At 74.7% G+C, this 55,879-nt stretch carries 54 protein-coding genes, 3 tRNA genes and 2 pseudogenes (2 of these 59 cut by a window edge); 12 read left to right on the top strand and 47 right to left on the bottom strand.

Annotated features, from left to right (window positions below; all coding sequences use genetic code 11):
- Window positions 1-86, top strand: partial view of a M23 family metallopeptidase gene (locus tag K1Y72_RS26860; RefSeq protein ID WP_220169262.1) — the end only. It extends 655 nt beyond the left edge of the window; the window shows 86 of its 741 coding nt (coding positions 656-741); its start codon lies off the left edge, out of view; its stop codon occupies window positions 84-86.
- 39 nt (window positions 87-125) lie between these two features.
- On the opposite strand, the gene K1Y72_RS26865 is transcribed toward K1Y72_RS26860, so the two are convergent.
- Window positions 126-1,049, bottom strand: coding sequence for a tyrosine recombinase XerC (locus K1Y72_RS26865; RefSeq protein ID WP_220169341.1), 924 nt, complete (start codon window positions 1,047-1,049; stop codon window positions 126-128).
- Between the two features lie 143 nt (window positions 1,050-1,192).
- Between K1Y72_RS26865 and K1Y72_RS26870 the strand changes: the two genes are divergently transcribed.
- The 3 genes from K1Y72_RS26870 (at window position 1,193) to dprA (ending at window position 4,330) form a co-directional block, all read left to right on the top strand.
- Window positions 1,193-1,552 (top strand): YraN family protein, encoded by a 360-nt coding sequence (locus K1Y72_RS26870; protein ID WP_220169263.1) that lies wholly within the window; start codon window positions 1,193-1,195, stop codon window positions 1,550-1,552.
- Window positions 1,553-3,109 (top strand): YifB family Mg chelatase-like AAA ATPase, encoded by a 1,557-nt coding sequence (locus K1Y72_RS26875; RefSeq protein WP_220169264.1) that lies wholly within the window; start codon window positions 1,553-1,555, stop codon window positions 3,107-3,109.
- 81 nt (window positions 3,110-3,190) lie between these two features.
- A complete protein-coding gene (gene dprA, locus K1Y72_RS26880; protein WP_220169265.1) occupies window positions 3,191-4,330 on the top strand; it encodes a DNA-processing protein DprA in 1,140 nt (379 codons plus the stop codon).
- Between the two features lie 268 nt (window positions 4,331-4,598).
- Here the strand turns inward: dprA and K1Y72_RS26885 are convergent, their stop codons facing one another.
- The 15 genes from K1Y72_RS26885 to smc all read right to left on the bottom strand — a co-directional run bounded on the left by K1Y72_RS26885 (window position 4,599) and on the right by smc (window position 22,016).
- On the bottom strand, window positions 4,599-4,913 hold the full coding sequence (locus K1Y72_RS26885) for a DUF2469 domain-containing protein (protein WP_220169266.1): 315 nt from the start codon (window positions 4,911-4,913) through the stop codon (window positions 4,599-4,601).
- Window positions 4,910-5,617, bottom strand: coding sequence for a ribonuclease HII (locus tag K1Y72_RS26890; RefSeq protein WP_220169267.1), 708 nt, complete (start codon window positions 5,615-5,617; stop codon window positions 4,910-4,912). The genes K1Y72_RS26885 and K1Y72_RS26890 overlap by 4 nt, the downstream gene beginning before the upstream one ends.
- Window positions 5,618-5,677: 60 nt before the next feature.
- Window positions 5,678-6,583, bottom strand: coding sequence for a signal peptidase I (lepB, locus tag K1Y72_RS26895; protein ID WP_220169268.1), 906 nt, complete (start codon window positions 6,581-6,583; stop codon window positions 5,678-5,680).
- 141 nt (window positions 6,584-6,724) lie between these two features.
- Window positions 6,725-7,078 carry a 50S ribosomal protein L19 gene (gene rplS / locus K1Y72_RS26900; protein ID WP_220169269.1) on the bottom strand — a complete coding sequence of 118 codons (354 nt, stop codon included), beginning with the start codon at window positions 7,076-7,078 and terminating at the stop codon, window positions 6,725-6,727.
- A 117-nt stretch (window positions 7,079-7,195) separates the two neighbouring features.
- Window positions 7,196-7,972: a tRNA (guanosine(37)-N1)-methyltransferase TrmD gene (trmD, locus tag K1Y72_RS26905; protein WP_220169270.1), complete on the bottom strand. Its 777-nt coding sequence runs from the start codon at window positions 7,970-7,972 to the stop codon at window positions 7,196-7,198.
- Window positions 7,969-8,484, bottom strand: coding sequence for a ribosome maturation factor RimM (gene rimM, locus K1Y72_RS26910; RefSeq protein WP_220169271.1), 516 nt, complete (start codon window positions 8,482-8,484; stop codon window positions 7,969-7,971). The genes trmD and rimM overlap by 4 nt, the downstream gene beginning before the upstream one ends.
- 43 nt (window positions 8,485-8,527) lie before the next feature.
- The gene (locus tag K1Y72_RS26915; protein WP_026414632.1) at window positions 8,528-8,770 is read right to left on the bottom strand and encodes an RNA-binding protein; all 243 of its coding nucleotides are present in this window, start codon (window positions 8,768-8,770) and stop codon (window positions 8,528-8,530) included.
- Window positions 8,771-8,774: 4 nt separating this feature from the next.
- Window positions 8,775-9,224, bottom strand: a complete 450-nt coding sequence (gene rpsP, locus K1Y72_RS26920) for a 30S ribosomal protein S16 (RefSeq protein ID WP_220169272.1) — start codon at window positions 9,222-9,224, stop codon at window positions 8,775-8,777.
- Window positions 9,225-9,491: 267 nt separating this feature from the next.
- Window positions 9,492-11,057, bottom strand: coding sequence for a signal recognition particle protein (gene ffh, locus K1Y72_RS26925; protein WP_220169273.1), 1,566 nt, complete (start codon window positions 11,055-11,057; stop codon window positions 9,492-9,494).
- A gap of 727 nt (window positions 11,058-11,784) precedes the next feature.
- Entirely contained in the window at window positions 11,785-14,133 is a 2,349-nt protein-coding gene (locus K1Y72_RS26930; protein WP_220169274.1) for a [protein-PII] uridylyltransferase, read from the bottom strand.
- A 7-nt stretch (window positions 14,134-14,140) separates the two neighbouring features.
- Window positions 14,141-14,479 (bottom strand): P-II family nitrogen regulator, encoded by a 339-nt coding sequence (locus K1Y72_RS26935; RefSeq protein WP_220169275.1) that lies wholly within the window; start codon window positions 14,477-14,479, stop codon window positions 14,141-14,143.
- On the bottom strand, window positions 14,476-15,810 hold the full coding sequence (locus tag K1Y72_RS26940; protein ID WP_220169276.1) for an ammonium transporter: 1,335 nt from the start codon (window positions 15,808-15,810) through the stop codon (window positions 14,476-14,478). Before K1Y72_RS26940 ends, K1Y72_RS26935 begins: the two co-directional genes overlap by 4 nt.
- A gap of 353 nt (window positions 15,811-16,163) precedes the next feature.
- Entirely contained in the window at window positions 16,164-17,324 is a 1,161-nt protein-coding gene (ftsY, locus tag K1Y72_RS26945) for a signal recognition particle-docking protein FtsY (protein ID WP_220169277.1), read from the bottom strand.
- Window positions 17,325-17,423: 99 nt separating this feature from the next.
- Complete coding sequence (locus K1Y72_RS26950) at window positions 17,424-18,248, bottom strand: glycoside hydrolase family 16 protein (protein ID WP_220169278.1); 825 nt, start codon at window positions 18,246-18,248, stop codon at window positions 17,424-17,426.
- A gap of 99 nt (window positions 18,249-18,347) precedes the next feature.
- Window positions 18,348-22,016, bottom strand: a complete 3,669-nt coding sequence (gene smc, locus K1Y72_RS26955; protein ID WP_220169279.1) for a chromosome segregation protein SMC — start codon at window positions 22,014-22,016, stop codon at window positions 18,348-18,350.
- 150 nt (window positions 22,017-22,166) lie between these two features.
- Between smc and K1Y72_RS26960 the strand changes: the two genes are divergently transcribed.
- Window positions 22,167-23,060 (top strand): alpha/beta hydrolase-fold protein, encoded by an 894-nt coding sequence (locus tag K1Y72_RS26960; RefSeq protein ID WP_220169280.1) that lies wholly within the window; start codon window positions 22,167-22,169, stop codon window positions 23,058-23,060.
- Between the two features lie 135 nt (window positions 23,061-23,195).
- Here K1Y72_RS26960 and K1Y72_RS26965 read toward each other — a convergent pair whose 3' ends face one another.
- The 9 genes from K1Y72_RS26965 to rsmD form a co-directional block, all read right to left on the bottom strand.
- Window positions 23,196-23,387, bottom strand: coding sequence for a hypothetical protein (locus K1Y72_RS26965; protein ID WP_220169281.1), 192 nt, complete (start codon window positions 23,385-23,387; stop codon window positions 23,196-23,198).
- A gap of 178 nt (window positions 23,388-23,565) precedes the next feature.
- The gene (locus K1Y72_RS26970; RefSeq protein WP_220169282.1) at window positions 23,566-23,877 is read right to left on the bottom strand and encodes an acylphosphatase; all 312 of its coding nucleotides are present in this window, start codon (window positions 23,875-23,877) and stop codon (window positions 23,566-23,568) included.
- Window positions 23,864-24,751 carry a bifunctional DNA-formamidopyrimidine glycosylase/DNA-(apurinic or apyrimidinic site) lyase gene (gene mutM, locus K1Y72_RS26975; protein WP_220169283.1) on the bottom strand — a complete coding sequence of 296 codons (888 nt, stop codon included), beginning with the start codon at window positions 24,749-24,751 and terminating at the stop codon, window positions 23,864-23,866. Before mutM ends, K1Y72_RS26970 begins: the two co-directional genes overlap by 14 nt.
- Complete coding sequence (rnc, locus tag K1Y72_RS26980) at window positions 24,744-25,508, bottom strand: ribonuclease III (protein WP_308287248.1); 765 nt, start codon at window positions 25,506-25,508, stop codon at window positions 24,744-24,746. The genes mutM and rnc overlap by 8 nt, the downstream gene beginning before the upstream one ends.
- Before the next feature lie 288 nt (window positions 25,509-25,796).
- The gene (gene rpmF / locus K1Y72_RS26985) at window positions 25,797-25,976 is read right to left on the bottom strand and encodes a 50S ribosomal protein L32 (protein WP_220169284.1); all 180 of its coding nucleotides are present in this window, start codon (window positions 25,974-25,976) and stop codon (window positions 25,797-25,799) included.
- A gap of 81 nt (window positions 25,977-26,057) precedes the next feature.
- The gene (locus K1Y72_RS26990) at window positions 26,058-26,645 is read right to left on the bottom strand and encodes a YceD family protein (protein WP_220169285.1); all 588 of its coding nucleotides are present in this window, start codon (window positions 26,643-26,645) and stop codon (window positions 26,058-26,060) included.
- Between the two features lie 105 nt (window positions 26,646-26,750).
- Complete coding sequence (gene coaD, locus K1Y72_RS26995; protein ID WP_220169286.1) at window positions 26,751-27,230, bottom strand: pantetheine-phosphate adenylyltransferase; 480 nt, start codon at window positions 27,228-27,230, stop codon at window positions 26,751-26,753.
- Between the two features lie 141 nt (window positions 27,231-27,371).
- Window positions 27,372-28,823: a penicillin-binding transpeptidase domain-containing protein gene (locus tag K1Y72_RS27000; RefSeq protein ID WP_220169287.1), complete on the bottom strand. Its 1,452-nt coding sequence runs from the start codon at window positions 28,821-28,823 to the stop codon at window positions 27,372-27,374.
- Window positions 28,824-28,888: 65 nt separating this feature from the next.
- The gene (rsmD, locus tag K1Y72_RS27005; protein WP_220169288.1) at window positions 28,889-29,452 is read right to left on the bottom strand and encodes a 16S rRNA (guanine(966)-N(2))-methyltransferase RsmD; all 564 of its coding nucleotides are present in this window, start codon (window positions 29,450-29,452) and stop codon (window positions 28,889-28,891) included.
- A gap of 169 nt (window positions 29,453-29,621) precedes the next feature.
- On the opposite strand from rsmD, the gene K1Y72_RS27010 reads away from it, so the two are divergent.
- A complete protein-coding gene (locus tag K1Y72_RS27010) occupies window positions 29,622-30,473 on the top strand; it encodes a hypothetical protein (RefSeq protein ID WP_220169289.1) in 852 nt (283 codons plus the stop codon).
- Between the two features lie 24 nt (window positions 30,474-30,497).
- On the opposite strand, the gene K1Y72_RS27015 is transcribed toward K1Y72_RS27010, so the two are convergent.
- From K1Y72_RS27015 to K1Y72_RS27030, 5 genes and pseudogenes are all read right to left on the bottom strand, one after another.
- Window positions 30,498-32,258 carry a serine/threonine-protein kinase gene (locus K1Y72_RS27015; protein WP_220169290.1) on the bottom strand — a complete coding sequence of 587 codons (1,761 nt, stop codon included), beginning with the start codon at window positions 32,256-32,258 and terminating at the stop codon, window positions 30,498-30,500.
- 169 nt (window positions 32,259-32,427) lie between these two features.
- A complete protein-coding gene (locus tag K1Y72_RS27020; protein ID WP_220169291.1) occupies window positions 32,428-33,318 on the bottom strand; it encodes a HEAT repeat domain-containing protein in 891 nt (296 codons plus the stop codon).
- A gap of 207 nt (window positions 33,319-33,525) precedes the next feature.
- Window positions 33,526-35,193: pseudogene (locus tag K1Y72_RS37635) on the bottom strand (helicase-related protein); the annotation flags it as partial.
- 1,041 nt (window positions 35,194-36,234) lie between these two features.
- Window positions 36,235-36,741, bottom strand: a pseudogene (locus tag K1Y72_RS37640) (OB-fold nucleic acid binding domain-containing protein); the annotation flags it as partial.
- 30 nt (window positions 36,742-36,771) lie between these two features.
- Window positions 36,772-38,364, bottom strand: coding sequence for a DAK2 domain-containing protein (locus K1Y72_RS27030; RefSeq protein WP_220169293.1), 1,593 nt, complete (start codon window positions 38,362-38,364; stop codon window positions 36,772-36,774).
- A 234-nt stretch (window positions 38,365-38,598) separates the two neighbouring features.
- Here K1Y72_RS27030 and rpmB point away from each other — a divergent pair, with 234 nt between their 5' ends.
- A complete protein-coding gene (gene rpmB / locus K1Y72_RS27035; RefSeq protein WP_030164391.1) occupies window positions 38,599-38,793 on the top strand; it encodes a 50S ribosomal protein L28 in 195 nt (64 codons plus the stop codon).
- Between the two features lie 98 nt (window positions 38,794-38,891).
- On the opposite strand, the gene thiD is transcribed toward rpmB, so the two are convergent.
- From thiD to K1Y72_RS27050, 3 genes are all read right to left on the bottom strand, one after another.
- Window positions 38,892-39,686 carry a bifunctional hydroxymethylpyrimidine kinase/phosphomethylpyrimidine kinase gene (thiD, locus tag K1Y72_RS27040; protein WP_220169294.1) on the bottom strand — a complete coding sequence of 265 codons (795 nt, stop codon included), beginning with the start codon at window positions 39,684-39,686 and terminating at the stop codon, window positions 38,892-38,894.
- A 49-nt stretch (window positions 39,687-39,735) separates the two neighbouring features.
- A complete protein-coding gene (locus K1Y72_RS27045) occupies window positions 39,736-40,377 on the bottom strand; it encodes a cellulose binding domain-containing protein (RefSeq protein WP_258573873.1) in 642 nt (213 codons plus the stop codon).
- 101 nt (window positions 40,378-40,478) lie between these two features.
- The gene (locus tag K1Y72_RS27050; RefSeq protein ID WP_220169295.1) at window positions 40,479-41,414 is read right to left on the bottom strand and encodes a thiamine-phosphate kinase; all 936 of its coding nucleotides are present in this window, start codon (window positions 41,412-41,414) and stop codon (window positions 40,479-40,481) included.
- Between the two features lie 99 nt (window positions 41,415-41,513).
- Here K1Y72_RS27050 and K1Y72_RS27055 point away from each other — a divergent pair, with 99 nt between their 5' ends.
- Together K1Y72_RS27055 and K1Y72_RS27060 are read left to right on the top strand one after the other, a co-directional pair.
- A complete protein-coding gene (locus K1Y72_RS27055; protein ID WP_220169296.1) occupies window positions 41,514-41,747 on the top strand; it encodes an Lrp/AsnC ligand binding domain-containing protein in 234 nt (77 codons plus the stop codon).
- Window positions 41,748-41,775: 28 nt separating this feature from the next.
- Window positions 41,776-42,201, top strand: a complete 426-nt coding sequence (locus K1Y72_RS27060; protein ID WP_258573909.1) for a DUF3515 domain-containing protein — start codon at window positions 41,776-41,778, stop codon at window positions 42,199-42,201.
- Window positions 42,202-42,223: 22 nt separating this feature from the next.
- Here K1Y72_RS27060 and K1Y72_RS27065 read toward each other — a convergent pair whose 3' ends face one another.
- The 14 genes from K1Y72_RS27065 to K1Y72_RS27130 all read right to left on the bottom strand — a co-directional run bounded on the left by K1Y72_RS27065 (window position 42,224) and on the right by K1Y72_RS27130 (window position 53,061).
- Window positions 42,224-42,775, bottom strand: coding sequence for a YybH family protein (locus K1Y72_RS27065; RefSeq protein WP_220169298.1), 552 nt, complete (start codon window positions 42,773-42,775; stop codon window positions 42,224-42,226).
- On the bottom strand, window positions 42,776-42,970 hold the full coding sequence (locus K1Y72_RS27070) for a ferredoxin (RefSeq protein ID WP_220169299.1): 195 nt from the start codon (window positions 42,968-42,970) through the stop codon (window positions 42,776-42,778).
- A 10-nt stretch (window positions 42,971-42,980) separates the two neighbouring features.
- Window positions 42,981-44,312 carry a lanosterol 14-alpha demethylase gene (cyp51, locus tag K1Y72_RS27075; protein ID WP_220169300.1) on the bottom strand — a complete coding sequence of 444 codons (1,332 nt, stop codon included), beginning with the start codon at window positions 44,310-44,312 and terminating at the stop codon, window positions 42,981-42,983.
- Entirely contained in the window at window positions 44,309-45,088 is a 780-nt protein-coding gene (locus K1Y72_RS27080) for an SDR family oxidoreductase (RefSeq protein ID WP_220169301.1), read from the bottom strand. Before K1Y72_RS27080 ends, cyp51 begins: the two co-directional genes overlap by 4 nt.
- A 3-nt stretch (window positions 45,089-45,091) precedes the next feature.
- A complete protein-coding gene (locus K1Y72_RS27085; RefSeq protein WP_220169302.1) occupies window positions 45,092-46,288 on the bottom strand; it encodes a cytochrome P450 in 1,197 nt (398 codons plus the stop codon).
- An 11-nt stretch (window positions 46,289-46,299) separates the two neighbouring features.
- On the bottom strand, window positions 46,300-46,881 hold the full coding sequence (locus K1Y72_RS27090) for a TetR/AcrR family transcriptional regulator (protein WP_308287249.1): 582 nt from the start codon (window positions 46,879-46,881) through the stop codon (window positions 46,300-46,302).
- Window positions 46,882-47,010: 129 nt separating this feature from the next.
- Window positions 47,011-49,203 (bottom strand): hypothetical protein, encoded by a 2,193-nt coding sequence (locus K1Y72_RS27095; protein WP_220169304.1) that lies wholly within the window; start codon window positions 49,201-49,203, stop codon window positions 47,011-47,013.
- Complete coding sequence (locus K1Y72_RS27100) at window positions 49,200-49,940, bottom strand: hypothetical protein (RefSeq protein WP_220169305.1); 741 nt, start codon at window positions 49,938-49,940, stop codon at window positions 49,200-49,202. Before K1Y72_RS27100 ends, K1Y72_RS27095 begins: the two co-directional genes overlap by 4 nt.
- 71 nt (window positions 49,941-50,011) lie before the next feature.
- Window positions 50,012-50,650: a Crp/Fnr family transcriptional regulator gene (locus tag K1Y72_RS27105; protein WP_220169306.1), complete on the bottom strand. Its 639-nt coding sequence runs from the start codon at window positions 50,648-50,650 to the stop codon at window positions 50,012-50,014.
- A 47-nt stretch (window positions 50,651-50,697) separates the two neighbouring features.
- A tRNA-Tyr gene (locus K1Y72_RS27110) sits at window positions 50,698-50,780 on the bottom strand.
- Window positions 50,781-50,785: 5 nt separating this feature from the next.
- A tRNA-Leu gene (locus K1Y72_RS27115) sits at window positions 50,786-50,859 on the bottom strand.
- 4 nt (window positions 50,860-50,863) lie between these two features.
- Window positions 50,864-50,937: transfer RNA gene (locus tag K1Y72_RS27120), tRNA-Leu, on the bottom strand.
- Window positions 50,938-51,130: 193 nt separating this feature from the next.
- Window positions 51,131-52,186, bottom strand: a complete 1,056-nt coding sequence (locus tag K1Y72_RS27125; protein ID WP_220169307.1) for a PDR/VanB family oxidoreductase — start codon at window positions 52,184-52,186, stop codon at window positions 51,131-51,133.
- Window positions 52,183-53,061 carry a metal-dependent hydrolase gene (locus tag K1Y72_RS27130; protein WP_220169308.1) on the bottom strand — a complete coding sequence of 293 codons (879 nt, stop codon included), beginning with the start codon at window positions 53,059-53,061 and terminating at the stop codon, window positions 52,183-52,185. Before K1Y72_RS27130 ends, K1Y72_RS27125 begins: the two co-directional genes overlap by 4 nt.
- Window positions 53,062-53,238: 177 nt before the next feature.
- Here K1Y72_RS27130 and rnhA point away from each other — a divergent pair, with 177 nt between their 5' ends.
- The 3 genes from rnhA to K1Y72_RS27145 form a co-directional block, all read left to right on the top strand.
- The gene (gene rnhA, locus K1Y72_RS27135; protein ID WP_220169309.1) at window positions 53,239-53,694 is read left to right on the top strand and encodes a ribonuclease HI; all 456 of its coding nucleotides are present in this window, start codon (window positions 53,239-53,241) and stop codon (window positions 53,692-53,694) included.
- A 112-nt stretch (window positions 53,695-53,806) separates the two neighbouring features.
- Complete coding sequence (locus tag K1Y72_RS27140; RefSeq protein ID WP_220169310.1) at window positions 53,807-55,261, top strand: aldehyde dehydrogenase; 1,455 nt, start codon at window positions 53,807-53,809, stop codon at window positions 55,259-55,261.
- Window positions 55,258-55,879: the 5' portion of an SDR family oxidoreductase gene (locus K1Y72_RS27145; RefSeq protein ID WP_220169311.1), read on the top strand. It continues 119 nt past the right edge of the window; only the first 622 of its 741 coding nucleotides appear in the window; the start codon lies at window positions 55,258-55,260; its stop codon lies beyond the right edge, outside the window. The genes K1Y72_RS27140 and K1Y72_RS27145 overlap by 4 nt, the downstream gene beginning before the upstream one ends.

The raw sequence follows: 55,879 nt of genomic DNA on the forward strand, positions 1-55,879 counted from the left end.
TCCGCGGCCGGAAGGCATGGCATCCGCCGGTCCCGCCGGGCGTGATCGACCTGGCCCGGGAGCGCAGCGCACGCCGCGCCCGCTGAGCCGCGCCCGCCGGGAAGGGCGTGACGCGGTTCGGCGGCTTACTCGGCCGCCGAGCCTCGGGGGTGGGCCTGCCGGTGGACGCGCTTCAGGCGTTCCGCGGAGACCTGCGTGTAGAGCTGCGTCGTCTGCAGGGAGGCGTGCCCGAGGATCTCCTGGACGCTGCGCAGGTCCGCGCCGCCTTCGAGCAGGTGCGTCGCGGCGCTGTGGCGCAGACCGTGCGGCGCCATGTCGGGCATCTCGCCGACCTCCGCGATGCGCTCGTGCACGATCCGGCGGGCCGTGGTGGGGTGCAGGCGTCCGCCGCGCACGCCGAGGAAGACGGCGGGCCCGCTCTTCTCGGTGGCGAAGGCGGGGCGCCCGGCGCGCAACCAGTCCTGGACGGCGCGGACGGCGGGCTCGCCGATCGGCACCGTCCGCTCCTTGCCTCCCTTGCCGAGAACGCGGACGGTGCGGCGGGCGCCGTCCAGATCGTCGACGTCCAGGCCGCACAGCTCGCTCACCCGGATGCCGGTGCCGTACAGCACCTCCAGGACGGCGAGATCGCGCAGCCCTTCGGGGCCGGTGGCGTCCACGGTGTCCAGGAGCCGGCCGGCCTGGTCCTGGGTGATCACGACGGGCAGGTCGCGGGCGCGCCGGGGGGTGCCGAGGAGGGCGCCGGGGTCGCTGGACAGCAGCCCGCGCCGGTGCAGATGGCTCGTGAACGCCCGCACGGCCGCGGTGCGGCGGGCCAGCGTCGCCCGGGAGAGGCCGAGGGCGTGCTGGCGGGACAGCCAGGCCCGCAGCACGGTGACGTCGAGTTCGGCGGGGCCTTCGAGGCCGATGCGGTCGGCGTAGGCGTCCAGGTCGCGCAGGTCGCCGAGGTAGGCGCGCAGGGTGTGCCCGGACAGGGCGCGCTCGGCGCCGAGATGCCGTGCGAACTCCCTGATCGTCTCGCCCAGCGGCGACGCGCCCTCGATGGTCACGCCGCCACGCTGGAGCAGCGTCGGGTCGAAAGCAAGCCTCACACGAGCCTTCGGCGATCTTCACCCGGAGTTATCCACAGAACGTGGTTCTACTTCTACCGGGAGTGAGGGAACGGGATCGTCGAAGTCTGGAGGTGAGGTCGATGACCCACGACAGCAAGCGCGATCTCGGGGTCCGGGGCGAGGACGCGGCCGCCGGCCATCTGGCGCGGCTCGGCTGGCGCCTGGTGGCCCGCAACTGGCGCTGCCGGGAGGGCGAGCTCGACATCGTCGCCCACGACGGGCGGCAGTACGTGGTCTGCGAGGTGAAGACGCGCACGTCGAACCGGTTCGGCGACCCGCTGGAGGCCGTCGGCGGCGCCAAGGCCGCCCGGCTGCGGCGGCTGGCCATGGCGTGGGCGGTGTCGCACGGGGTGCCTCCCGACGGTGTCCGCGTGGATGTGCTCGGCCTGACCGTCGAGGGCGACGGCTTCGCCCTCGACCATCTGCAGGGGGTGTGCTGAATGACGCTCGCCAAGACCCGCTCGGTGGCGCTGGTCGGGGTCGACGGGTTCGTGGTGGACGTGGAGGCCGCCATCACCAGCGGCGTTCCCGGGCTCCACCTGGTCGGCCTGCCCGACACCGCGCTCAACGAGGCCCGCGACCGGGTGCGGGCCGCCGTCTTCAACTCCGGCGAGGACTGGCCCAACCGGCACGTCACCGTGTCCCTCTTCCCCGCCAGCCTGCCCAAGAAGGGATCGATCTTCGACATCAGCATCGCCGTCGCCCTGCTCGCGGCCGCCGAGGTCGTGCCGCCGCGGTCGTGCGCCGGCATGGTCATGATCGGCGAACTGGGCCTGGACGGGCGGGCGCGTCCCATCACGGGCGTGCTGCCCGCCGTGCTCGCCGCCGCCAACGCCGGCTGCACGACCGTCGTGGTCCCGCGGGGCAACGCCGCCGAGGCGCGCCTCGTCCCGGGCACCGAGGTGGTGGCGACGGGGTCGTTGCGCGAGCTGCTGGCGATCCTGCGCGACGAGCCGCTGCCCGAGGAGGAGGAAGCGGACCCGTCGCCGCTCCCCCCGCCGGCCGACCGGCTGGGGCTGCGCGGCCGCGACCGGCACGCGGGACTGGACCTCGCCGACGTGCGGGGGCAGGCCGAGGCGCGCCGGGCCCTGGAGGTCAGCGCGGCCGGCGGCCACCACCTGTTCTTCTCCGGCCCGCCGGGGTGCGGCAAGACGATGCTCGCCGAGCGCCTGCCGACGCTGCTGCCGCCCCTGGAACCGGACGCCGCGCTGGAGGTCACCGCGATCCACTCGGTGGCGGGCACGCTCCCCCCGGACCAGCCGCTGATCACCCGGTCTCCCTTCTTCGCCCCGCACCACACCGCGACCAGGGCCGCCATGGTGGGCGGAGGATCCGGGCGCGTCCTGCAGCCGGGCGCGGTCTCCCTCGCGCACCGCGGAACGCTCTTCCTCGACGAGGCCCCCGAATTCATGAGCGGCACCCTCGACGCTCTCCGCCAGCCCTTGGAGGAGGGCGAGGTCCGGATCTCCCGCGCCGAGGGCACCGCCTGCTTTCCCGCCCGCTTCACGCTGGTCCTGGCGGCGAACCCGTGCCCGTGCGCGGCGGCCAAACAGGTCGACTGCTCCTGCGCGCCGCCGATCCGGCGACGCTACCTGTCGCGCATCTCGGGTCCGCTCCTCGACCGCGTCGATCTGAAACTGGAGCTCACTCCGGCCAGCCGCGCGGAGCTGCGCTACGACCTGGAGTTCGCCGAGTCCAGCGAGGTCGTCGCCGAGCGCGTGCTCCAAGCCCGCGAACGCACGCTGAAACGCCTGGACGCCACGCCGTGGCGCATGAACTCCGAGATCCCCGGTCCGGAGCTGCGCCGCTGCTTCGTCCCGTCGGGCGAGGCGATGCGCGCGGCCGACGACGCCCTGCACTGCGGCACCCTCAGCGCACGCGGCCTGGACCGCGTCCTCCGCGTCGCCTGGACCATCGCCGACCTGGCCGGACACGACCAGCCCACCGCGGACGACGTCGGCGGCGCCTTGAACCTGTGGAGCACAAGACGCCCCTGAACCACCGGATGCAGGCCCCGGCGTCGTGCTCGACGCGCGGGAAGGACACCGGCCCCACGGCCGCACTACAGAGGAGGGAACATGGACGATCGTCAAGCGAGGGCGACACTGGCCGCCATCGCCGAGCCCGGCGAGGCACTGCTGAACCGCATCATGGAGCAGGGCGGTCCGCAAGGAGCGCTGGAAGCCGTGCGGCGCACGGAGTTACCTGCGGGATTCGAGGTCGACGGCCGCATGAAGGGCAAGGCCGTCAAGCGCCTCGCCCGGTGGCGCATAAGGCTGGAGCAGGACCCGTCCACCGCCTGGGACGGCTCGGACCTGCGGTTGGTCTGTCCCGGAGAGCCCGAGTGGCCGACGACGCTCGACGACCTCGCCGACGAGCGGCCCTACGCCCTGTGGCTCCGCGGACCTGAGAACCTGCGCTACAACTGCCTGCGCTCGGTGGCGCTCGTCGGGGCGCGCGCGGCCTCCCCCTACGGCCTGCGCGTCGCCTCGGACCTCGGCGCGGAGTTGGCCGATCGCGGATGGTGCGTCGTGTCGGGGGGCGCGCTCGGCATCGACGCCGCAGCGCACCGGGGGGCTCTCGCCGCCGGCGGCGTGACGGTCGCGGTCTTCGCCAACGGCGTCGACGTTCCCTATCCGATCGGCAACAACGCGCTGTTCACCGAAATGGCCCAGCACGGGCTGCTGGTGAGCGAGTCGCCCCCGGGCAGCACGCCGCGCCGCTCACGCTTCCTCGTCCGCAACCGGGTGATCGCCGCGCTCTCCCGGGGCACCGTGGTGGTGGAGGCCGCCTGGCGCAGCGGCGCCCTCAGCACCGCGGCCTGGGCGCGCAAGCTGGGCCGGGAGGTCATGGCGGTCCCCGGCCCGGTCGGCTCCTACAACTCGGCGGGCTGCCACCGGCTCCTGCGCGACCAGCCGCCCGCGCTGCTCGTCACCCGCGTCGAGGAGATCGTCGAGGCCGTCGGCCAGATCGGCACCGATCTGGCCCCCGACCCCGCCGGCCCGGTGCTTCCCCGGGACCGGCTCGAACCCGACGCCCGCACGCTGCTGGAGGCGATGCCGGCCCGCGGATCGGTCGGTCCCGCCCAGCTCGCCGCCGAAGCCGGGCTCGACATGGCCACCGTCAACGGCAAGCTCGGGCTCCTGGCCGCCGCCGGCTTCGTGGAGCGCTCCCCCACCGGCTGGCGCCTCACCCCCACCGCCAAGGCCCACCGATGAGGCCGGGGAGGACGGTCACCCCGGACGGACCGCGCCCGAGACGGACCGCGCGACCAGGACGGCCCGGGCATCCGGGACGGCCGGGCAGCCAGGACGGCCGGGCGGCCGGGACAGTCCGGGCGGCCGGGACGGTCCGGATCGCCGGGACGGTCCGGTCTTCCCGGACGGGGCCGCCTCCCCGGATGGGGCGGACAGGGCGGAGCGGACGGGCGAACTCGGTCGGGCGGCGTGAGCGGTGAAGCCGGCCGAAGCGATCCGAGGGAGGGTGCTACTGGTCGGAGGGGAGTTCGAAGTCGCTCTTGGCGAGTTCCTCGACGTTGACGTCCTTGAAGGTGACCACGCGGACGTTCTTGACGAAGCGGGCGGGACGGTACATGTCCCAGACCCAGGCGTCCTGCATGGTGACCTCGAAGAAGACCTCGCCGTTGTCGGTGCTGCGGACCTGGAGGTCGACCGAGTTGGTCAGGTAGAAGCGGCGCTCGGTCTCGACCACGTAGGCGAACAGGCCGACGACGTCGCGGTACTCGCGATAGAGCTGCAGCTCCATGTCGGTCTCGTACTTTTCGAGATCTTCGGCGCTCACGCGCGTGCCCCTTCCGTCCGGCCTTCGCCGGGGACCTCCCCCGAGGACGCCCTTCCATTGTCGCGCAAGGAACGGCCCACATTGACGTAGGAGAAGCGATGTTCCCGGCACGGTCCGTACGAGGTCAGAGCGGTGGAGTGCTCCCGGGTGATGTAGCCCTTGTGCACGTCGAAGCCGTAGTGGGGGTAGCGGTCGTGCAGGGCCGTCATCAGGCGGTCCCTGGTGACCTTGGCGACGACGGAGGCGGCGGCGATGCACGCGGCGACCCGGTCGCCCTTGATGACGGCGAGGCTCGGCACGTCCAGGCCGGGGACCTTGAAGCCGTCGCTGAGGACGTAGGCCGGTCGCACGCCCAGGGCCGCCAGGGCGCGGCGCATCCCGGCGATGTTGCAGCGGTGCACGCCGGTCACGTCGATGTCGTGACTCGGAATGATCACGGCGCTCCATGCGACGGCGCGGGCGATGATGGCGTCGTAGGCGGCCTCGCGGCGGGCCGGGGTGAGCAGCTTGGAGTCGGCGAGGCCGGGGATCGGCCGCGCCGGGTCCAGGATCGCGGCACCGACGACCAGGGGGCCCGCGCAGGCGCCGCGGCCCGCCTCGTCGACACCTGCGACGGGGCTGAACCCGCCGTGCGCCAGCGCGCGCTCGTAAGCGTACAGACCGGCGTCACGGCGGGGCGTGAAGCGGAGGGGACGGCCCTTCATGCCCCGCAGCGTACGCGGCGGGAAGGGACGGAACGTGCGTTTCCCCGGTCAGCTCCCCGGTCAGCGCGCGCGGAACCGGCGGTAGAGGCGGGTGAGCGGGAACGCGATGGCGAGGGCGGCGCCGAACGGGGCGGCGGGGACCAGCGCCGCGGCGCCCTTCAGCGCGGGCTGCTCGAACGTCTTCGGGATCGGCAGGACGCCCATGTGGTTCAGCGGCCAGACGATCACGAAGGCGCGGCCGATGACACGGTTCACCGGGATGGTGCCGCCGCCCGGGTCGCCGCGGTGGTTGCGCGAGTCCCACGACAGCGCGCGGTGGTCGCCCATCACCCACAGCTGGCCCGGCTTCACCGTCACCTCGAAGTTGCTCTCCGACGGCTTGTTCTGCTCATGGGTGGCCGGATCGGTGTACAGGTAGGAGCGCTCGTCGAGCGGGACGCCGTTGACGGTCACCCGGCCCTCGGCGTCGCAGCACTTGACGGTGTCGCCGGGGACGCCGATGACGCGCTTGATGTAGTCCTTCTCGTTCGGCGCGACCCCGAAGGCGCCGCCGATGGCGCGCAGCGCCTTCGAGAACGGGTTGGTCGGCTCGGGCACCTCGGTCTCGGGATCCCAGGAGTCCAGCCCGTTGAACACCACGATGTCGCCGCGCGCGATGTCGCGGGTACGGTAGACGATCTTGTTGACGAGGACCCGGTCGCCGACCTGGAGGGTGTTCTCCATCGAGCCGGACGGGATGTAGAACGCCTGCACCGCGAACGTCTTGATGACCATGGCGAGGACGAGCGCGACGACGATGAGGATCGGCAGTTCCTTCCAGAAGGAACCCTGCTTCTTCTTGCCGTCCTTCCCGCCGTCCGCGCCGGAGGACGCCTCCTCGCCGGCGGAGGCCACGGTCTGCTTCTCGTCGGGCACCGCGCCCTCGGCCTCGGAACGCACGTCTCTCCGATCGTCCTCGTCTGTCATCAGCCGAAGCCTATCGGCGTACGGACCGTCGCACGCTGTGACCGGCCGTGTCGCGTCCCGGGGAAAGCGACGGCGCCCCGCGGGCCGCGGGAAGCGCGGCCGGCGGGGCGCCGGAGCATCGTCGCGTCGGAACGCGCGGGCTCAGAAGTCGCGCTTCTCCTTGATGCGGGCCGCCTTGCCGCGCAGGTTGCGCAGGTAGTACAGCTTGGCGCGGCGGACGTCACCGCGGGTGACGACCTCGAGCTTCTCGATGTGCGGGGTGTTGAGCGGCCAGGTGCGCTCGACGCCGTAGCCGCCCTTGCTGACCTTGCGGACGGTGAAGGTCTCGCGGGCGCCGCCGCCCTGGCGGCGGATCACGACGCCCTCGAAGACCTGCACACGGGTGACCTTGCCCTCGGTGATGCGGGCGTGCACGCGCACGGTGTCGCCGGGGCGGAAGTCCGGGTGGTCGGCGCGCAGGGCCGCGTTCTCGATCTCCTGGATCAGGGTGTGCATGACTTCCTCATGGGTCGAACGCGGAACGTCGAGAGGCCCCGGAGGAACCGCGAGGGGGCGTCGCGCCGCGCGAGATGGATCTTGGGTTCGGCCGTGCGTCAGCGCACCGGCAACACTTCAGTGTGCCACATCTTCGCCATGCCCCGGAAATTCGGCCAGGACCTCGCGGTCGCGGGCGTCCAGGGCGGCCGGATCGAGCCGTTCCAGCAGCTCGGGGCGGTGCCGGGCGGTGCGGCGCAGCGCCTCGTCGCGCCGCCAGCGGGCGATCGCGCCGTGGTTGCCCGACAGCAGCACCTCGGGCACGGCGCGGTCCCGCCAGACCGGCGGCTTGGTGTAGACGGGGCCTTCCAGCAGCGACTCCATGGCGCCCGGCGCGAAGGAGTCGTCGGAGACCGAGGCGGCGTTGCCGAGGACGCCCGGCAGCAGCCGGCTGATCGCCTCGATCATGACGAGCACCGCGACCTCGCCGCCAGCGAGCACGAAGTCGCCGAGGCTGACCTCGTCCACCGGCATCCGGCCGCGCGCCTCGGCCATGACGCGCGAGTCGATGCCCTCGTAGCGGCCGCAGGCGAACAGCAGCCACGGCTCGGACGCCAGCTCGGCGGCGGTGGACTGGGTGAAGGGGCGGCCGCTCGGCGTCGGCACGACGAGGCGCGGCGCGGCGGGCGCGGGCGCGACCGCGTCGAGCGCCTCGCCCCACGGCCCGGGCTTCATGACCATGCCGGGGCCGCCGCCGTAGGGCGTGTCGTCCACGGTGTTGTGCCGGTCGTGCGTCCAGCCGCGCAGATCGTGGACGCGGGTGTCCAGGATGCCGGCGCGGCGCGCCTTGCCGAGCAGGGAGATCTCCAGCGGAGCGAAGTACTCCGGGAAGATCGAGATGATGTCGATTCTCATGACGGGTCGAGCAGTCCGGGGGGCGGATCGATGACGAGCCGTCCCCCGGCCAGGTCGACCTCGGGGACGATGGCGGCCACGAAGGGCACCAGGGCGTCCCCGCCCGAGGTCCGGCGGACGACCAGGAGGTCCTGGCCGTGGTGCAGGATCTCGGCGACGGTGCCGACGTCCTGGCCTCCGGCGGTGACGACGGCGAGCCCGACCAGGTCGGAGTCGTGGAAGTCGTCGGGGTCGTCGGAGGCCGGGATGTCGGCGGGGTCGACGACGAGCCAGGTGCCGCGCAGTTCTTCGGCGGCGCCGCGGTCGTCGACCCCGGTGAAGCGCAGGAGCAGTCGGCCCGAATGCCAGCGGGCCGCGGCCACGGTCAGCGGACCGGTGGCCGCCGGGTCGGTGGCGAGCTCGGAGCCCGGCGCGAACCGGTACTCGGGAACGTCGGTGCGGACATCGACGGTGAGCTCGCCGCGGATCCCGTGCGGCCGTCCGATCCGGCCGACCACGAGCTGCTCGTTCATCACCGGCCGTCCCGGGGGACGCGGCCGGCACGGGGGCGCATGGTCAGCGGACCTCGTTGACGTCGAGCAGGTCCACGCGCACGTAACGACCGCCCGACAGGGCGCTGATCACGGTGCGCAGGGCCTTGGCGGTGCGACCGCTGCGGCCGATGACCTTGCCGAGGTCGTCGGGGTGCACGCGCACCTCCAGGACCCGGCCGCCCCGGATGCGGCGGGCGCGGACCCGGACGTCGTCCGGGTTCTCCACGATGCCGCGGACCAGGTGCTCCAGCGCTTCTTCGAGCACGACGTCAGCCCTCGCTCTTGGCTTCGGTGTTCTCGTCGGCGGCCTCGGACTTCTTCGCCTCGGCCTTCTTGGTCCTGGTCCGGGTCGCCGCGGTCTCCCCCGCGTCGTCGCCCATGGACTCCTTGACGGCGGCCTCGAAGACCGTCTTCTTGTCGGCCTTCGGCTCGGCGACGCGCAGGGTGCCCTCGGCGCCCGGCTCGCCCTTGAACTTCTGCCAGTCGCCGGTGACCTTCAGCAGGGCCAGCACGGCCTCGGTCGGCTGCGCGCCGACACCCAGCCAGTACTGGGCGCGCTCGCTGTCGATCTTGATCAGCGAGGGCTCCTGCTTGGGCTGGTAGAGCCCGATCTCCTCGATGGCCCGGCCGTCGCGCTTGGTACGGGCGTCGGCGACGACGACCCGGTACTGCGGGTTCCGGATCTTCCCCAGACGCTTGAGCTTGATCTTGACTGCCACGGGTGTGGTGTTCTCCAGACTTGAATACAGGCGAAACGGCTCGGACCAGGTGGGGACACCGGTGCCGGCCGCTTCATGGACTCCGGCCGCGCAGGACGAGAGAGGGCGCCATGGCGGATCCGGGGTTTCCAGCATGCCATTCTGCCAGACGATCGGACCGAAAGCGCAATCAGCCGGTGACACGCGGCAGTGTCGCGCCGGACGGGCCGGACGGCCGGTTCCGGCACGGCTCCGGCCGGGGATCCGGTCCCCGGCCGGCCGGTCGCCCTACTTCTTCTTGTCGCGGCCCTGCAGCCCGCCGAGGTCGGGCATCTTGAAGCCGGGGGGCAGCTGGCCGCCGAGGCCCGGCGGGAGCTGACCGCCGAGACCGGGCGGCAGGCCCTGCGGCAGCGCGTCCGCGGCGGGCGCCTGGCCGTCGCGCTGGCCGCCGGCGCGCTTGCGCGGGTCGCCGCTGCGCTGCTTGCCCTTCTTCTTGGCCTGCTTGGCCGCCTGCTTGGCCTTCCGCCGGCCCGGCGTGCCGGGCAGGCCCATGCCGCCGGCCATCGAGCGCACCATCTTCTGCGCCTCGAAGAACCGGGTGACCAGGCTGGACACCTCGCCGACCTCGACGCCCGAGCCCTTGGCGATGCGGGCCCGCCGCGACCCGTTGATGATCTTGGGGTTGGTGCGCTCGCCGGGGGTCATCGACCGGATGATCGCCGCGACCCGGTCCAGGTCCTTGTCGTCGATGTTGCTGATCTGGTCCCGGACCTGCCCCATGCCCGGCATCATGCCGAGCAGGTTGCCGATCGGCCCGAGCTTGCGGATCATCATCATCTGCTCGAGGAAGTCCTCCAGGGTGAAGTCCTCACCCGAGGCGAACTTGGTCGTCATCCGCTCGGCCTGCTGGGCGTCGAACGCCTGCTCGGCCTGCTCGATCAGGGTGAGGATGTCACCCATGTCCAGGATGCGGCCGGCCATCCGGTCGGGGTGGAAGACGCTGAAGTCCTCCAGCTTCTCCCCGGTCGACGCGAACATGATCGGCCTGCCGGTGATGTGCCGGACCGACAGGGCGGCGCCGCCGCGCGCGTCGCCGTCGAGCTTGGTGAGCACCACGCCGTCGAAGCCGACGCCGTCCATGAACGCCTGCGCGGTGTTCACCGCGTCCTGGCCGACCATGGCGTCGACGACGAACAGCACCTCGTCGGGGTTCACCGCGTCGCGGATGTCGACGGCCTGCTGCATCATCTCGGTGTCGATGCCGAGGCGGCCCGCGGTGTCGATGATGACGATGTCGTGCTGGGCGTGGCGGGCCTGCTCGATCGAGCGGCGGGCCACCGAGACCGGGTCGCCGACGCCGCTGCCGGGCTCGGGCGCGTAGACCGGGACGCCGGCGCGCTGCCCGACGACCTCCAGCTGCTGGACGGCGTTCGGGCGCTGCAGGTCGGCGGCGACGAGCAGCGGGGTGTGGCCCTCGGCCTTCAGCCAGCGGGCGAGCTTGCCCGCCAGGGTCGTCTTGCCGGCGCCCTGCAGACCCGCCAGCATGATCACGGTGGGCGGGGTCTTGGCGAACCGGATCCGGCGGGTCTCGCCGCCGAGGATGGCGATGAGCTCCTCGTTGACGATCTTGACGACCTGCTGCGCCGGGTTGAGCGCCTGCGAGACCTCCGCGCCCGTCGCGCGCTCCTTGATGCGCGCGATGAAGTCCTTGACGACGGGCAGCGCCACGTCGGCTTCCAGCAGCGCGACGCGGATCTCGCGGGCGGTCGCGTTGATGTCGGCCTCGGAGAGCCGGCCCTTGCTGCGGAGCGACGAGAAGACCGTCGTCAACCGGTCGGAGAGCGTCTCGAACACGTGTCTGGCCCGTCCTTGGAAAGCTTCTGGGATCGCCTACCAGACTATCGGGTCGCCGTGCCCGCACCGCCCCGCCGCGGCGGGGGGCGGGTTATCCACAGAACGCCGCTCCACTTCCGGCGGGAGGGGCGGGGCTTGACCATGGAGGTAAGCGGTCCGCCCCCGGGCGGGAGGGGCGTGGTTTCCTTGACTCGAACGGCAAAGGGCCGGCTCTTCCGCTTCTGGGCGGGATGAGCTTGCCGCTACTCCCCCCGGCCCCCTCAGAGCAGGAGCTGCCTGCGGCTTCTCCCTCTTCCCTGCACCATCAGAGCGGGACGGCCTGCCGCTTCTCCCTCTTCCCTACACCCTCAAAGCGTGACCGCCTGCCGCTGGTCTCTCCCCCGCACTCCCGGAACGGGAAGGGCTGCCGCTTCTCCCTTCCCACGCCCTCAGAGCGGGACGAGCCTGCCGCTGGTCTCCCCCGCACTCCCGGAACGGGAAAGGCCTGCCGTTGGTCTTTCCTGCTTCCTCGGCAAGGCGGGAAGGGCCTGCCGCTGGTCTCCCTGCCTCCTCAGGGCGGGAAGGGCCTGCCGCTTCTCGCCCCAGCGCCTTCCTCGGTCTACTACCTCTCTGGGCAGGAAGGTCGGTCTTCCCGTTCCGAAGGGCACGGCGGGGCTCATCCGCCCCCGATCCTGTGAGAACCGGTGCTTGTGCCCCGGATCGGGCTGGCGCCGTCCTTCGGAGCGGGTCAGGTGAGGGCGGCCAGGACCTTCGTGCGGGCCTCGGCCAGGACGTCGGGGTCGGTGACGGGGTCGCCGCTCTCGTCCACGATGTAGAAGACGTCGACGGCCTCGGCGCCCAGGGTGTCGACCTGCGCGGCGCGGACCTGGAGGCCGGCGACGCCGAGGGCCTGCCCGATGCGCCAGAGCAGGCCGGGGCGGTCGGCGGCGCGGACCTCGAAGACCGTCGCGGTCGCCGACGCCTCCTCGACGAGGGTGACGCGGGGCGGGGCGACGTGCACGCCCGGCCGCTGCCGGACGGAGCGGGCGCGTTTCTCCAGGCGTTCGGCGACGTCGAGGCGGCCCGCGAGCATGCGTCGCAGGTCGGCTTCGAGCAGGGCCGGGTCGGGCGGGCTGCCGTATTCGGGGACGGCGGTGAAGTCCAGGACGGCGGTGCCGCCCTCGGCGCTGGTCGGGGACGAGACGGTGCGGGCGGTGCGGACGGCGAGGCGGTGCAGGGCGAGGACGCCGGCGGCGCGCCAGAGCAGGCCGGGGCGGTCGGGGGCGGCGATGGTGATGCGGGTGCCGCTGACGCGGACGGCGGCGCCGTCGTGGCGGGCGAGGGCGAGCTGCTCGGGCTTCAGTTCGGGGGGCGGGGGGAGGGTGCCGCCGGCGAGGGAGGCGATGGCGCGGCGGGCGAGTTCGGCGACCTGGCGGCCCTTCCAGGCGCCCCAGGCGGAGGGGCCGGTGGCCTGGCCGTCGGCGACGGCGATGGCGGCGAGCAGTTCGACGAGTTCGCGTTCGCGGCCGGGGACGGTCGCGGCGGCGGTGGTGACGGCCTCGACGGTGGCGGGGTCGGTGATGTCGCGGCGGGTGGCGGCTTCGGGGAGCAGCAGGTGGTGGCGGACGAGGGCCTCCAGGACCTGGGCGTCGCCGGGCGGGAAGCCGAGGCGGGCGCCGAGGTCGCGGGCGACGACGGCGCCGCTGACCGAGTGGTCGCCGGGCCAGCCCTTGCCGATGTCGTGCAGGAGGGCGCCGACGAGGAGGAGGTCGGGGCGGGCGACGTCGCGGATGAGGGCGGCGGCGCCGGCGGCGGCCTCCACGAGGTGGCGGTCGACGGTGTAGCGGTGGAAGGGGTTGCGCTGGGGGCGGTTGCGGACGCGTTCCCAGTCGGGGATGAGGCGGACGATGAGGCCGGCCTGGTCGAGGGCCTCCCAGACGCCGATGGCGGCGGGTCCGGCGCCGAGGAGGTTGACGAGGGCGTCGCGGGCGGTGGCGGGCCAGGGGGTGGGGGGCAGGGCGGCGTGGGCGGCGAGGCGGTCGACGGTGGCGGGGGCGAGGGGCAGGCCGGCGTGGGCGGCGGCCGCGGCGACACGCAGCAGGAGGGCGGGGTCGGCGAGGTCGGCGTTGCGGGCGAGGACGACCTCGCCGTCCTGTTCGACGGCGCCGTCGCCGACGGGGCGGCGTTCGACGGTGCCGGGGGCGCGGCGGGGTGCGCGGAAGCGGGCGACGCGGTGCCAGAGCTGGTCGGAGGCGTGGGCGATGGTGCGGGCGGCCTCGGTGGTGGTGCGGAGGAGCTGGTCGGCGTCCAGGAGGCCGAGGGCGTGGGCGACGGCCTGCTGTTCCTGGAGGACGAGGCGGTCGGAGGAGCGGCCGGTGGTCTGGTGGAGGGCGTGCCGGACGTCGAGGAGGGTGTCGTGGGCGGCGCGGACGCGGGCGTCGGGGGCGGCGGCGATCCAGGAGGCGGCGACGGCCTGCATGACGTGGACGTCGCGGAGGCCGCCGCGGGCGTCCTTGAGGTCGGGTTCGAGGAGGAAGGCGAGTTCGCCCTGGGTCTCCCAGCGTTCGCGGCAGAGGTCGGCGAGTTCGCCGAGGCGGCGGCGGGCGTCGGTGCGCCAGTCGGCGAGGACGCCGGCGCGCAGTTCGTCGACGAGGGCGTGCTCGCCGGCGATGCGGCGGGCGGACAGGAGGCCGAGGGCGGCCTTCATGTCGGTGCGGGCGACGTCGCGGGCCTCGTGGACGGTGCGGACGGAGTGGTCGAGGCGGAGGCCGGAGTCCCAGACGGGGTACCAGACGCGGTCGGCGATCTGGGCGATGTCGTCGCGGCCGCGGTGCAGCAGGACGAGGTCGAGGTCGCCGCCGGGGGTGAGTTCGCGGCGGGCGTGGCTGCCGACGGTGATCAGGGCCAGGTCGCCGGTGGCGGGGGCGGGGGCAGGGCGAGCGGGGGCGCCGGGGGTGTTCGGGGCGGCGGGCAGGAGGCCGGCCAGCCAGCGGTCGAGTTCGTCGGCGCGGGCGGCCCGCGCGGCCGCGAGGGCTGCGCGGGCCGTGTCCGTCGTGCGGGCGGCCGGTTCCCCGGCCGTGCCGTGCGCGAGGACCACTCCGCTCCTACAGGGCTTCCGGGCCGGTCTCGCCGGTCCGGACGCGGACGACGGTCTCGACCGGGACGGCCCAGACCTTGCCGTCACCGATCTTGTCGGTGCGGGCGGCCTTGACGACGACGTCGATGATGTCGTCGGCGTCCTCGTCGTCGACGAGGACCTCCACGCGGAGCTTGGGGACCAGGTCCACCTTGTACTCGGCGCCGCGGTAGACCTCGGTGTGGCCCTTCTGGCGGCCGTAGCCGCTGGCCTCGCTGATGGTCAGGCCCTTGACGCCGAAGGCCTCCAGGGCGGCCTTGACCTCGTCCAGCTTGAAGGGCTTGATGATCGCGGTGATGAGCTTCATGCCTCCGCCTGAACCTTTCGCTCGGGGGACGCCGCGGCGACCGCCGAGCCGAGCGCCGATCCGCCGCCGCCGTGCGCGGGGGCGAGATCGTACGCGCTCTCGGCGTGCGTGGTGACGTCGATGCCGGTGACCTCGTCCTCCTCGTCGAGGCGGAAGCCGATGGTCTTGTCGATGATGGTGCCGATGATCCAGGCCATGATGAAGGAGTAGAGGCCGACGGCGACGGGGCCGAGGGCCTGCAGGCCGAGCTGGTGCACGCCGCCGCCGTAGAACAGGCCCTTGTGCTGGCTGTCCAGGAACGGGTACTTGGCGATGAAGCCGAGGGAGACCGCGCCGATCGCGCCGCCGACGAGGTGGACGCCGACGACGTCGAGGGAGTCGTCGTAGCCGAGCTTGTACTTGAGGCCGACGGCGAAGGCGCAGGCGGCGCCGGCGATGGCGCCGAGGACGATCGCGGCCCAGGGGTCGACGAAGCCGCAGGCGGGGGTGATGGCGACGAGGCCGGCGACGGCGCCGGAGGCGACGCCGAGGGTGGTGGCGTGGCCGTCGCGGAGCTTCTCGACGAGGATCCAGGCGCCGGCCGCGACGGCGGTGGCGATCTGGGTGTTCATGAAGGCGAGGCCGGTGGTGCCGTCGACGGCGAGTTCGGAGCCGGCGTTGAAGCCGAACCAGCCGAACCAGAGGATGCCGGCGCCGAGCAGGACGAACGGCAGGTTGTGCGGGCGCATCGGCTCCTTCGGCCAGCCGCGCCGCTTGCCGAGCACGAGGGCGAGGGCGAGGCCCGCGGCGCCGGCGTTGACGTGCACGACGGTGCCGCCGGCGAAGTCCTCGATGCCGAGCTTGTTGAGCCAGCCGGTGCCCCAGACCCAGTGCGCGACCGGGAAGTAGACCAGGGAGGCCCACACGACGGAGAAGACCATCCAGGCGCCGAACTTGGCGCGGTCGGCGATGGCGCCGCTGATCAGGGCGACCGTGATGATCGCGAAGGTGAGCTGGAAGGCCGAGAAGACCATGGTCGGGATGTTGTCCGACTGGTCGGGCAGCAGGCCCTCGGAGACCTGGGTCGCCACGTCCTTGAGGCCGACGGCGTCGAAGCCGCCCATGAACTTGTTGATCGCCGTGTTGCCGTTGTCGGTGAAGGCGATCGAGTGGCCGAACAGGACCCACAGGATGGTCACGGAGATGATGGCGCCGAAGGACATCATCATCATGTTGAGGACGCTCTTGGCCCGGGTCATGCCCCCGTAGAAGAACGCCAGCCCTGGCGTCATCAGCAGCACGAGCGCCGTGGCCGCCAGCATCCAGGCGGTGGCACCGGTATCGATCTTCATCGCGGAGAGAGCCCTCCTCGGCCGGGGAACGGTGAGATGACCGAAGACTCTTGGGCGGCGGTTTCGCCTGGACGGCTCTGGTGTTTCGGGGGCGTGAAACCCCACCGTGCTGTGTTTCGGAAATGTTTCGCCTTGCTCACCGGCCGCATTTCGGTCGAACGCCAATGATTCGTCGGCGTTCGCGGGGGGTGTGGGGCGGAATGGGGTGGCCGACCCCGGCCATGCACAGCGAATGGGACGTTCGCGGAAAGGCGGCGGGAAGTCCTGCGGGCGCGTCCGCCGCATCCGTCCCGGGAGAGCGCGGACGCCCCGTCCGCGCGGGCGGACGGGGCGTCACGGTGGTGTGGCGGGGGTCAGTCCCCGAGGATGGCGTCGACGAACGCCTCGGGCTCGAACGGGGCCAGGTCGTCGGGGCCCTCGCCGAGGCCGACGAGCTTGACGGGGACGCCGAGCTCGCGCTGCACCTGGACGACGATGCCGCCCTTGGCGGTGCCGTCGAGCTTGGTCAGCACGACGCCGGTGACGTTCACCACCTCGGCGAACACGCGCGCCTGCTGCATGCCGTTCTGGCCGGTGGTGGCGTCGAGGACGAGCAGGATCTCGTCGATCGGGGCCTGCTTCTCGATGACGCGCTTGACCTTGCCGAGCTCGTCCATGAGGCCGGTCTTGGTGTGCAGCCGGCCGGCGGTGTCGACGATCACGGTGTCGATCTTGCCGTCGATGCCCTGCTTGACGGCGTCGAAGGCGACGCTGGCGGGGTCGGCGCCCTCGTCCTTGCGGACGACGGGGGCGCCGACGCGCGAGCCCCAGGTCTCCAGCTGGTCGGCGGCGGCGGCGCGGAAGGTGTCGGCGGCGCCGAGCAGCACGGTGCGGCCGTCGCCGACGAGGACGCGGCCGAGCTTGCCGCAGGTGGTGGTCTTGCCGGTGCCGTTGACGCCGACGACCATGACGACGGCGGGCCGATCGCCGTGCGGGGCGGTGCGCAGGGTGCGGTCGAGGTCCGGGCCGATCTGCTTGACCAGTTCCTCCTTCAGCAGCGCCCGCACCTCCTCGGGCGAGCGGGTGCCGAGGACCTGGACGCGGGTGCGCAGGTCGTCGGTGATCTGGCGGGACACGGTGACGCCGATGTCGGCGCCGATGAGGGTGTCCTCGATCTCCTCCCAGGCGTCGTCGTCGAGGACGTCGCGGGACAGGAGGCCGAGCAGCGTCCGGCCGAAGCCGCTCTGCGAGCGGGCGAGGCGGGCGCGGAGCCGGACGAGGCGGCCGGCGCCGGGCGGCGGCTTCTCGATCTCGGGGGCGCGGGCCGGGGCGCGTTCGGCGGGCGGCGCGCGTTCGGCGGGCGGCGCCGCGCGATCCTCCTCGGGGAGGGTGGTCGTCCCGCCCGGCCGGATGTCGGGCGTCTGCGGCGGCTCCGCGGGCGGGGCCTGCTTGCGGCGGCCGGGCCGCAGCAGCAGCGCGCCGCCCGCGACGACGAGGAGGACGGCGAGCCCGGCGATGAGGATCACATATTCCATAGCGCCCACCAGTTTTCCAGACGAGCGGTCATGCACCGGACACGATCGGGTCACCGATCATCGCGCGGTGATCGCCCGCCGGCCGGCGCGCGCCCGCCGTCAGGGCCGGTACATGCGGATCCAGTCGGTGTCGAAGGTGACGGCGGCGCCGGCGTCGAGGCCGCGGGCGGTGCGGCCGCGCTCGCCGGGGAACCAGTCGAGCTGGATCGTCTGGCCCATCGTGCGGGGCGGCAGCATGGCGCGGTCGGCGGTGTGGAACCAGCGGCGGCCGTCCAGGTAGCCGGTCAGCTCGCGGGGCCTCCACTCGACGGCGAAGTCGTGCCACCGGGTCAGGTCGACGGAGGCGCGGGCCTGCTCCTGGCGCTCGTCGTCCTCGGGCCCGGCGTGCAGGAAGAAGTGGGTCTCGGCGCGGCGCCCGTCGTCGACCGTCTCGCTGTAGTCGACCTCGCCGCCGCCGCCGTGCGGGCTGACGCCGCCGCCGCCCTTCACCGGCCACAGCAGCAGGACAGGGTGATAGCAGGCGCAGCCGGCCGACACCCGGATGCGGGCCTCCCAGCGGCCGCGGCGCTGCGCGCCCTTCTTCCAGGCGAGGCCGCCGGTCGTGCCGTCGGTGCGGCCGGTGATGCGCAGGTGGCCGTCCTGGACGGTGACGGCGGCGGGGCTGCGGCGGCCCTGCCCGGCGTGGCCGGGGCTGTCGTAGACCTCCCAGGCGGCGCGGTCCAGGGCGCGGCCGGTGAACTCGTCGGCCTCCACGGGCTCGCCCCAGCCGTACCGTGCGGCGGCGCTGCCGGACGGCGACGGCGAGGACGACGGCGCGGGCGGGCCGCCGTCGCGGGGCGGCTCGGCGCACTCGGCGGTGGCGGTGCCGACCGCCAGCAGGCACGCGACGAGGCCGGACAGGCGGGCGACCCCGGACAGAAGCATGATCAGAACGCTAGCCGCGGGCGCGCCAACGGTCGCCCCGCGATCGGGCAGGGGACGGTCCGGACCCGGCCAAGTCCGCCGGGGCCGGCAGGCGCGGCGTCAGGCGGGTTCGGGCTCGCGCAGGCGCTGGCTGACGACCTGGGTGACGCCGTCGCCGCGCATGCTGACGCCGTAGAGGGCGTCCGCGCCCTCCATGGTGCGCTTCTGGTGGGTGATCACGATGAGCTGGGACGACTCGCGCAGCTCCTCGAACACCGTGATCAGCCGCTGCGTGTTGGTGTCGTCGAGGGCCGCCTCGACCTCGTCCAGCACGTAGAACGGGGACGGGCGGGCCTTGAACACCGCCACCAGGAAGGCGATCGCGACGAGCGACCGCTCGCCGCCCGACAGCAGCGACAGCCGCTTGACCTTCTTGCCCGGCGGGCGCGCGGCGACCTCCACGCCCGTGGCGAGCATGTCGCCCGGCTCGGTCAGCGACAGGCTGCCCTCGCCGCCGGGGAACAGCCGGGCGAAGATGCGGGAGAACTGCTGCTCGATGTCGGCGTAGGCGGCGGCGAACACCTCCTGGACGCGGTCGTCGACGTTCTTGACGACCTCCAGCAGCTCGCGGCGGGTCTTCTTCAGGTCGTCGAGCTGGGTCGACAGGAACGCGTGCCGCTCCTCCAGCGCCGCGAACTCCTCCAGCGCCAGCGGGTTGATCTTGCCGAGCTGGGTGAGCTGCCGCTCGGCCGAGCGGGCCCGCTTCTCCTGCTCGGCGCGGACATAGGGGGCGGGCGCGGCGTCCTCGCCGGCCTCGGGGCCGGGCGGGACGGGCTGGTCGGGGCCGTACTCCCCCACCAGGCCCTCGACCTCCAGGCCGAACTCCTCCAGGGCGCGCTGCTCGAGCTGCTCCAGGCGGAGCCGCTGCTCGGCGCGGGCGACCTCGCTGCCGTGCACGACGTTGACGAGGCGCTCCAACGTGGCCGACAGCTCCCGCACCTGGGTGCGGACGACCTTCATCTCGGCGTCGCGGGCGGCGCGGCCCTGCTCGGCGGCCTCCCGCTCGGAGACGGCGATGGCGAGGGAGGACTCGATGCGGTCGAGGGCGGTGCGGGATCCGGTGAGGACGGCGGCGGCGACGCGGGCCTGCCGCTCGCGGCGCGCCCGGCGCCGCTCGGCCTGCGCGCGTTCCTCGCGCTCGCGGCGGGCGCCGCGCTCCAGCGCGTCGGCGCGCCCGGCGATGGCCTGGACGCGCTCCTCGGCGGTGCGGACGGCGAGGCGCGCCTCCATCTCGGCGGACCGCAGCTCCTGGACGCGGCCGTTCAGCTCGTCGCGGACGCCGGTGTCGTCGCCGGCGTCGTCCGCGGTCCCGGCGGCCTCCTCGGCCTCCGCCAGCCGCATCGCGAGCTCCTCGGCGGCCTGCGCGTCGGCCTCCAGGGCGTCCCCGGCGGTCTCCAGGGAGCGCGTCAGGCGCTCGACCTCGCCGGTGGCGGCGCGCGCGTCGGCCTCCAGGCGGGCGGCGCGCTTGGCCTCCTGCGCGGCCTGGGCGTCGAACTCGCGGACCTTGGCGCGGACGCGGTCCAGGTCGCCCTGGGCGTGATTGACGGTGCTCTGGGCCTGCTGGACGGCGGCCTGCGCGCCGTCCAGGGCGGCCTGGGCGTCCTGCTCGGCGTCGCCGGCGGCGTCGAGCGCCCCGGCGGTCTCGGCGGCGGCGGTCTCGGCGGCGGCGAGGTCCTCGGCGGCCTGGTCGAGGGTGGCGCGCATCTGCAGGAGGCTCTGCGCGCCGCCCGCCGCGCCGCCCTGCGCCCAGTGGGCGCCGACGAGGTCGCCGCCGCGCGTCACGGCCCGCAGGGCGGGTTCGCGGCGCACCAGCTCGGCGGCTGCGGCGACGTCGTCGACGACGGCGACGTCGCCCAGCAGGTGCCGGAGGGCGGGGAGCACGGGCCCGGGGACGGTGACGGCGTCCAGCGCGTAGTCGACGCCGGGGATCCGCGCCGGCTCGGCGGCCGCGCCGCCGCCGACCAGCAGGCCCGCGCGGCCGGCGTCGCGGCCGTGCAGCAGGTCCAGGGCCGCCTCGGCGGTGTCCAGCGACCCGACGGCGATGGCCTCGGCGGCGTCGCCGAGCGCGGCGGCGATCGCCGTCTCGTAGCCGGACCGGACGGTGAGCAGGGACGCGACGGTGCCGAGGACGCCCTTGAGGACGCCGTCGGCGCCCGCGGCGAGGAGCGTCTCGCCGCCGTCGGCGGCGCTGCCGAGCGTGAGGGCGAGCGCCTCGATGCGGGCCTGGAGGGCGGTGACGGCCTTCTGCGCGGCCTGGTCGGCGGCGCGGGCGGCGGTGACGGCCTGCCGGGACTCCTGGAGCGCCCGCCGGGGGACGTCCACGGCGGTCCGGGCGGCCTCGGCGGCGTCCTTGGCGGCGGCGAGGGCCTCCTGGGCGAGCTCGTGCTCGGCGGCGAGCGCCGGATCCTCCACGACCTCGGCCTCGAACGCCTCGAACTCGGCCCGCGCGGCCTCGGCGCGCTCGGCGGCCTCGGTGCGGGCCTCGCGGAGGCGGCCGATCTCGGACTGGCCGGCCTGGACCTTGCTGCGCTGGGCCTCGACGCGGCCGCGGAGCCGGGCGAGCTGCTCGCGGCGGTCGGCGGCGGCGCGGGCGGCGGCCTGCAGGCGGCGCTCCTCGCCGGCGAGGGCGTCCTCGGCGCCGGCCCGCTCCTGGACGGCCCCGGCGAGGCAGTCCTCGGCCTCCTCCAGCGCCGCGCGCAGCGTCTCCTCCTGCTCGCGGACGGCGGCGGCCTCGGCCTCCATCTCCTCGGGGTCGCGGCCCCGGCGGCCCTCCTCGCGGGCCTCGGAGGCGTTGCGGTGCCGCTCGGCGGCGAGGTCGGCGACGCCGCGCAGCCGCTCCTTCAGCGCCAACAGCTTGAACCAGGTGTCCTGGACCTGCGCGAGGCGCGGCGCGGCCGCGGCCTCCTCGGCCTCCAGGACGGCCTCGCGCTCCTGCGCCTCGGCGAGGGACCGCTCGGTCTCGGCGCGGCGCTCGCGGATGCTCGCCTCGTCGGCGGCCTCCTGCTCCAGTCTCGTGCGCAGGGCGACCAGGTCGTCGGCGAGCAGGCGGGCGCGGGCGTCGCGCAGGTCGGCTTGGATGACGGCGGCGCGGCGGGCGAGCTCGGCCTGCCGGCCGAGCGGCTTCAGCTGGCGGCGGAGCTCGCCGGTGAGGTCCTGGACGCGGTTCAGGTTGGCCTGCATCGCGTCGAGCTTGCGGAGCGCCTTCTCCTTGCGCTTGCGGTGCTTGAGGACGCCGGCGGCCTCTTCGATGACCGCGCGGCGGCCCTCGGGGCCCGAGTGCAGCACCCGGTCGAGCTGGCCCTGCCCGATGATGACGTGCATCTCGCGGCCGATGCCCGAGTCCGACAGCAGCTCCTGGATGTCCAGCAGGCGGCAGGAGTCGCCGTTGATGGCGTACTCGCTCTGCCCCGACCGGAACATCAGCCGCGAGATCGTGACCTCGGAGTAGTCGATCGGCAGCGCGCCGTCGGAGTTGTCGATGGTCAGCACCACCTCCGCGCGGCCGAGCGGCGCCCGGTTGGCGGTGCCGGCGAAGATGACGTCCTCCATCTTGCCGCCGCGCAGCGACTTGGCGCCCTGCTCGCCCATGACCCAGGCGAGGGCGTCGACGACGTTGGACTTGCCCGACCCGTTCGGGCCGACGACGGCGGTGATGCCCGGCTCGAACTTCAGCGTGGTCGAGGACGCGAAGGACTTGAAGCCCCGCAAGGTCAGGTTCTTCAAATACACGCGCCGTCGTCCTCCCCCGCCCCCGCGGCCTGCCGCTCCGGCCTGCTGGTCCGGCCAGGGGAACCCTACCGGCCCCGCGGCCCGCCGCCGGGGATTCCCGCCGGGCGACCTTTCCCCTACAGTGCCGATCATTTGCGGACGGGGGCGGGCATGGCGGGAGCGACCAGGCGGCGGATACTGATCGCCGGGCTCGGCGGGCTCGGCGCCGCCGGCGTCGCGGGCGCCGCCGGGGCGGCGCTGGTGGAGGCGGGCACGCTGCCGGGCAAGGTGCGCCTGGACCGCGCCCTCGGACGCTGCGGCGACCGGCCGCCCGTCCCGGCCGAGACCGCCGACGTGCGGACCGTGCCGTTCCGCTCGGACGCGCGCCGCATCGACACCGCGTTCACCCTCGTGACTCCCAAGGGACACGCGGTGAAGGGCCTGCCGGTGGTGCTGATGCTGCCGGGACTCGGCGGTGACTCCCGGGCGCTGCTCGGCATCTACGCCGACCGCTACCTCGCCCAGGCCGTCGCGCACGGCATGCCGCCGTTCGCGCTGGTGGGCGTGGACGGTGGGAGCGTGTACTGGCACAAGCGCGCGACCGGCGACGACCCGCAGCGGATGGTCACCGGCGAGGTGCTGCCGCGGCTGCGGCGCCTCGGCCTGCGCACCGACCGGATCGGGCTGACCGGCTGGTCGATGGGCGGCTACGGCGCGCTGCTGCTCGCGGGTACGCTCGGACCGCGCCGCGTCGCCGCCGTCGCGGCGTCGTCACCGGCGCTGTTCGGCTCCTACGCCAAGGCGCACGCGGCGAACCCCGGATCGTACGACGGGCCCGCCGATTTCGCCGCCCACGACGTGCTGGCGCGGCTCGCAAGCCTCGCCGGCGTCCCGACGTGGATCGACTGCGGCACCGGCGACCCGTTCGCGCCGATGGTGGAGAAGGCGCGGAGCGGCCTCGCCGAGCGGCCCGCGGGCGGGATGTTCGGCGGCTGCCACGACGCCGCCTACTGGATGCGCCGCAGCCCCGCCAGGGTCGCCTTCCTCGGGCGGCACCTGCCGTGACGGCTCACCGGACGGGCCCCGAAAGAACGGGGATACGGTCCGTCCGCTCGGCCGCCGGCGCGGTGCGGGGCGGCCGGGCAAACGGAAGGGACGCCGGTGACGGCGTCCCCGTTCTCTCGTTGAGCGGCGCCGCGATCAGGTCAGCGCCGGTTCGCGGTCCTTCACTCCGAGCGACACCTCGTCGCTGGTGGCCGCGAGCGCGTCGTTCTCGGTCTGGAGCCGAGCGAGTTCGGCCTCCAGATCGCGTACGCGCTGCTGAAGACGTCGCATCTCCGACACCATACGAGGGTCGGGACCGCCGACGTGGCCGAGTAGAGCCTTCGCCATGACTAAGGGTCCTCCACGCTGAGTAACCAGCAGGAATCGCGCACGGAGAGCAGGAAATGTCGGTGCGCGTATCGTCTAGAGTCGCACCGGGCGGCGTCCTGGTCAAGACGGACATCACGGGCCGGTAACAACCTGTCGTCTCCAGTTTAGCAGGCACAAACCGGAATTCCCTACCGGGTCACCGTTCCACGAACCCGCGCAGGCCCCCGCGCGGGGCGCTCCAGCGCTCCACGACGCCGTCCACGCGGCCCGGCGTCCCCGGCGCCCGCAGCTTCTCCAGCAGCGCCTCGCAGGCGTCGCGCGGGCCCTCGGCCACCACCTCGACGCGGCGGTCGGCGAGGTTGCTCGCGCTGCCGGTCAGGCCGAGCTCCAGCGCCCGCGCCCGCACCCACCAGCGGAACCCGACGCCCTGGACGTGCCCCCGCACCCAGGCGGTGAGGCGGGCGGGCTCGGCGCCCGTCGCGGGCCCGCCGCCGTCAGTCGCGGGCACGGCGGGGCCTGCGCTGGCAGGTCGGGCAGCTGAACGAGGAGCGGTTCATGAACTCGTCGCGGCGGATCGGCGTCCCGCAGCGCCGGCACGGCTCGCCCCGGCGGCCGTAGGCGTCCAGGGACCGGTCGAAGTATCCGCTCTCGCCGTTGACGTTCACGTACAGGCTGTCGAAGGAGGTGCCGCCGACGGCGAGGGCGGCGCCCATGACGTCGCGGGCGGCGTCCAGCACCCGCTGCGCCTCGGCGCGCGTCAGCGTCTCGGTCGGGCGGGCGTAGTGCAGGCGGGCCCGCCACAGCGCCTCGTCGGCGTAGATGTTGCCGACGCCGCTGATGAGGGACTGGTCGAGCAGCGCCCGCTTCAGGCCCGTCCGGCGGCGGCGGAGCGCCCGGTAGAACGCCGCGTCGTCGAACGCCCCCTCCAGGGGGTCGGCGGCGATGTGCGCGATCGGCGCGGGCACCGGGGCGTCGCCGCCGAACGGGTCGGGGACGACGTCGGCGACCATGAGGTGCCCGAAGGTGCGCTGGTCGACGAACCGCAGGTCGTGGCCGCCGTCGGTGAACTCCAGCCGCACCCGCAGGTGCTTCTCGCGCTCGCGGTCCGGCGCGCCGACGAGGAGCTGGCCGCTCATGCCGAGGTGGGCGAGGACGGCCTCGGCGGGGCCGCCGTCGCCGCCGAGCGGCAGCCACAGGTACTTGCCGCGGCGGCGCGGCGCCTCCAGGGCGCGGCCGGCGAGGCGGCCGGCGAAGTCGGCGGGGCCGGCCGCGTGCCGGCGGACGGCGCGCGGGTGCAGCACCTCGGCGGACGCCACGGTGCGGCCGGCCGTCCACCGCTCCAGCCCGCGGCGGACGACCTCGACCTCGGGCAGCTCAGGCACCGGCGGCCCCGGCGGCGTCCGCCGCGCCCGCGGCGGTCTCGCGCGCCACCGCGGCCTCGCGGATCGCCGTCCAGGCGGCCTCGGCGGCGTGCTGCTCGGCCTCCTTCTTGCTGCGGCCCTCGCCCGACCCGTAGGTCTGCCCGCCGACCCGCACCGAGGCGCGGAAGGTCTTCTGGTGGTCGGGGCCGGACTCGGCGACGTGGTACTCGGGGACGCCGAGCTCCTCGACGGCGGTGAGCTCCTGCAGCGAGGTCTTCCAGTCCAGGCCGGCGCCGAGCCCCGCCGAGCGGGTGATCAGCGCGTCGAACAGCCGGTGCACCAGGGCGCCCGCCTCGTCCAGGCCGCGGTCCAGGTAGACGGCGCCGATCAGCGCCTCCAGCGTGTCGGCGAGGATGGAGGCCTTGTCGCGGCCGCCGGTGCCCTCCTCGCCGCGGCCGAGCCGGATGTGCGCGCCGACGCCGAGGCCGCGCGCGACGCCGGCGAGCGCCCGCATGTTGACGACCGCGGCGCGCAGCTTGGCGAGCTGCCCCTCGGGCAGGTCGGGGTGGCCGCGGAACAGGGTGTCGGTGACGACGAGGCCGAGGACCGAGTCGCCGAGGAACTCCAGGCGCTCGTTGGTCGGCAGGCCGCCGTTCTCGTAGGCGTAGGAGCGGTGCGTCAGCGCCCGCTCCAGCAGGTCGCGGGTGACCTCCACGCCGAGGGCGCGGGTCAGTCCCGCCGGATCCGGCACGTGGCCGGGCTTCTTGCCGCTGCTCACTGGCCCTCCTCGCCAGGCCGCGGCGCCGCGCCGTGCGGACGCCGCGCAGGCGCGTGACGGCGCGGGCGCGCGAGCGCCGGCTGCCAGGACGGTCCGCGAAGGCGAGGTGCGCGCCGGTCGTCGCCGGCCCGGCGTGCACCACGGCTCCGGGCGCCGGTCCTGGGACCTGGCTCCACGCCGGCGTCACCCGCCGGTATGGACGGTGCCACCGGTCGGTGACACCCCCGGGGTACCGCGAGGGGCGGCCGCGCGCGTGCGCCGGACCGCCCCCCGGATGACCCGGACGGATCAGGCCGACGGCTCGACGACCTGCCGCCGGTCGTAGGTGCCACAGGTCGCGCACGCGGTGTGCGGGAGCTTCTGGTCGTGGCACGTCGGGCACTCGACCAGGGTCGGCGCGGCGCTCTTCCACTGCGAGCGGCGGTGCCGCGTGTTGCTGCGCGACTTCTTGCGCTTGGGGACGGCCACGTCAGCCCTCCTGCTTTCCTTGTTCGTCGGTCGGTTCGGCTGGTGAGGACGGGCCCCACTCCCCCCGCGGAGGGGGAACCGTCACGGCTCCGGGCGGTGCCCGGGACCGTCGTCGGTCAGGTTCTGCAGCGCCGCCCACCGGGGGTCGGCGACGTCGTGGTGGTGGCCCGGCTCCGCGTCGGCCAGCCGCGCACCGCACTCCGGGCACAGGCCGGGGCAGTCGTCCCGGCACAGCGGCGACAGCGGCAGTTCGAGCACCACCGCGTCGCGGAGCACCGGCTCGAGGTCGATCAGGTCGTCCTCGAGCCGCAGCTCGTCGTCGTCCGCGTTCCCGCCGGAGCGGGTGTCAGGATAGACGAAGAGCTCTTGGAAGGTCGCCCCGTGCGTCGAGGCGATCGGGTCCAGGCAGCGGGCGCACTCCCCGACGAGGGGGACGCGCGCGGTACCGGTGACGAGCACACCCTCCAGCACGGCCTCGAGCCTGAGATCGAGCTCGATGTCCGTGCCCTCGGGCACGCCCAGCAGCTCGACGCCCAGGTCCGCCGGGGCCGGCACGGTCAGGGTCTGCTTCCGCTCGGACCCGGGCTGCCGGCTGAGCGCTCGGGTGTCGAGCACGAGCGGGGCATGGGGATCAAGGCGAGACAGCGGATTCCTGCTTTCGTGAGGCATGGCGAATGGCGGCCGTCGACCTGGCCGGGTTCCAGGGTACCGAACGCCGGGCACTCCCCCGACCCGCGGCGGCCGCGACCGCCTCGCACAACGCCGCGGGGCCGGTCAGGATTCCCGCAGCCGCTCCGCCAGCCGGGCGTGCACCACCTCGGGGATGAGGCCCGACACGTCGCCGCCGAACTTGACGATCTCCTTCATCAGCGACGACGACAGGTAGGAGTAGAGCGGGTTGGTGGACATGAACATGGTCTCCACGCCCGCCATGCGGTGGTTCATCTGCGCCATCTGCAGCTCGTACTCGTAGTCGCTGACGGCCCGCAGCCCCTTGACGATCACCGGGATGTCGTTCTGCCGGCAGAAGTCGACCAGCAGGCCGTGCCACTTGTCGATGCGGACGTTGCCGTACTCCTTGGTCACCTCCTGGAGCATCTCGATGCGCTCGTCCACGGTGAACAGGCCGGTCTTGGTCTTGTTGATCAGCACCGCGACGACCACCTCGTCGAAGAGGCGGGAGGCGCGGCTGATGATGTCGAGGTGTCCGTTGGTGACGGGGTCGAATGATCCCGGGCAAACGACTCGGCGCACGAGACGGCTCCATCCTGGCGACTGCCCTTGCGACTGCCCTGCGCGCAGGCGGCGACCTGCGGCGCGACCGTACCAAACGGTCGGAAGGCGGCCCGGCACCGGGTTGTCGCCGGGGTGCGGGGCGGGGCGCGCGGCGGGCGGTCAGTCCCCCAGCGCGTCGATGATCTTCGCGGCGATCGGGCCGGACTCGATGCCGTAGCCGGCCGCCTCGGTCAGCACCGCGACGGCGTAGCGGGGGCCGGAGCGCGGTCCGAACCCGATGAACCAGCGGTCGTTGTAGGAGGCGCCCTCGACGTCGGCGGTGCCGGTCTTGCCGCCGAGCACCGAGGTGCCCTGCAGCGACTTGGCGGTGCCGGTGCGCACGACCTCCTCCATGAGGTCCCTCAGCTCGCCGGCCTGGGATTCGGTGAGCGGGCGGGCGAGGGTGGAGGGATGGGCGCTCTGCACCAGCGCGCCGTCGCCGCCGCGCAGCTTGTCGATCAGGTAGGGCTTCTTGACCTCGCCGCCGTTGATGGCGGCGGAGGCGACCGCGGCCATCTGCAGGGGGGTGGCGACGGTGCTGCCCTGCCCGATGGAGCCGAGGGCGCTGAGCGACGGCTGGTCGGTGCGGGGGAAGGAGCTGGTCGCGCTGGACAGGCCCTTCTCGATCTGGATGGGCTTGTAGAACCCGAACCGCTGCGCCTCGCCCGCGACGGCGTCGTTGCCGGGGTCCTCGGCGCCCATGTAGGCGAAGGTGGTGTTGCACGACTGGGCGTAGGCGTCGATGAGCGGGATGCTCGACTCGTCGCACTGGCCGCCGATGTCGCCGTCGTCGTTGTTGATGGCCTGCCCGGCGCCGGGCGGCCGGTAGCCGCGGCCCGCGCGGACCCGGGTCGCGGCGGTGTCGCCGGCGCTCAGGCCGGCGGAGGCGACGACGGTCTTGAAGGTGGAGCCGGGCGGGAACAGCTCGCCGGCGGCCTTGTTGAGCAGCGGCTTCAGCCGGTCGGCGTTCAGCTCCTTGAAGGCGGCCTCGGCGTTCTCGGCGTTCAGCGTGGACACGTCGTTGGCGTTGTAGGAGGGGGTGGACGCCATGACCAGGATCGCGCCGGTCCTCGCGTCGAGCGCGACGGCGGCGGCGCGGCGGGCGCCCGAGGCGCGCAGCGCGCTGTAGGCGGCGCGCTGGGCCGCCGGGTCGACGGTGGCCTCGACGCTGCCGCCGGGCACGTGCCGTCCGAGGATCCGGTCGACGAGGCTGGTGGTGGCGAGGCGCGGGTCGGTGCCGTCCAGGACGTGGTTGGCGGCGCTCTCCAGGCCGGTCTGGGAGAACAGCGAGAAGTAGCCGGTGACCGGGGAGAACACGGTGCTCTCCCGGTAGTGCCGCTGGTACTTGCCGCCGCTGGTCTCGGTGGACCAGGCGAGCTGGACGCCGCCCGCGGTGATCGGGCCCCGGTCGGTGGTGTTGCGGTCCTCGTACTGGCGGGCGTTGTGGCGGTCGTCGCGCAGGTTCTGGGCGTTGAAGCCCATCACGTAGGTGATGTTCGCCATGAGGGCGAGGACCATGACCAGGGACACCACCCAGGTGCGCCGCACGGCCCTGCCCATGCCGTCCGCCATCGCCCCTCTCCACCCCTTGAAGCTCGATGACTACGTATCGTAGCCATCCGTCGCGGGGTCCGCGATCATGCGGGGGCGCGCCCGTACCAGAACACCGCCTCGCCGTACCGCCGGTCCCGCTCGGCCTCGTACCCCTCAGGCCACTGCAGAACCGGGCCCCGGGCGGATCTTTCGACGGCGACCAGGGCGTCCGGCGCGAGCCAGCCGTGGTCACGGAGCGCGACCAGGATCGCGGTGACCGCGGCGTCGGGCAGCGGGTAGGGCGGGTCGGCGAAGACCAGGTCGTAGGGGGCGTCGGGGGCGCGGGCCACCACCCGCTCGACGCGGTCGGCGACCGGGACGGCGCCGGGCAGGCCGAGGGCGGCGGCGTTCTCCCGGACGACCTTGGCGGCGCGCGGGTGCGACTCGACGAGCAGCGCGTGCGCGGCGCCGCGCGACAGGGCCTCCAGGCCGACCGCGCCGGATCCGGCGAACAGGTCGGCGACGCGCAGGCCGTCCAGGGGGCCGAGCAGCGCGAGGACGGTGGAGAACAGCCCCTCGCGCGCCCGGTCGCTGGTCGGCCGGGTGTCCCGGCCCGGCGGGACGGCGAGCCGCCGTCCCCCTGCGCTTCCCGCGATCACCCTGGTCATCCCCCCAGTATCGGGGGTGGCGCGGCGGACGGCGGACGGGCCGCCGCCACGCGGGGCGCGCGGCGTTCGCCCGCCGACCCCTTCCGATACCGCCATCTGCGCCCCAGGGCGGCACCGGGCGTGTGAACCTGGTGACGGAACGTCGACGCCTACCTGCTCAGGAGCCCACGTGCAGCATGCCAGCAGACTCGCGGCGACGGCCGGCGCCGCCGCGTTCGGCCTCGCGGTCCTCGGCGGCACCGCCCACGCCGGCACCGGTGCCGCCGAGGCGCGCGCCGACCGGCCGCGCGCGGGCACGTCCGGCACGGCGGCCCCCTCCCCCGCCGGCACGGCGGACGCCGGGACCGCTCGAGCGACCGGACGCAAGGCCGTGCGCCCGAACGCGCGGCACGCCCGCCGGGCCGTCCGCCCGGAGGGGCGCCCCCGCACGCCCGCCGTGCCCACCGTGCCGCCGGAGCCGGCCCCGGAGGTCCCCCGCGTCGAGGTCGGCGACGACGGCGAGGTCGCGGTCGAGGTGCCGTCGGCGTCGGTGACGGTGACCGGCGCGGCGGTGTCGGTGTCGGTCGCCGAGCAGGTGACGGCGCAGGCGGCGCTCGCGTCCCCGGCGGTGGCGGTGCAGGTGCCCGGCCTCGCCCCCCTCCAGGTGCCCGCGCAGGCGCCCGCCAAGCCCGGGGCCGCCGAGCCGTCGGGCTGCTCGGGCGCCGGCTGCGGGCAGGTGCCGACGCCGACGACGCCGCCCGCCCCGGGCGCGCCGCCGCTGCCGAACGTGCCCGGCCCCGTCGCGGTGCCGCGCGGCCACGCCGTGTACGGGCCGGTCGCGGCGCCCCGGCGGTCGCCGCTGCTGCCCGAGCTGCCGCCCTCGGCCGGGCTGCTGCCCGCGCTGCCGCGTCCGGGCGGCCCGGCGGGCCTGCCGTTCACCGGCGCGGATCTGGTGCCGCTGACGGCGCTCGGCCTGTCGGGCGTGCTCGCCGGCGCCGCCGCCGTGGCCGGCGCCCGGCCGCGGCGGCGTCCCGCCCGCTGAGCCCGCACGTGCCGGGGCGGGACGTCAGCCGCGGCCGGCGGGTTTCGGTTTCGCCTTGTTGAGGGCGGCGTCGCTCAGCACGCGCCAGGCGCCGTTCTCGCGGCGCAGCTCCAGCCGGTGCACGACCACCGGGTCGTCGATGGTGCAGGCGGTGGGGTCGCAGGCCGCGACGACCGCGAGCGCCCCGGCCCGGTCGCCGGCCGCGCCGGGGCGGAGCGCGGTCTCGACGGCGGTGCGGTCGGCGGCGCCGCCGGTCGCGGCGCGGGCGGCGGCGGCGAGCGCGCCGCGGGCGGCGTCGCCCGGCCACGGGTCGGCGCCCGCGGCGGGCACCGCGTCGGCGTCCAGGATCGACAGCGTGTCCAGCCGCCAGGCGCCGCGCTGGGCGAGCATCGTCACCCGGAAGGGGTCCTTCAGCACGTCCGGGTCGGTGCCGGCGGAGGTCACCGTCCGCTCGACGTAGGCGACCACGGTGACGCGGCCGGGCGCGGCCGCCGCCACGCCGGTGTCGACGACCTCGGCGGCGACCGCGCTGCGGCCGTCGCGGAGCCGGGCCCGCCAGTTGCCGCGGGCGAGCTCCTTGTCGTACTCGGTGCGGTAGCGGCCGGTGACGCGGGCGTGCGCGGCGGCGACGTCGGCGTCGAAGCGGTCGTAGTGGAAGCTGAGGACGGCGCGGACGGCCGCCGCCGCGTCGCGCGCCGCGGCGGCCTGCGCCGGGGGCGGGGCGAGCGCGGGCGCGTCGGGCCGCGCGGGCGCGCCCCGGTGGCGCGGCGACCCGCCGGCGACCGCCCAGGCGGCGGCGCCGCAGAGCAGCGCCAGCACCGGGATCGCCGCGGCGGCGGCCCTCCACGGGATCCGCCGGGACCGGCCGCCGGGCGGATCGGGGCGGTCGGCGCCGTCGAGCAGGAGGGTGCCGCGGTCGGGCCCGGCGAGCTCGGCGCCGGTGGTGAGGACCTGATCGGGCCGCTCGCCGGGCGCCGCCTCCTCGCCGAGCAGGTCCAGCAGGATCTGCTGCGCGACGGGCCGCTCGCCCGGCTCCTTGGACAGGCACCGCGCGACGAGGCCGCGGAGCGGCTCGGGCAGCACCGACACGTCCGGGTCCTGGTAGAGGATGCGGCCGAACACCGCCGAGATGGTGTCGTTGCCGAACGGGTGCTCGCCGGTCGCGGCGTACAGGATCGTCGCGGCCCAGGTGAACACGTCCACGGCGGTGCCGAGCTCCAGGTCGGTGACCTGCTCGGGCGCCATGTAGGAGGGGGTGCCGACGACGCCGCTCGCGCGGGTCGCGGCGGGCCCGAGCACGCGGGCGATGCCGAAGTCGATGACGCGCGGCCCGTCGGGGCCCATCAGCACGTTGGAGGGCTTGAAGTCGCGGTGCAGGACGCCCGCCCGGTGGATCGCGGTGAGCGCGGTGATCGTGCCGATCGCCAGCCGGTCGAGGTCGGTGCCGGTGCGCGGGCCCTGCGCGGACACGAGGCCGGTGAGCGAGGGGCCGCGCACGTACTCGCTGACGACGTAGGGCCGCTCGCCGTCGACGTCGGCGTCCAGCACCTGCGCGGTGCAGAACCCCGCGACGCGCTCGATCATGCCGAGCTCGCGGCGGAACCGGTCGCGCCACTCGGGGTCGTCGACGAACTGGGCGCGCAGCAGCTTGACGGCGGCGGTCCGCCCCCCGGGGTCGCGCCCGAGGTAGACGACGCTCTGGCCGCCCTCGCCGAGGCGGCCGAGCAGGTCGTACGCGCCGAGCGACGCCGGGTCGCTCGGCAGCAGCGGGCGCACGGACGTCATCGCACTCCTCGGTCGCGGGGGACCCGACTAGGGACCTGTACCCGCCGGAGTGACGCTCTCCCCACTCCGCGTGACCTCGATCGGGAAGGCGGCGGCGTGCCGGCCGTGAAGCGGGCGGGGCGTCCCCACCCCGAGGCGCCCCGCCCGCATCACGACCGGCACGCTCCGCCTAGGCGAGCGCCCAGCGGACCTGGGTGCGCACGCCCGGATCGGGGTCGGCCAGCGTCTCGGTGAGCGCGGTGACGACCTCGGCACGGTCCGTGGCCCACTGTTCCAAAGATTGGACCGCGGAGCGGCGGACATCGACGATCCGGTCGCGCAGCGCCCGGATCAGCGGCCGCACGGCGACCTCGGGGTCGGCCTCGGCGAGCGCGATCACCGCGCGGCGCCGGACCTGCCAGCTGGCGTGCGCGGTCGCGGTGACGACCCGGCCCTCCAGCTCGGGCGGGACGCCGAGCGACGCGGCGGCGTCCAGGGCCGCCATCCGCACCACCGGGTCGTGGTCGGCGAGCAGGTGCTCCAGGACGGGCAGCCCGGCCGGGCGGGCGAGGCGGGCGAGGCCCTCGGCGACGGCGACGCGCACCTCGCGGGAGGTGTCGTCGGCGGCCTCGGCGACGCCGCCGAAGGCGTTCAGCGCGACGAGGGCGAGGACGGCCTGCACGCGCACGTAGGGCTCGCCGTCCTGGAGGCCCTGCTCGTAGAGCTCGGCGGCGTCGGCGGCGAGGCCGGTCAGCAGGCCCGCGGCGGCGGTGCGGACGGTCTCGTCGCGGCCGGCGGTGGAGGCGAGCAGCAGGGCGCGGACGCCGTCGTCGCCGAGGTAGACGTCGGGCAGGTCGCGCAGCGCGGCGATCGCGGCGCCGCGGACGGCCGGGTCGGCGTCGGCGAGCGCCCAGGCGAGGGCGTCGCCGGCGCCGCGGGCGGCGAGGCCGGTGCGGACGTCGTCCGCGAGGGCCCGCACGGCGGCGGCGCGGGCGGCGGGGTCGGGGTCGTGCAGGGACGGGGCCTGCGGCGCGGTGCTGGTGGTGACGGTGGTGACGGTGGCGGGATTCGTGATCGTCATGATGGGCCTCCGGGAACGTCCGGGCTGGTCGGGGTCGCTGGGCTAGCGACGCCGACACAGGTCGCTGGCCTGCCGCCGGAGGTCGACGTGCCGCCGCGAGGTGAGGGGCTCATGCGGATTCACAAGGCCCATCCTGACCCCGATTCTCCACTAAGTCAACTCATTAAGTAGGAATTAAGGGGGGCGGGCCGCTCCCCCGCCCTCCCGTCAGGCCTTCTCCAGGTACTCCGTCCGGTCGGCGTCCAGCAGCGACGCGAGGGCCGCCGCGAGGCCGGGGTGGCGCGCCAGCTCCGGATCGCCGTCGACCAGCCGGGCCGCCTCCTCCCGCGCCTCGCGGATCACCTCCTCGTCGCGCAGCAGCGTCAGCATCTTCAGGCTCGACGCCCGGCCCGCCTGCGCCGCGCCGAGCACGTCGCCCTCCCGGCGCTGCTCCAGGTCCAGGCGCGACAGCTTGAACCCGTCGGTCGTCGAGGCGACCGCGTCCAGCCGATCACGCGCGGGGCCGCCCGCCTCGGCGTCGGTGACCAGCAGGCAGAGCCCGTGCAGCTTCCCGCGGCCGACGCGGCCGCGCAGCTGGTGGAGCTGCGAGACGCCGAACCGGTCCGCGTCCATGATCACCATGACGGTGGCGTTCGGCACGTCCACCCCCACCTCGATCACCGTGGTCGCCAGCAGCACGTCCAGCTCGCCCGCCGCGAACCGGCGCATCACCGCGTCCTTCTCGTCGGGGTGCAGCCGCCCGTGCAGCACCCCGATCCGCAGCCCGGCGAGCAGCTCGCCCTCCAGCCGCGGCAGCACCTCCATGATCCCGAGCGGGGAGCGGCGCTCCCCCTCCTCCGCCGGCGGCGCCTCGCCCTCCTCGCCCTCCGGCCCGCCGATGCGCGGGCACACGATGTAGATCTGCCGGCCCTGCCCGGCCTCCTCCCGGATCCGCTCCCAGGTGCGGGCGAGGAACGCCGGCTTCTCCGGCGGCACCACGTGCGTGCGGATCTCCGACCGGCCCGCCGGGAGCTGCCCGAGCACCGAGGTCTCCAGGTCGCCGAACACCGTCATCGCGACCGTCCGCGGGATCGGCGTCGCCGTCATCACCAGCACGTGCGGCCGCCCGCCCGCGACCTTCTCGCGCAGCGCGTCCCGCTGCTCCACCCCGAACCGGTGCTGCTCGTCCACCACCACCAGGCCGAGGTCGGCGAACTGGACGTGCCCCTCCAGCAGCGCGTGCGTGCCGACCACGATCCCCGCGCCGCCCGAGGCCGCCTCCAGCAGCGCCGCCTTGCGCGCCCTGGCGCCCTGCGACCCCGTCAGCAGCGCCACCCGCGTCGCCCTCTCGGCCCCGCCGATCTGCCCGGCCTGCGCGAGCTCCCCGAGCATCCCGGTGATCGACCGGTAGTGCTGCTGGGCGAGCACCTCGGTCGGCGCCAGCAGCGCCGCCTGCCCGCCCCCGTCCACCACCTGCAGCATCGCCCGCAACGCGACGATCGTGTTGTGCGTGGGCGTCCAGCCGTCGGTCACGTAGAGACGGTCGGGGTGCGCGACGGAGATGCACTGCACCTGCTTGCGGCCCACGTACTCGATGGCCCTGATGCCCTTGCGCCTCCGCTCGTACTTGGTGTGCGGCCGCAGCTTGGACGCCTTGCGCGGCAGCCGGAACGGCGCGTAGGCGTCGGGCAGGGCGACACTGGTCGTCCAGTAGCGGCCGCCCGCCCTGGTGACCGGGCGGCAGCGCGCGTAGCCGCCGAGCGACCGTGTCAGCCAGGCGACGTCCTCTGCGAGCCGTTCGGACGCCGAGGTGAAACTGACGTCGCGGCCTTCGGCCCGGAGCGTGCCGTCGGTGTCGAGCAGCCCTTGCAGGAGGGCGTGCCGTGCCTTGGCGGGTGCCGCCAGATAGGCGGGCGGCACGTGCTTGCCGTGCGCCCGGAGCTCATGGACGCCGAGCCGCCGCAGCGCGACGATCAGGGGGTTGCCGGCGCCACGGCGCTCGCCGAGGATCTGCCAGTCGAGCGGCCGTGACGGCTTCCGACGCATCCGGCAGCCGTCGGGCACCAGCTCCGCGACGGCCTGGACGATCTCCTCGTCCTGGGTGGAGATCTCGACGCGGCCGTGCAGCAGGGAGCCGTCGCCGAGCAGGAGGCCGAGCAGATAGGGATCGACCGGGCGTTCGCCCAGGTCGTCCAGCTCGGGGGCTTCGAGCAACGGCAGGTACCACTTGCTCGTGCCGGACTTGCGCAGCAGGTCGGCGCGGAGCTCGCGCGTCGTCAGCACCTTCAACGGACCGCCCCGGTGCCAGCCGGTGTCGGTCTTGACGGGCCACAGGTGCTCGTCGTCGCACTCGACCGACGTGCCGTCGGAGAAGACGAGCCGGTACACCTCGCGCTCGCCCTGCGGGAAGACGCCGGTGACGACGGTCGCCTCCCCGCCGGGGGTGATCACCTCGGTTCCGATCCCCATCTCTCCCATCGGCCGGTACCCGGCCGGCGTGAGGACGCCCGCGTCCAGCGGCTGGGCCTTGCCGGCGCCGACGTCGCCCTGGAGGAGGCGGTGCATGGGGTGGGCGCGGGCGAGGTCGGCGGCGATCTCGTCGCCGACGGTGCGCTGGCCGTCGGTGAGGGTGAAGGGCAGGCGGGCGTCGAAGGCGTCGAGGAGGCCGCCGGCGGCGCGGGGGCGGGCGGTGGCGGGCAGGCCGGCGGCGGCGCGGCGGCGCTGGGCGAGGGCGACCTGGAGGACGAACGCCTCGTCCCACTTCAGGCGCTTGCGGGCGCGGCCGAGGTCGTCCCAGGAGCGGGGGCGGTGCACGCCCTCGTAGGCGGCGCGCTGGTCGGCGAGGCGGTGCGCGGCGCGGACGGCGGCGGGGAGCGGGTCGTCGCCGAGGTCGGCCTGGTCCAGGACGATGCCGACGGACTGGCCGATCGTCTCGATGTCCAGGCCCTTGGTGGAGGGGTAGATCGGGATGATCTCGTCGGCCCACTCCTGGGCGGCGGCCTCGCCGGCGCGGTCGGGGACGACCTTGTACTGCGGGTGCGCGAGCTGGCGCTGCGGGCGGCCCGACCGCGGCCGGTAGGTGCTGATCTTGCCGGCGAACAGGCCGCGGGTGCCCGGGGACAGGTCGCGCTCGGCGACGTAGGAGCCGCGGCGGCCGAAGAAGCTGAGCTTCAGCTCGCCGGTGCCGTCGGTGACGGTGATCTCCAGGACGTAGCCGGGGCTGCGGGTGAGGGTGCGGCCCTGCACCTTGACGACCTCGGCCATGACGGTGACGTGCTCGCCGTCCTCCAGCTCGGCGAGCGGGGTGAGCTCGCCGCGGTGGGCGTAGCGGCGCGGGTAGTGGTGGAGCAGGTCGCGGGCCGTGTGCAGGTCGAGTCCCTTGTCCAGCACCTTGGCGGTCTTGTCGCCCAGGACCTTGCGCAACGGCTCGTCGAGGTTCGTCACCCGTCTTTTCTAGCCCATCGCACCGACACCTCACTCCACGCCGAGCAGGAGCGGGTAGCGCTCCTGCCCGCCGTCGTAGGCGCCGACCTCGACGTGGGGGTGCCGCTCGCCCAGGTGGCGCTCCAGGGTCGCGGCGAGATCGGCGGGGGCGTGCCGGCCGGTGATGACGGTGACGAGCTCGCCGCCGCCCGACAGCATCCGGTCGAGGACGGCGCGGGCGGCGGCGGCGAGGTCGCGGCGGATGAGCACGACGTCGCCCTCGATGAGGCCGAGGACGTCGCCGGGCTGGCAGAGGCCGACGCTGGTGACGGCCTCTTCCGCGGCGACCTCCAGGTGGCCGGAGCGGGTGGCGCCGGCGGCGCGGGTCATGGCGATGAGGTCCTCGCCGAAGCGGCGCCTCGGGTCGTGCACGGCGAGGGCGGCGAGGCCCTGCACCGACGCCTTGGTGGGGACGACGGCGATGCGCGCGCCCGCGTCGCGGGCGCGCTCGGCGGCGGCCTCGGCGAGGGCGAGGACCTCGGGCTCGTTCGGCAGCACGGCGACCTCGTCGCCGGCGGCGAGGATCGCGTCGGCGAGGACGGCGAGCGGCGGGACCGTGCCGGGCTCGCGCCGCACCACGCGGGCGCCGCAGTCCTCGAAGAGGGCGGCGAGGCCGCCGGCGGCGGTGACGGCGACGACGGCGCGGCCGGTGTGGGGGGCGCCGTGGGCGGGACCGTCGGCGTCGGCGATGCGCAGGTAGGTGACGCGGACGCGGTGCGGGCGGCCCGCGGCGAGACCCGCCTCGATGGCGGCGCCCGCGTCGTGCACGTGGACGTGGACGTTCCACAGGCCGCCGCCGCCGATGATGACCAGGGAGTCGCCGAGCGCGTCGAGGGCCTCGCGGAGCGGCGGGACCGCGTCGTCGGGGGCGTCCAGCAGGTACATGACCTCGTAGCCGGGGCCGGGCTCGCCCGCGGGGGCGGGCCCGGCGGGGGCGGTGCCCGCCGTGCGGGCGGGGACCTCGTAGCGCTCGGGGTACTCCTCGGTGACCACGGCGGTGAGGGCGTCCAGGACCACGCAGAGGCCCGCACCGCCCGCGTCGACGACGCCGTGGCGGGCGAGGACGTCCAGATCGCCGGTGGTGGCGCGCAGGGCGCGGCGGGCGCCCGCGGCGGCGGCGCGGGCGACGTCGGCGAGGCGCGGCCCGGCGGCGGTGGCCGCTTCGGCGGCGGCGTGCAGGACGCTGAGGATGGTGCCCTCGACGGGGTGCGCGACGGCGCCGCGCGCGAGCCCGGCGGCGTGGTCGAGGGCCTTGGCGAGCAGGGCGCCGTCCGCGGGCCGGTCCGCGGGGCCGAGGACGGCGGCGAGGCCGCGCAGCGTCTGGGCGAGGATGACGCCCGAGTTGCCGCGGGCGCCGAGCAGGGCGCCCTCGGCGAGCGCCCGCCAGGCGCCCGCCGTGCCGGGGGGCGCCTCGTCGGCGGCGTCGGCGGCGGCGAGGACGGTGAGGTGCAGGTTGGTGCCGGTGTCCCCGTCGGGGACGGGGAACACGTTGAGGGCGTCGACCTCGCCCCGGGTGCGGCCGAGGGCCTCGGCCGCCAGCCTGCTCCAGCGCCGTACCGCCGCCCCGTCCAGGTCCTCGACCACGTGTGCTCCCCTCGGCCGTTCCGCGCCTCTCTCTGTACCGCGACCGGCCCGTTCGTGGAAAGTGCGGGCGGCCGATTCCGCAGGCTGATTCGCCTAGCACGCGGCGCGTCGGCTAGTCTGATCCCTGCGCCTCATCCGGGGCGCCCTTTCGAGCGCTTCGGCCCTCGGCACCGCGTGCCGCGGGATCGCCGATCCGCTCCGATCCACAGCATCGACACCCACTTGGAGTTTCCCGTGGCTTCCGTCTGCGACGTCTGCGGCAAGGGACCCGGTTTCGGCATGCGCGTCTCCCACTCGCACCGCCGCACCCCGCGCCGCTGGAACCCCAACATCCAGCGCGTGCGCGCCGTCGTGAACGGCAGCACCAAGCGGATCAACGCCTGCACCTCGTGCATCAAGGCCGGCAAGGTCGTCAAGCCGACCGTCTGATCCGGCCGGGCGCCCCTCCGGGCTTCGCCGGTCTCGTCCTCCCAGGGGACGGGACCGGCTTTTCGTCGTCCGGGCCCGCCCCGCCCCGGGTCCGGGGGTCAGCGGGTGCGCCAGGCGTGGTCGACCGGGCCGATGCCGGCGCCGAGCGGGAACCCGGCGGCGATGGCGCCGGTGACGTAGTCCTTGGCGGCGGCGACCGCGGCGGGGACGGTGTCGCCGAGCGCGAGCCGGGAGGCGATCGCCGACGCCAGCGTGCAGCCGGTGCCGTGGGTGTGCCGGTTGTCGTGGCGGGCGGCGGTGAAGCGGTGCTCGCGCTCGCCGTCGAACAGCAGGTCGGCGGGCTCGCCGGGCAGGTGCCCGCCCTTGATCAGCGCCCACCGGGGGCCGAGCGCGAGGACGGCCTCGGCGGCCTCGCGGAGCCCCGACTCGTCCACCACCTTCACGCCGGTGAGCTGCTCGACCTCCCACAGGTTGGGGGTCGCGACGGTCGCGACGGGGAGCAGGACGGCGCGGACGGCGGCGACGGCGTCGCGGGCGAGCAGGGCGTCGCCGTGCTTGGAGACGCCGACCGGGTCGACCACGACGGGCGCGTCCACGGTGGCGAGGCGGGCGGCGACGGTCTCCACGAGGGCGGTCGAGGCGAGCATCCCGGTCTTCACCGCGTGCACGCCGATGTCGTCCAGGACCGAGTCGAGCTGCGCGCGGACGGCCTCGGGCGGCAGCTCCCAGAAGCCCTGGACGCCGACGGAGTTCTGCGCGGTCACGGCCGCGACGACGCTCATGCCGTGCACGCCGTGGGCGTGCATGGTCTTCAGGTCGGCCTGGATCCCGGCGCCGCCGCCGGAGTCCGATCCCGCGACGGTGAGGACGAGCGGCGGAGCGGAGACGGTCATGCCCCTACTTTAGGGCGCACACCACCGCGCATTGGTGCGTTCCCGGCGGTCAGGGGTGGGCGCAGGTGAGCTTGTTCAGGACGCACGTGGCGGGGGCGGCGGCGGTGCCGCGCGCGGTGTAGACGACCGTGACCGAGGCGCCGGGGGCGAGCGCCGCGGCGCTGCGCACCCAGCCCTGCCTCCCGGTCCGCACGACCTGCCCGCCCGACAGCGTCCGCACCGTGGCGGCGGGGAAGGCGAAGGCGAGCGACCAGCGCGGGGCGGCCGCGTCGCCGCGGTTGGCGATGGTGGCGGCGCCGGTGAAGCCGGTCGCGGTGCGCGCGGTCGTGCGGAAGGAGACGACGAGGCGCGCGGTGCCGCGGGCGCTGCGGCTGGCCCGGTCGCCGGGGTTGCGCTGCGCGACCTGGCTCTCCTCGGTGCCGGACTGGGCGCCCTCCGAGGGCGGGGAGAAGTTCAGCGAGATCTGCTTGGTGCTGTAGGCGTAGGCGACGACTCCGACGGCGATCACCAGCGCGAAGATCGGCAGCAGCGGCACGGGGGTCATCGCGAGCAGCCGCGCCGCCCGGCCGCGGGCGGGTTCGGCGGGACCGCCGGGGCCCTCGGGGGCCTCGTGCCGGGAGGGGCCGGCGGGCGGTCCGGCGGCCCGCCCGGGGCCGCCCTGCGCCTGCTGGAGCTTGGTGTGTCGTCCCATCCCATCCCTCTTCGATCACAGGATGTATACCAAATCCCCGTCAAGGCTGCCTACCGGATGAGCAAAGCCGCACCTCGGGACGCATCCCGCCGTAGGGCCCCTCAGCTGCTGAAATGATCCCATCCGCCGGGGCCGGCGGGGCGGCCGTCCACGACCACGCCCGTGCCCTGCGTCACGGTGCCCGCCGCCACCGTCCCCACCACCGTCCATGATGGCGGCAGCGGGGCGTCCGGCGGGAAGGTACCGGCGAAGCCGTGGTCCTCGCCGCCGGTGAGGACGTGCCGCAGGCCGTCCGGGCCGAGGACGGCGGGGACCGGCACCCGCGCCGTGTCGATCTCGATGCGGACGCCGGACGCGGCGGCGATGTGCCCGGCGTCCTGGAGCAGGCCGTCGCTCACGTCCAGCAGCGCGGTGGCGCCCAGCGCGCGGGCCTCGGCGCCCGCCGCGTAGGGCGGGCGGGGGCGGCGGTGGGCGTCCAGCAGCTCGGCGGGGCCGTCCGCGCCGGCGCGGAACAGGTCGAGGCCGGCCGAGGAGAACCCGAGGCGGCCCCGGTAGGCGAGCACGTCGCCGGGGCGGGCGCCGGAGCGGGTGAGCGGCTGCGCGCCGCCGAGGTCGCCGAGCGCGGTGACCGCGAGAGTGACCTCGGACGCCGCGACGACGTCGCCGCCCGCGACGCCCGCGCCCGTCTCGGCGCACTCGTCGGCGAGGCCGTCGTAGAGCCGCTCGACCCAGGCGGTCCCGGTGGCGGGCGGCAGCGCGAGGCCGACGAGCAGCGCGGTCGGGCGGGCGCCCATCGCGACGACGTCGGCGAGGTTCTGCGCGGCGGCCTTGCGGCCGATGTCGTAGGGCCCCGACCAGTCGCGGCGGAAGTGGCGGCCCTCCACCAGCAGGTCGGTGGTCGCGGCGACCCGCCCGTCGGGGGCGGCGACGAGCGCTGCGTCGTCGCCGGGGCCGAGCAGGACCGCCGGCGCGGCGGGCAGCCGCGCGGCCAGCCGCCCGATCAGCCCGAATTCCCCCAGCTCAGAGATACCGGTCATGCTCCCCCGTTCCACCCGCCCCACCCCGTGCTGCCGCCACGGCGCACAACACGATACGGTGACCGTCCGAACGCTTTTCTCCGCCCAGGGGAGGACGTGGTGGTGCAGGCTTACATCCTCATCCAGACCGAAGTGGGCAAGGCCGCCGCGGTGGCGGGCGAGATCTCCGACATCACCGGCGTGACGCTGGCGGAGGACGTGACGGGCCCCTATGACGTGATCGTGCGAGCGGAGGCGAACAATGTCGACGAGCTCGGCAAGCTCGTCGTCGCCTCGATCCAGGGCGTCGAAGGCATCACCCGCACCCTCACCTGCCCGATCGTCCACATCTAGGCGGCGCGCCGCCCTCGCGCTGCTCGCGCTGCTCGCACCCGCCGCGGCGGGCTGCGGCGCGGGCGCGGTGCAGGTCGCGCCGCCCGCCCCGGACGCCGCGGCGGCCCGGCTCTGCGCGGGCCTCCGGCTCCCGCAGAAGCTGCACGGGCTCGCCCGCCGCGACACCTCCCCGTCCTCGCCGCTGACCGCCGTGTGGGGCTCCCCCGCGATCGCGCTGCGCTGCGGGGTGCCGGCGCCGGCGGAGCTGGGCCCCGTCTCCCAGCTCCAGACGATCAGCGGCGTCGAGTGGTTCGGCGTCCCCGCCGACCGGCCCGTCACCTGGACGGCGGTGGCCCGCCAGGCGTACGTCGAGGTGACGGTCCCGGCCAAGTACGCGCCGCCCGGCGACGTGCTCATCGAGGTCGGCGACCTGGTCAAGGCGGCGATCCCGGCCAAGCCCGAGGGCCAGATCTAGCGGCCCCCGGGCCCGGCCTCCGTCACCAGATGGGGACGGGCGCCTCACCGCGCGGGTAGTAGCCGGGGATCGGCCCGCCGGCGGCGGCCCGGTCCAGGCGGCGCTTCATGCCGTCCGACAGCACCCCGGCCTTCAGCATCTCGATGAACACCGCGGTGACGTTGCCGAGGTCGAACCAGTCGCGCTGCCACGACCACCGGCCGTCCCCGGCGTAGCGGAACCAGCTCCCGCCGATCCCGGCGACCTCGTACGGCGACCCGTCGGCGCGCTTCGCGTCGGCGATCTGCTTCCAGAACCCGACGACCATGCCCTCCTTCTCGTCGACGAGGATCGACTGGTAGGGGTAGGTCCAGCCGTCCAGGCCGCCCATCTCGCTGCCGAGCGCGATGTCGCGGATCTCGTCGCGGCCGACGGCCATGAAGTCCTGGTCGGGGCCGATGTTCCAGCCGTAGGTGGCGTCCTCGGTGTACAGGTCGGCGAGCGGGCGCCAGTCGCCGACCGCCTCGCACTCGCGGTTGGCCTCCAGCCAGCGGGCGACCATGGCGTCCAGTTCGGCACGGGGGAAGGCGGTCATTCACGTCTCCAGCAGTCGAAGGGCCTGGGTGGGGCAGTAGCGGACGGCGGACGCGACCTCGGCGCGGGCGTCCTCGGGCGGCGCGGGGTCCAGGACGCGGACCTTGCCCTTGCGCTCGACCTCGAAGACGTCCGGGGCCTCCAGCTCGCAGAGGGCGTGGCCCTGGCAGAGGTCGGCGTCGACCTCGATCCTCATGCGGGCCCCCTCACGGCCGCTTGCGGCGGCGGTAGCGGACGGCGCAGGGGCGGGCGAGCTGGACGACCATCTTGGAGTGGTCGTTGCGGTAAGAGCCGGGGTCCTGGGCGAGCTCGAACTCCCAGTCGCGCAGCAGCACCGAGAAGATCGCCTTGAGCTGGATCATCGCGAAGTTCGCGCCGACGCAGCGGTGCCGGCCCGCCCCGAACGGCACCCACGTCCAGCGGTGCAGCAGGTCCTCCTCGCGCGGCGCGAGGTAGCGCTCGGGGTGGAAGGCGTCGGGGTCGGGGAAGTCCTCGGCGATGCGGTTGGACACCGCCAGGCTGCACCCGACCATCGTGCCGGGCGCGATGCGGTGGCCGAGGACCTCCTGCTCGTTCTGGGCGACGCGGAGCAGCAGGATCAGCGGCGGGTGCAGCCGCAGCGCCTCCTTGATCGCCGCCTCCAGGCGCGGGATGGTGCGCAGCGCCTGGAAGCTCACCTCGCTCCCGTCGGCGTACAGGTCGTCGAGCTCGGTGACGACGCCGTCCAGGACGCCGGGGTTGCGGAGCAGCTCGATGAGCGTCCAGGCGGCGGTGCCGGACGAGGTGTGGTGCCCGGCGAACATCATCGAGATGAACATGCCGGTGATCTGGTCGGCGGTGAACTTCGGCGTGCCGTCCTCGTCCCGGATGGAGATGAGGACGTCGAGCAGGTCGCGGTCCTCGCGCGGCGGGCGCGGGTCGCGGCCGTCCATGATCCCCTGGACGAGCGCGACGAGCCGCGCGCGCGCCTCGTCGCGGCGCCGGAAGCTGTCGATCGGCGCGTAGGGGTCGACGTAGGCGAGCGCGTCGGTGCCGCGTTCCAGCTCGTGGTACAGCTCGGCGAAGCGGTGGTCGAGCTGCTCGCGGAACTTGCGGCCGATCAGGCAGGCCGAGGACGTGTAGATGGTGAGCTCGGCGAACCAGTCGAGCAGGTCGATCTCGCCGTCCTCGCCCCACCCGGCGGTCATCCGGCCGACCTCGGCGGCGATGGTGGCGGCGTGGCCCTTCAGGTAGGAGCCCTTGAGGGCCTGGTTGTGCAGGGCCTCGCGGCGCTGCTCGGGGGTCGCGTCGAAGACCACGCCCTCCCCGAAGATCGGCGTCATGAACGGGTACGCCTCGGCCTGGTCGAGGTCCTCGTCCGGGGCGCGGAAGAAGAACTCGTTGGCCTCGGCGCCCGACACCAGCACCACGTCGCGGCCCGCGAGCCGGAACGCGCCGACGTCGCCGCACTCGCCGCGCACCCGCTCCATGAGCGCGATCGGGTCGGTGCGCAGTTCCTCCAGGTGGTCGGGGCCGCCCGACACGAAGGGGATCGTCATCGCTGCTCCAAGGGGGCTTCGGGCTGGACCTCGACCAGGGACAGGTGCGCGCCGCGCGGCGCGCCGACCACGGCGGCGACGGCGGACGCGACGTCGGAGGGCCGCAGGAAGGAGGAGTGGCGGGCCAGGCCCCACTTCACCCACTCCTCCAGGACCTCGCCGGTGACGTCGGGATCCCAGTTCAGGCCCATGTTGGTGCTGGTCGGGCCGGGCCGGACGATGGAGGCGCGCACGCCGGTGCCCTCCAGCTCCATCTGCAGGGCGCGGGCCATGCCCTCGACGCCGTTCTTGGCGGCGACGTAGGCGCCCATGCGGGTGCGCGGGGCGCGCACCACGTCCGAGGACACGAACACGACGTCGCCGCGGCCGCGCGCCACCATGCCGGGCACCAGGTGCGAGACGAGGCGGTGCGCGCCGACCAGGTGGACCTGCACCTGGGCGAGGAAGGCCGCCGAGTCCAGGTCGTGGATCCGGTCGGCCGACAGGTCGCCGGCGGACGACACGACGATCTCGGCGGCGCCGATCGCGTCCTCGGCGGCGGCGGTGAACGCCTTCACCGAGTCCTCGTCGGCGACGTCGAGGGGCAGCGCGACGGCCTCGCCGCCGTCCGCGCGGATCTCCGCGGCGATGTCCGCGCAGACCCGCGCGCGGCGGGCGCCGAGCGCGACGGGATGGCCGAGCCCGGCGAGCGCGCGGGCGGTGGCGGCGCCGATGCCGGACGAGGCGCCGGACACGACGGCGGGCCGCCGGTCGGGGTGGGGGGCGAACCTGGGCATGTCTTACCTGACCTCCAGGCGGACGGGGAGGGTGGCGAAGCCGCGCACGTTGACCGAGTGGACGCGTTCGGCGCGGTCGTGGTCGACCTCGAAGCCGCGGACCCGGCGGACCAGCTCGCCGAGCGCGACGCGCGCCTCCAGCCGGGCCAGGTTGGCGCCGAGGCAGAAGTGCCGCCCGCCGCCGAAGCTGACCAGCTGGGAGGTGTCGCGGTCCAGGTCGTAGGCGTCGGGACGGTCGAACGCGCGGGGGTCGCGGTTGGCCGACCCGACGAGCAGCAGCACCCGCTCGCCCGCGGGGACGGTGGTGCCGTGCCAGGTGCTGTCGCGGACGGCGAGGCGGGCGAGCATCTGGCTGGAGGTGTCGTAGCGCAGCGTCTCCTCCACCCAGTCGTCGACGCGGCCGGGGTCGCGCAGGGGCTTGGCGGCCTCGGCGGGGTTGCGCGCCGCCCAGTACAGGGCGTTGGCGAGCAGCTTGGTGGTCGTCTCGTTGCCGGCGACGACCATGAGGAACAGGAAGGCGATGACCTCCTTGTCGTCCAGCCGGTCGCCGTCCAGCTCGGCGTCCAGCAGCGCGGACGTCAGGTCGTCGCGGCGCGCGCGGCGCCGCTCGGCGACCATGTCCTCGTAGTAGCCGACGAGGGTGAGCGCGGCGTCCATGCCGGCGGGCGGCACGTCGTCCAGGCCCTCCTCGCGGTGCACGACGAGGTCGGCGAGGCGCCGCACCTCGGCGCGGTCGGCCTCGGGGACGCCCATCATCTGCGAGATGACGTCCATCGGCAGCAGCCCGGCGAAGTCGGCGACCCAGTCGCCCTCGCCCTGGTCGAGCAGCGCCTCCAGATGGCGGCGGGTGAGCTCCAGGATGCCGTCGCCCATCTCCTTGACGCGGCGGGGCGTGAACCCCTTGGAGACCAGGGACCGCATCCGGGTGTGGCGGGGCGGGTCGAGCGCGAGGAACGACATGGTGCGGTGGGCCTGCGGGCCCCACGCGCTCGGCTCGACCGACACGCCGTGCGAGCTGGAGAACGTCTCGTGGTCGCGGAACGCCCTGGCGACGTCGGCGTGCCGCGACAGCGCCCAGAAGCCGAGGGCGTCGTTGCGGTAGAGCGGCGCCTCGTCGCGCAGGCGCGCGTAGACGGGATAGGGGTCATCGTGGACGGCGTAGTCGTAGGGGCTGTAGGAGGGGCGGTGGGAGGGGTCCACGGCCGGTCACCTCACTCGGGGTCGGGCAGGATGAGCTCGGCCATCTCCGCCAGCCGGTCGGCCATGCGGGCGTAGGAGGTGTAGCCCATGCCCGCGTGCACCAGCGCGCCGGCGTAGGCCAGCTCCAGCGCGCCGAGGATCTTCGGGTCGTCGCGGCCCAGCGCGGCGCGCAGCCGGTCCCGGATGGCCACGCCGATCCGGATCCGCAGCTCGCGCACGTCGGGGTCGGTGCCCAGCATCGCGGTGGTGCAGGCGGCGGCGAGCTCGGGCTCGTCCGACACCAGCAGCGCGATCTCGCGGAGGACCGTGACCACCCCGCCCGTCCCCGGCGCCGCCACCGTCTCGGCCACCGGCGGCAGCGCGTGCAGCCGCCGCCAGAAGACCTCGGTGATGAGGTGGTTCTTGGACGCGAAGTAGGTGTAGGCGGTGGCCGGGGCCACCCCGGCGCGCCTGGCCACGTTCCGCACGGTGAGGCCCTCGTAGCCGGCCTCGCGGACCTCCACCACCGCGGCGTCGGTCAGCCGCCGCACGGTGTCGGCCTGCCGCTCGGTCAGGCGCCTACGGGTGGACTCGGTCGTCAACTCACTGGACACATGTCCAGACATTAGTTCAGTTAGCGCTCGCGGACAACCCGCCCCGCCGCGCCCGCCCGCGCCTGGTCCATGGCGGCGCAGATCTCGGGCGGGACGGGCGCGTCACCGGCGAGTACGGCGGGCCGCCCGTCAACCAGGGGGCGGCGCCCGGAGGACGGTCCGTACCCCGCCCACCAGGGCCAGCAGCGTCCGCTGCCACTCCGACTGGGGTATCCGCGTCAGGATCGCGTCCCGGACGGCCCGGCGCTCGGGGCGCCCGTCCGCCCATTCGCGGGTGAGACCGGTCAGGGCGTACCGGCGCGGCGGATCCTCGCCGGTCGCCAGGGAGAACACCGCCACGATCGGATGGCGCACGTCCGGTCGGGCCTGCGCGTGGTCCAGCCAGGCCCCGACGGCCTCCGCGAGACCCGCATAACCGCCGCCGGGCCGGGTCTCGGCCGCCAGCGCCAATCGCCACGCGGGGATCCAGGAGTCCAGGGCCGCTCCCGGTCCGTCGATCAGCAGGAGGGGCCATCCCGCCGCGTCCCGCACCGCCGATTCCGCGAGAAAAGCCTCCGCCGCGAGGTCCGCCCGGCGTCCCGCCGCGAAGAACGGCGACCGGTCGAGGTTGGCCGTCCAGGCGATCAGCGCGGCGGCGACGAGCCCGCGATGGTGGACCGCGAGGGTACCGAGCGCGCTGAGGACCAGCGGCCGCAGCTCGTCGCGGTCCGCCGCCGCCATCCAGCCGAGCAGGTCCACGGTCCTTCGCGCCCGCGCCGCCGCGGCGGGCGTCCCGTCGGCGGTCCCCTCCAGCGCGATCCGAAGGCCCGCGGCGATGCGCCAGAACCCGTTCCCGGGCGGCAGGCCGAAAGCGGTCTCGCACCAGGAGACGGCGGTCGTGAAGACCGTCTCAGGGTGCGCTTCCGCGAGGTCGCGGGCCACCTCGAACACCTCGTCCGCGACCCGCCCGTCCCCGTGAGAGGCCAGGTGCTTCAGCCGGGTCAGCGCGATCTTCGTGTGCGTCTGGCCGAGGACGAGGCAGGTCCGGGCGACCGTCAGCCTGAGGGCCTGAGGCGCCTGCCGCTCGCGTGACCACTGGTAGAGCCGGCGCCGCACGCGTCCGCCGACACGTGGGTCGAGGCAGGTGCGGGCGAGCACCACATAGGAGAGGTCGGCGGCCTGCCACCGGTCGTCGGACCACCACTCGACGGTCTTCAGGATCTTGTCGGCCATACCGTGTTCGGCCGCCAGGTCGGCGAACGTCTCGGCGAGCCGCTGCCGGATCCGCGGATCGAGCGCGAGACCCGCGTCGACGGGCAGGAGCGACAGCCACGACAGGAGGTCGTGCCGGGTGAGCGGGTACTCGTCCCAGACATGGCGGAGCACCGAGCGCGCGTAACCCTGCCGGGAGAAGACGATCACCCCGTCGCGCTGGTCGGTGCCGAGCAGCTCGGCGAGCCCGGTGGACGGGTGCCAGGCGAGGCCACCGCCCGCCACCGTGAGTCTCAGCTGCCGCGCGAGCGCGAGCGCCGCACCGTAGACGCTGGTCTCGTCGGCCGGTTCGATCATCGCGGCGGCCACCATCAGCGACCGCTCCTGCACGTCGCCATGGCTCGTGAACCAGTTCCGCAGCTCGTCGGGCCAGCCGAGATAGGCCTTTTCCACCTCTCGATCGTCGGCGCCCTCGTTCTCGACGACGAGATCGGCGAGACGGCGTCCGTCGCCCGCGGCGCCGTCCCGCAGCAGCTCGGCCGCCCGCGGCCATTCGGGCCAGCGCGTGTCGGCGAACCCGGCGTGCTCCAGCCGCCGGCGGTAGACCCGCTCGGCCGATGGCGGCTGGACGACGATCGGCCGGAGGAACCCGGCGAACCGCTTCCAGTCGGCCCCGGTCCCGACGATGAGCAGGTAACCTCCTGCGCTGCGGACCGCCTCGATGCACGAACGCAGGGTCGTCTCCTGCTCGTCGGCCGCGCGGACCAGATAGCCGTGCACGCCGATCTCACCGATCTCGCTGACATCGTCGTCCTCCAGCGAGAGCAGGCGGATCGGCAAGCCCGGACGCAGCTCCCGCAGGGCGGCGACGCCCGTCGTCACCACACCGGCTCCGCCCGGCCCGCACAGCGCGGCCACGTGGTGGCCGCGCAGGGCCTCGACGATCGTCCCGTGGTTCAGGGCGGGCACGTAACCAGCGGTGCGGTCCGCCACCTCGCCCTCGGACAGCATCATCGCGGGCCGTCCCCGCACGAAGGTGAGCTGCTTCATGATCAGATCGCGGGAGACGACGTTGCCGAAGGCGGCCTGCGCGCCATCGCCACTGATCGTGACATCGTCGGACGCCGTCATGGCCGGTCCTGCCGGAGATCGCCGCGCACCGTGTTGCCGAACGCGACCTGCGCGCGGGCACCGCTGATCCTCACGCCGCTGATGGACGGTACGGCCGGTGCCGGCGCGTCTTCCGAGGACTCCTTCGCAGGTGGTCCGCCACCGCGCGCCGAGGAGACCGGGACGTGCAGGTAGGCGGGCCGGGCGAACTGCTTGACCTCCACGGCGACCTCGGTGAACCGGCTCGCGTGCAGGCCGGTGCGGCCGGCCTGGACGTAGGTGGCGAACACCTCGGCCGAGACCAGGAAGGCGACGAACGTCACGTCGCGGTGCGAGTCCGCCAGGGCCGCGCGGAGCGGCTTCGCCTCCACCAGGCGGCAGACCTCGGTGACGGCGGCGGAGATGCCCGGCGCGTCCGGGCGCTCGTCGTCGACGAGGCCGAAGTGCAGGGCGGCGCGCAGCCGCAGGTGCAGGCCGCGGGCCCGCAGCCGCGGCGCCGCGTCCGCGAGGGCCTCCTGGAGGCGGGCCGGGAAGGGGTGGACGAGCGCGGGGATCGCCTCGTGCGGCAGCGCGGCCAGGAGCCCGTCGCCGGTGCTCTCCAGGAACCGGACGGCGCGCCAGGTCTCGGCGAGGCCGCTGTCCCGGCAGGCCCGCTCCACGGCGTCGCGGATCTCCGTGTGCACGCCCGGCAGGTCGGCGTCGCGGTGCGTGCTGAACTTCTCGGCGTCCACGGTCAGCAGCGCCCGAAAGGTCTCCATGGTGGCCTTCCCCGGTGGTCGGCGGATGTGTGCTCACCCTGCCGAACGGGGCGGGAACGCAGTGTCAGATATCAGACATCGCGCTGGCCTGGTCCGGCCAGCGCCCGCAGCCGCGGCAGGTCGCGGAGGACGATCCGGCGGCGGCCGGTCTCCACCAGCCCGGCCGCGCGCAGCGCCTTCAGCTCGCCCGCCACCACGCCGCGCGACAGCCCGACGGCCTGCCCGATCTCCTCCTGCCCGACGCCGACCTCCACCGTCCCGCGCGCGTCGGCCTGGGCGAGCCGCAGGAGGGCCCGCACGACGCGCGGCCCCGAGTGCAGGGTGGCGATCTCGGCGCGCCACTCCTCGCCCTCGCGGATGCGCCGCATCGCCCGCCGCAGCAGCTCGCCCTCCAGCCCGGCCGACGCGACCCGCTCGCGGAACCGGCCGGCGGGCAGGACGAGCGTCCGGCACGGGTCGATCGCGACGACCGTCGCCGACCGCCCGTCGCCGCCGAGCAGGGAGATCTCGCCGAGCAGCTCGCCGGGGCCGCGCACCGCGAGCAGGACGGTGTCGCCGTCCGGCAGGGTCAGCACGGCCTTGACGCGGCCCGCCGTCAGCAGCAGCGCGTGGGTGGCGGGATCGCCCTGCCGCAGCAGCGGGGCGCCGGTGGGGAAGCGTTTCTCCGCGGCTCCGTCGAAGAGGCCGCGCCAGGGTCCGGGGACGCTCACGCCCCTGTCTCCCACAGCGGGACCGGCCGCCGCAAGGGGCGGAGGGGTGGGGCGGGTGGGAGTCGAACCCACTCAGCGCGAGGCGCCCGGGTTACAGCCAGGCCCGACTCTCCGGCGTCGGCGCCGCCCCTGGAGTGCCCTCGGCGGGATTCGAACCCGCACCCTCCCGGCTCTCGACCGGGTGCCTCTCCCTGTTGGACTACGAGGGCGTCGTGCGGCTCCCGGGATTCGAACCCGGAACGTCCGGTACCTGAGACCGGTCCCTCTGCCGATTGGGGTAGAGCCGCGCGCATGTTCGGGGAAGGCGTCACCGCGGGCGCGCGGCCGGGAGTCAGACGGGATACCGGCCGTTGCTGGCGTGCGACGCCGAGGGCAGTCGATACAGAAGTCGACGCATGGCCGGTCCCTCCTCACCTGTGTTCGTCACGGGCGGCCTGACACGCACAACGGTGCCAGGACGCGCGGACGGCGGCAACGTATTTACAGGTCGAGCGTCAGTTTCCCGCCGCTGGCACGGGACACGCAGACCAGCAGTGAGTCAGGGGCGGGGTCGGACGGGTGGCGGCGGTCGGCGTCGCCCGCCAGCAGTGACACCCGGCAGGTGCCGCAGAAACCCTGCCGGCATGAGTAGGCGACCGTCGGCGCCTTCTCCCTGATGACGTCCAGCGCGGAGCGGTCGGCGGGGACGTCGAGGACGGCACCGGTGCGGGCGAGCTCGATCTGGAAGGGGCGGCCGTCCACGATCGGGGCGGGCGCGAACCGCTCGTAGTGCAGGGTGGCCGGGCCGCCGGGGACGAACGCGGCGCGCACGGCGTCGATCATCGGGGCGGGGCCGCAGCAGTAGACGGCGGCGTCCGCCGGGGCGGCGGCGAGCAGCGCGGCGCAGTCGGGGACGCCGTGCTCGTCGTCGGTGCGGACCTCGGTCCGGCCGGCGGGCAGCTCGTCCAGGAAGGCGAGGCTCGCGCGGGTGCGGCCGGTGTAGACGAGCCGCCAGTCGGCGCCGAGGCGCTCGGCGGCCTGCACCATCGGCAGGATCGGGGTGATGCCGATGCCGCCGGCGAGGAACAGGTACCGGTCGCGGGCGAGGAACGGGAAGGCGTTGCGCGGCTCCTCGGCGGTGAGGGCGGCGCCCTCGGTGAGGGTGTCGTGCACCTCGCGGGAGCCGCCCCCGCCGCCGGGCAGGCGGCGGACGGCGATGCGGTAGGAGCGGCGGTCGGCGGGGTCGCCGCACAGGGAGTACTGGCGGCGGCGCCCGGACGGCAGCCGGACGTCCAGGTGGCCGCCGGGCTGCCAGGCGGGCAGCGCCCGCCCGTCGGGCGCGCCGAGCCGGAGGCTCACCACGTCCGCGGCCTCGCGCCGCATCTCCTGGACGACGAGCGCGAGGGTGCGGTCCACCGGCCGGACGGGGCGGACGGCGGGCGGACGGAGCGAGCGGACCCGCTGGACGCCGTTGAAGAAGGCGCTCGCCGCCGCCCAGAAGGGGTCGCGGGCGCGGCGGCCGTACAGGTCGGGCGGGACGTCGGCCGGGCTCGTCACCGCAGCGCCGCCTGCGCGGCCGGGGAGGAGGCGAGGTAGGCGAGCGCCTGCGCGGTGGACCCCTCGTTCAGCGGGCTGTAAGAGCGGCTCAGGTAGCGGCGCACCGACGCGCCGAGCATGCGGCCGTCGGGGGTGAGGCCCGCGCGGCCGGTGCGGCGGGCGTGCCGCAGGCCGCCCTTGATCCGGCCGCGGACGAGCGGGTCGCGGTCCAGCAGGAAGCGGTGGCCGCGCTGCCAGAGGGACAGCAGCATCGTGACGGTCTGGGCCATCGCGCGCAGCCGCGCCCCGTAGGAGCCGTCCAGGTGCATGAACAGGTCGTGCGCGACGTGCCGGTGCTCGACCTCCTCGGCGCCGTGCCAGCGCAGCAGGTCGAGCATCGTCGGGTCGGCGCCGGCGCGGTCCAGCGCCCCGGCGTTGAGGATCCAGTCGCCGAGGACGCCGGTGAAGTGCTCGATCGCGGCGATCAGGGCGACCCGCTCGACCAGCCAGCCGTGCGCCCGCTCGCCGGTGAGGCCGCGGTCGCCGAGCAGGCCCTCGAACATGAACTCCGCCTGCCGCACGAACGGGCGGACGTCCAGGCCCTGCGCCAGGAAGTGGTCGAGGACGCCGTCGTGGGAGGCGGCGTGCACGGCCTCCTGGCCGATGAAGCCGAGGACGTCCTCGCGGAGCCGGTCGTCGCGGATGTGCGGCACGGTCTCCTTGAAGACGCGGACGAACCACTCCTCGCCGGCGGGCAGCAGGAGGTGCAGCACGTTGACGAAGTGGGTGGCGACCGGGTCGCCGGGGATCCAGTGCAGCGGCACCGCCGCCCAGTCGAAGCGCACGTCGCGGGCCTGGAGGACGATGTTCTCCGGCTCGCCGAGGTGGACGGTCACGGCACCCTCCCCGGGGGAAAGCAAGGGCTTATTGACGAACAGTCCAGAACGCTACAGCGGGCGGGCCGCGCCGACAACGCGCGCGCCCGGTGAGGCTGGTCACCCGGAACCGCCCGCGGGTGATAACAATGGCGGCGGCGCGCCGCCGGAGCGCGCCGCCTTTCGACGGGAGCGCGCATGGACGGGCCGGGCACGCCGGTGGTCGCCTACACCGACGGCGGGTGCAGCCCGAATCCGGGCGCGGGCGGCTGGGGCGCGGTGCTGCGCTACGGCGCGCACGTCAAGGAGCTGTCCGGCGGCGAGCCCGACACCACCAACAACCGCATGGAGATCATGGCGGCCATCCAGGTGCTGGAGCACCTCACCCGGCCGTCGCTCGTGCGGGTGCACACCGACAGCCAGTACCTGCGGCAGGGCGTCACGCGGTGGATGGCGAACTGGAAGCGCAACGGCTGGCTGACCGCGTCCCGGCAGCCGGTGAAGAACGACGACCTGTGGCGCCGCCTGGACGCGGCGATGGCGCGCCACCGCGTCGAGTGGTTCTGGGTGAAGGGCCACGCCGGCGTCCCCGAGAACGAGCGCGCCGACGAGCTGGCGACGCGCGGCCGCCTCGGCCTCGCCGCCGCGCGCTGACCGCCCCGTCCGGCCCTCCCCGCTTCCTCTCCCGCTTCCGCCCCGGATCGCCCCTTGCGCTCCGTCGTGTCCTGAACTGTAGTCTGGACATGTGTCCAGAACAACCGATCGCTTGCTCGACAGCCCCTCCCCCCTCCTGATCGACGGGCGGCTCGCCGCGGGGTCCGGCGGCACGTTCGCGACGCTGAACCCGGCGACCGGCGAGGTGCTCGGCGAGGCCGCCGACGCCACCGCCGCCGACATGGACGCGGCCATCGCCGCCGCCCGCCGGGCCTTCGACGAGTCCCCCTGGCCCACCGACCTCGCCCTGCGCGTGCGCTGCCTGCGCCAGCTCCGCGACGCGCTCCAGCGGCACGCGGACGAGCTGCGCGAGCTGACGATCGCCGAGGTCGGCGCGCCCCGCTTCCTCACCTACGGCGCCCAGCTCGACGCCCCGGTGAACGACATCGGCTGGTTCGCCGACCTCGCCGAGTCCTACGCCTGGACGACCGACCTCGGCCGCGCCGAGCCGATGGGCATGGCGAGCGACCGGACGGTCGTCCGCGAGCCGGTCGGCGTCGTCGGCGCGATCACCCCCTGGAACTTCCCGCACCAGATCAACCTCGCCAAGCTCGGCCCGGCGCTCGCCGCCGGCAACACCGTCGTGCTGAAGCCCGCGCCCGACACCCCCTGGTGCGCGGCCGTGCTCGGCGCGGTCATCGCCCGCGAGACCGACATCCCGGCGGGCGTCGTCAACATCGTCACCTCCTCCGACCACGCCCTCGGCGCGCAGCTCGCCGAGGACCCGCGCGTCGACCTGGTGTCGTTCACCGGCTCCACCGAGACGGGCCGCAAGGTCATGCGGGCCGCCGTGCCGGGCCTGAAGCGGGTGTTCCTGGAGCTCGGCGGCAAGTCGGCGTTCATCGTCCTGGACGACGCCGACCTGAAGGCCGCCTGCTCCTACGCCGCCTTCAGCAGCGTCGCCCACGCCGGGCAGGGCTGCGCGCTCACCACCCGCATCCTGGTGCCCCGCGACCGCTACGACGAGGCCGCCCGGATCATCGGCAAGACGCTCGCCCGGCTCGGCGCCGGCGATCCGGCCGACGACTCCACCATCTGCGGCCCGGTGATCTCCGAGCGGCAGCGCGACCGCGTCGAGGGCTACCTGGAGCTCGCCGTCAAGGAGGGCGGGACGTTCGCCGCCGGCGGCGGCCGCCCCGAGGGCCGCGACCGCGGCTTCTGGATCGAGCCGACCCTCGTCACCGGCCTGGACGCCGGCGCCCGCACCGCCCGCGAGGAGATCTTCGGGCCGGTGCTGGTGCTGCTCCCCCACGACGGCGACGACGACGCCGTCCGCATCGCCAACGACTCGCCCTACGGGCTGTCGGGCGCGGTGCACGGCGGCGCCGAGCGGGCGCGGGCCGTCGCCGCCCGCCTCCGCGCCGGGACCGTCAGCGTCAACAGCGGCGTCTGGTACGGCGCCGACGTCCCGTTCGGCGGCTACAAGCAGTCGGGCATCGGCCGCGAGATGGGCGTGGCCGGGTTCGAGGAGTACCTGGAGACCAAGGCCATCGCGGAGGGGATATGAGCGGCAGGTTCGAGAACAAGGTGGCGATCGTCACCGGCGCGGCGCAGGGCATCGGCGAGGCGTACGCGCGGGCGCTCGCCGCCGAGGGCGCGTCCGTCGTCGTCGCCGACGTGGACGAGCGCGGGCAGGCCGTCGCCGACGACGTCAAGGGCCTCTACGTCCGCACCGACGTGTCGGACCCGGCGTCGGTCGAGGCGATGGCGACCGCTGCCGCGGAGCGCTTCGGCGGCATCGACCACCTGGTCAACAACGCCGCGATCTTCGGCACGATGAAGCTGGACTTCCTGTTCACCGTCGACTGGGACTACTACAAGCGGTTCATGGCGGTGAACATGGACGGCGCGCTGCTCTGCGCCCGCGCCGTCCACCCGCACATGCAGGCGCGCGGCGGCGGCTCCATCGTCAACCAGTCGTCCACCGCCGCCTGGCAGTACTCGGGCTTCTACGGGCTCGCCAAGGTCGGCGTGAACGGCCTCACCCAGCAGCTCGCGCACGAGCTCGGCAGCCTCGGCATCCGGGTCAACGCGATCGCGCCCGGCCCGATCGACACCGAGGCCAACCGCACCGTCGTGCCGGGCAACATGTCCCAGAAGATCGTCCGGGACCGGATGGCGCTGA

The sequence above is a fragment of the Actinomadura parmotrematis genome (assembly GCF_019458805.1).
Classification (GTDB): Bacteria; Actinomycetota; Actinomycetes; order Streptosporangiales; family Streptosporangiaceae; genus Spirillospora; species Spirillospora parmotrematis.

Excerpts from the sequence above, each read along its gene's own strand:
- K1Y72_RS26870 (WP_220169263.1), top strand. The coding sequence starts at position 1,193 with ATGACCCACGACAGCAAGCGCGATCTCGGGGTCCGGGGCGAGGACGCG.
- K1Y72_RS26875 (WP_220169264.1), top strand. The coding sequence starts at position 1,553 with ATGACGCTCGCCAAGACCCGCTCGGTGGCGCTGGTCGGGGTCGACGGG.
- dprA (WP_220169265.1), top strand. The coding sequence starts at position 3,191 with ATGGACGATCGTCAAGCGAGGGCGACACTGGCCGCCATCGCCGAGCCC.
- K1Y72_RS26890 (WP_220169267.1), bottom strand. The coding sequence starts at position 5,617 with ATGAAGGGCCGTCCCCTCCGCTTCACGCCCCGCCGTGACGCCGGTCTG.
- lepB (WP_220169268.1), bottom strand. The coding sequence starts at position 6,583 with ATGACAGACGAGGACGATCGGAGAGACGTGCGTTCCGAGGCCGAGGGC.
- rplS (WP_220169269.1), bottom strand. The coding sequence starts at position 7,078 with ATGCACACCCTGATCCAGGAGATCGAGAACGCGGCCCTGCGCGCCGAC.
- trmD (WP_220169270.1), bottom strand. The coding sequence starts at position 7,972 with ATGAGAATCGACATCATCTCGATCTTCCCGGAGTACTTCGCTCCGCTG.
- rimM (WP_220169271.1), bottom strand. The coding sequence starts at position 8,484 with ATGAACGAGCAGCTCGTGGTCGGCCGGATCGGACGGCCGCACGGGATC.
- K1Y72_RS26935 (WP_220169275.1), bottom strand. The coding sequence starts at position 14,479 with ATGAAGCTCATCACCGCGATCATCAAGCCCTTCAAGCTGGACGAGGTC.
- K1Y72_RS26940 (WP_220169276.1), bottom strand. The coding sequence starts at position 15,810 with ATGAAGATCGATACCGGTGCCACCGCCTGGATGCTGGCGGCCACGGCG.
- ftsY (WP_220169277.1), bottom strand. The coding sequence starts at position 17,324 with ATGGAATATGTGATCCTCATCGCCGGGCTCGCCGTCCTCCTCGTCGTC.
- K1Y72_RS26950 (WP_220169278.1), bottom strand. The coding sequence starts at position 18,248 with ATGCTTCTGTCCGGGGTCGCCCGCCTGTCCGGCCTCGTCGCGTGCCTG.
- K1Y72_RS26960 (WP_220169280.1), top strand. The coding sequence starts at position 22,167 with ATGGCGGGAGCGACCAGGCGGCGGATACTGATCGCCGGGCTCGGCGGG.
- K1Y72_RS26965 (WP_220169281.1), bottom strand. The coding sequence starts at position 23,387 with ATGGCGAAGGCTCTACTCGGCCACGTCGGCGGTCCCGACCCTCGTATG.
- K1Y72_RS26990 (WP_220169285.1), bottom strand. The coding sequence starts at position 26,645 with ATGCCTCACGAAAGCAGGAATCCGCTGTCTCGCCTTGATCCCCATGCC.
- K1Y72_RS27000 (WP_220169287.1), bottom strand. The coding sequence starts at position 28,823 with ATGGCGGACGGCATGGGCAGGGCCGTGCGGCGCACCTGGGTGGTGTCC.
- rsmD (WP_220169288.1), bottom strand. The coding sequence starts at position 29,452 with ATGACCAGGGTGATCGCGGGAAGCGCAGGGGGACGGCGGCTCGCCGTC.
- K1Y72_RS27015 (WP_220169290.1), bottom strand. The coding sequence starts at position 32,258 with ATGACGTCCGTGCGCCCGCTGCTGCCGAGCGACCCGGCGTCGCTCGGC.
- K1Y72_RS27020 (WP_220169291.1), bottom strand. The coding sequence starts at position 33,318 with ATGACGATCACGAATCCCGCCACCGTCACCACCGTCACCACCAGCACC.
- thiD (WP_220169294.1), bottom strand. The coding sequence starts at position 39,686 with ATGACCGTCTCCGCTCCGCCGCTCGTCCTCACCGTCGCGGGATCGGAC.
- K1Y72_RS27045 (WP_258573873.1), bottom strand. The coding sequence starts at position 40,377 with ATGGGACGACACACCAAGCTCCAGCAGGCGCAGGGCGGCCCCGGGCGG.
- K1Y72_RS27050 (WP_220169295.1), bottom strand. The coding sequence starts at position 41,414 with ATGACCGGTATCTCTGAGCTGGGGGAATTCGGGCTGATCGGGCGGCTG.
- K1Y72_RS27065 (WP_220169298.1), bottom strand. The coding sequence starts at position 42,775 with ATGACCGCCTTCCCCCGTGCCGAACTGGACGCCATGGTCGCCCGCTGG.
- K1Y72_RS27070 (WP_220169299.1), bottom strand. The coding sequence starts at position 42,970 with ATGAGGATCGAGGTCGACGCCGACCTCTGCCAGGGCCACGCCCTCTGC.
- cyp51 (WP_220169300.1), bottom strand. The coding sequence starts at position 44,312 with ATGACGATCCCCTTCGTGTCGGGCGGCCCCGACCACCTGGAGGAACTG.
- K1Y72_RS27080 (WP_220169301.1), bottom strand. The coding sequence starts at position 45,088 with ATGCCCAGGTTCGCCCCCCACCCCGACCGGCGGCCCGCCGTCGTGTCC.
- K1Y72_RS27095 (WP_220169304.1), bottom strand. The coding sequence starts at position 49,203 with ATGACGGCGTCCGACGATGTCACGATCAGTGGCGATGGCGCGCAGGCC.
- K1Y72_RS27100 (WP_220169305.1), bottom strand. The coding sequence starts at position 49,940 with ATGGAGACCTTTCGGGCGCTGCTGACCGTGGACGCCGAGAAGTTCAGC.
- rnhA (WP_220169309.1), top strand. The coding sequence starts at position 53,239 with ATGGACGGGCCGGGCACGCCGGTGGTCGCCTACACCGACGGCGGGTGC.